The organism is Bradyrhizobium sp. BLXBL-01 (assembly GCF_051853025.1).
GTDB lineage: Bacteria > Pseudomonadota > Alphaproteobacteria > Rhizobiales > Xanthobacteraceae > Bradyrhizobium.
This window is the reverse complement of record NZ_CP182471.1, coordinates 7,681,481-7,725,000: the sequence shown is the minus strand read 5'-3', so window position 1 is coordinate 7,725,000 and position 43,520 is coordinate 7,681,481. Positions and strand designations below refer to the sequence as shown.

General features: G+C 64.9%; 41 protein-coding genes (2 of these 41 running past the window's edge). 26 read left to right on the top strand and 15 right to left on the bottom strand.

Going from position 1 to position 43,520, the window contains the following annotated elements; genetic code table 11:
* From ACNJYA_RS35760 to ACNJYA_RS35730, 7 genes are all read right to left on the bottom strand, one after another.
* Positions 1–348: the 5' end (the start) of a TRAP transporter substrate-binding protein gene (locus ACNJYA_RS35760; protein WP_172787000.1), read on the bottom strand. Its footprint begins 744 nt before the window's first position; the window shows 348 of its 1,092 coding nt (coding positions 1–348); its start codon is at positions 346–348; the stop codon falls past the left edge of the window.
* Between the two features lie 324 nt (positions 349–672).
* Entirely contained in the window at positions 673–1,764 is a 1,092-nt protein-coding gene (locus tag ACNJYA_RS35755) for a TRAP transporter substrate-binding protein (RefSeq protein ID WP_212260001.1), read from the bottom strand.
* A gap of 276 nt (positions 1,765–2,040) precedes the next feature.
* Positions 2,041–3,354, bottom strand: a complete 1,314-nt coding sequence (locus tag ACNJYA_RS35750) for an NAD(P)H-dependent oxidoreductase (protein WP_439364761.1) — start codon at positions 3,352–3,354, stop codon at positions 2,041–2,043.
* Between the two features lie 158 nt (positions 3,355–3,512).
* Positions 3,513–4,313: a phytanoyl-CoA dioxygenase family protein gene (locus ACNJYA_RS35745; protein WP_212260004.1), complete on the bottom strand. Its 801-nt coding sequence runs from the start codon at positions 4,311–4,313 to the stop codon at positions 3,513–3,515.
* A 143-nt stretch (positions 4,314–4,456) separates the two neighbouring features.
* A complete protein-coding gene (locus tag ACNJYA_RS35740; protein ID WP_439364760.1) occupies positions 4,457–5,134 on the bottom strand; it encodes a GntR family transcriptional regulator in 678 nt (225 codons plus the stop codon).
* A 174-nt stretch (positions 5,135–5,308) separates the two neighbouring features.
* Positions 5,309–6,121 (bottom strand): alpha/beta fold hydrolase, encoded by an 813-nt coding sequence (locus tag ACNJYA_RS35735; protein WP_439364759.1) that lies wholly within the window; start codon positions 6,119–6,121, stop codon positions 5,309–5,311.
* Positions 6,122–6,124: 3 nt separating this feature from the next.
* Complete coding sequence (locus tag ACNJYA_RS35730) at positions 6,125–6,943, bottom strand: alpha/beta fold hydrolase (RefSeq protein ID WP_172787006.1); 819 nt, start codon at positions 6,941–6,943, stop codon at positions 6,125–6,127.
* Positions 6,944–7,078: 135 nt separating this feature from the next.
* On the opposite strand from ACNJYA_RS35730, the gene ACNJYA_RS35725 reads away from it, so the two are divergent.
* Positions 7,079–7,621 (top strand): methylated-DNA--[protein]-cysteine S-methyltransferase, encoded by a 543-nt coding sequence (locus ACNJYA_RS35725; protein WP_172787007.1) that lies wholly within the window; start codon positions 7,079–7,081, stop codon positions 7,619–7,621.
* Positions 7,622–7,732: 111 nt separating this feature from the next.
* Here the strand turns inward: ACNJYA_RS35725 and ACNJYA_RS35720 are convergent, their stop codons facing one another.
* Both ACNJYA_RS35720 and ACNJYA_RS35715 read right to left on the bottom strand, forming a co-directional pair.
* The gene (locus tag ACNJYA_RS35720) at positions 7,733–9,277 is read right to left on the bottom strand and encodes an acyl-CoA synthetase (RefSeq protein WP_439364758.1); all 1,545 of its coding nucleotides are present in this window, start codon (positions 9,275–9,277) and stop codon (positions 7,733–7,735) included.
* Between the two features lie 189 nt (positions 9,278–9,466).
* On the bottom strand, positions 9,467–10,639 hold the full coding sequence (locus ACNJYA_RS35715; protein WP_439364757.1) for an acetyl-CoA C-acetyltransferase: 1,173 nt from the start codon (positions 10,637–10,639) through the stop codon (positions 9,467–9,469).
* Between the two features lie 235 nt (positions 10,640–10,874).
* Here ACNJYA_RS35715 and ACNJYA_RS35710 point away from each other — a divergent pair, with 235 nt between their 5' ends.
* The 7 genes from ACNJYA_RS35710 to ACNJYA_RS35680 all read left to right on the top strand — a co-directional run bounded on the left by ACNJYA_RS35710 (position 10,875) and on the right by ACNJYA_RS35680 (position 19,218).
* Complete coding sequence (locus ACNJYA_RS35710; protein ID WP_246572001.1) at positions 10,875–11,453, top strand: TetR family transcriptional regulator; 579 nt, start codon at positions 10,875–10,877, stop codon at positions 11,451–11,453.
* A 55-nt stretch (positions 11,454–11,508) separates the two neighbouring features.
* Positions 11,509–12,267 carry an SDR family NAD(P)-dependent oxidoreductase gene (locus ACNJYA_RS35705; RefSeq protein WP_128939966.1) on the top strand — a complete coding sequence of 253 codons (759 nt, stop codon included), beginning with the start codon at positions 11,509–11,511 and terminating at the stop codon, positions 12,265–12,267.
* A 194-nt stretch (positions 12,268–12,461) separates the two neighbouring features.
* Entirely contained in the window at positions 12,462–13,268 is an 807-nt protein-coding gene (locus tag ACNJYA_RS35700; RefSeq protein ID WP_439364755.1) for an enoyl-CoA hydratase/isomerase family protein, read from the top strand.
* 43 nt (positions 13,269–13,311) lie between these two features.
* Positions 13,312–15,183: an AMP-binding protein gene (locus tag ACNJYA_RS35695; protein WP_439401643.1), complete on the top strand. Its 1,872-nt coding sequence runs from the start codon at positions 13,312–13,314 to the stop codon at positions 15,181–15,183.
* Between the two features lie 161 nt (positions 15,184–15,344).
* Positions 15,345–16,472, top strand: a complete 1,128-nt coding sequence (locus ACNJYA_RS35690; protein WP_439401642.1) for an acyl-CoA dehydrogenase family protein — start codon at positions 15,345–15,347, stop codon at positions 16,470–16,472.
* A gap of 142 nt (positions 16,473–16,614) precedes the next feature.
* On the top strand, positions 16,615–17,856 hold the full coding sequence (locus ACNJYA_RS35685; RefSeq protein ID WP_439401641.1) for an acyl-CoA dehydrogenase: 1,242 nt from the start codon (positions 16,615–16,617) through the stop codon (positions 17,854–17,856).
* 117 nt (positions 17,857–17,973) lie between these two features.
* A complete protein-coding gene (locus ACNJYA_RS35680) occupies positions 17,974–19,218 on the top strand; it encodes an acyl-CoA dehydrogenase (protein WP_439401640.1) in 1,245 nt (414 codons plus the stop codon).
* A gap of 67 nt (positions 19,219–19,285) precedes the next feature.
* Here the strand turns inward: ACNJYA_RS35680 and ACNJYA_RS35675 are convergent, their stop codons facing one another.
* The gene (locus tag ACNJYA_RS35675) at positions 19,286–20,881 is read right to left on the bottom strand and encodes an ABC transporter substrate-binding protein (protein WP_439401639.1); all 1,596 of its coding nucleotides are present in this window, start codon (positions 20,879–20,881) and stop codon (positions 19,286–19,288) included.
* Between the two features lie 199 nt (positions 20,882–21,080).
* Here ACNJYA_RS35675 and ACNJYA_RS35670 point away from each other — a divergent pair, with 199 nt between their 5' ends.
* The 13 genes from ACNJYA_RS35670 (at position 21,081) to ACNJYA_RS35610 (ending at position 35,364) form a co-directional block, all read left to right on the top strand.
* A complete protein-coding gene (locus ACNJYA_RS35670) occupies positions 21,081–22,742 on the top strand; it encodes an ABC transporter substrate-binding protein (protein WP_439401638.1) in 1,662 nt (553 codons plus the stop codon).
* Between the two features lie 194 nt (positions 22,743–22,936).
* Complete coding sequence (locus tag ACNJYA_RS35665; protein ID WP_172787018.1) at positions 22,937–23,890, top strand: ABC transporter permease; 954 nt, start codon at positions 22,937–22,939, stop codon at positions 23,888–23,890.
* Positions 23,891–24,100: 210 nt separating this feature from the next.
* Positions 24,101–25,003: an ABC transporter permease gene (locus ACNJYA_RS35660; RefSeq protein ID WP_057028343.1), complete on the top strand. Its 903-nt coding sequence runs from the start codon at positions 24,101–24,103 to the stop codon at positions 25,001–25,003.
* 79 nt (positions 25,004–25,082) lie between these two features.
* A complete protein-coding gene (locus ACNJYA_RS35655; RefSeq protein ID WP_439401637.1) occupies positions 25,083–26,144 on the top strand; it encodes an ABC transporter ATP-binding protein in 1,062 nt (353 codons plus the stop codon).
* On the top strand, positions 26,141–26,338 hold the full coding sequence (locus ACNJYA_RS35650; RefSeq protein WP_439401636.1) for a hypothetical protein: 198 nt from the start codon (positions 26,141–26,143) through the stop codon (positions 26,336–26,338). Before ACNJYA_RS35655 ends, ACNJYA_RS35650 begins: the two co-directional genes overlap by 4 nt.
* Positions 26,335–27,750 (top strand): amidase, encoded by a 1,416-nt coding sequence (locus ACNJYA_RS35645; protein WP_172787021.1) that lies wholly within the window; start codon positions 26,335–26,337, stop codon positions 27,748–27,750. Before ACNJYA_RS35650 ends, ACNJYA_RS35645 begins: the two co-directional genes overlap by 4 nt.
* Positions 27,747–28,724 carry an ABC transporter ATP-binding protein gene (locus ACNJYA_RS35640; RefSeq protein WP_439401635.1) on the top strand — a complete coding sequence of 326 codons (978 nt, stop codon included), beginning with the start codon at positions 27,747–27,749 and terminating at the stop codon, positions 28,722–28,724. The genes ACNJYA_RS35645 and ACNJYA_RS35640 overlap by 4 nt, the downstream gene beginning before the upstream one ends.
* Before the next feature lie 103 nt (positions 28,725–28,827).
* Entirely contained in the window at positions 28,828–29,097 is a 270-nt protein-coding gene (locus ACNJYA_RS35635; protein ID WP_025033652.1) for a GlsB/YeaQ/YmgE family stress response membrane protein, read from the top strand.
* A 253-nt stretch (positions 29,098–29,350) separates the two neighbouring features.
* Entirely contained in the window at positions 29,351–31,099 is a 1,749-nt protein-coding gene (locus ACNJYA_RS35630; protein WP_260381095.1) for a type I secretion system permease/ATPase, read from the top strand.
* Positions 31,100–31,109: 10 nt separating this feature from the next.
* Positions 31,110–32,444: an HlyD family type I secretion periplasmic adaptor subunit gene (locus ACNJYA_RS35625; protein ID WP_172787024.1), complete on the top strand. Its 1,335-nt coding sequence runs from the start codon at positions 31,110–31,112 to the stop codon at positions 32,442–32,444.
* 300 nt (positions 32,445–32,744) lie between these two features.
* A complete protein-coding gene (locus tag ACNJYA_RS35620) occupies positions 32,745–34,214 on the top strand; it encodes an AMP nucleosidase (RefSeq protein WP_439401634.1) in 1,470 nt (489 codons plus the stop codon).
* Positions 34,215–34,335: 121 nt separating this feature from the next.
* Positions 34,336–34,953, top strand: a complete 618-nt coding sequence (locus tag ACNJYA_RS35615; RefSeq protein WP_172787026.1) for a tetratricopeptide repeat protein — start codon at positions 34,336–34,338, stop codon at positions 34,951–34,953.
* A 135-nt stretch (positions 34,954–35,088) separates the two neighbouring features.
* Complete coding sequence (locus ACNJYA_RS35610; protein WP_172787027.1) at positions 35,089–35,364, top strand: DUF1488 family protein; 276 nt, start codon at positions 35,089–35,091, stop codon at positions 35,362–35,364.
* A 169-nt stretch (positions 35,365–35,533) separates the two neighbouring features.
* Here the strand turns inward: ACNJYA_RS35610 and ACNJYA_RS35605 are convergent, their stop codons facing one another.
* On the bottom strand, positions 35,534–36,016 hold the full coding sequence (locus ACNJYA_RS35605; RefSeq protein WP_172787028.1) for a CinA family protein: 483 nt from the start codon (positions 36,014–36,016) through the stop codon (positions 35,534–35,536).
* Between the two features lie 145 nt (positions 36,017–36,161).
* On the opposite strand from ACNJYA_RS35605, the gene ACNJYA_RS35600 reads away from it, so the two are divergent.
* From ACNJYA_RS35600 to ACNJYA_RS35590, 3 genes are read left to right on the top strand one after another with little or no spacing between them, the layout of a single operon-like run.
* Entirely contained in the window at positions 36,162–37,220 is a 1,059-nt protein-coding gene (locus ACNJYA_RS35600; RefSeq protein WP_439401633.1) for an amidohydrolase family protein, read from the top strand.
* Between the two features lie 25 nt (positions 37,221–37,245).
* Positions 37,246–38,355 carry an amidohydrolase family protein gene (locus tag ACNJYA_RS35595; RefSeq protein ID WP_260381092.1) on the top strand — a complete coding sequence of 370 codons (1,110 nt, stop codon included), beginning with the start codon at positions 37,246–37,248 and terminating at the stop codon, positions 38,353–38,355.
* Complete coding sequence (locus ACNJYA_RS35590) at positions 38,355–38,768, top strand: Rieske (2Fe-2S) protein (protein WP_036040510.1); 414 nt, start codon at positions 38,355–38,357, stop codon at positions 38,766–38,768. Before ACNJYA_RS35595 ends, ACNJYA_RS35590 begins: the two co-directional genes overlap by 1 nt.
* Before the next feature lie 193 nt (positions 38,769–38,961).
* Here the strand turns inward: ACNJYA_RS35590 and ACNJYA_RS35585 are convergent, their stop codons facing one another.
* Positions 38,962–40,293: an MFS transporter gene (locus ACNJYA_RS35585; RefSeq protein WP_172787030.1), complete on the bottom strand. Its 1,332-nt coding sequence runs from the start codon at positions 40,291–40,293 to the stop codon at positions 38,962–38,964.
* Between the two features lie 142 nt (positions 40,294–40,435).
* Positions 40,436–41,335, bottom strand: coding sequence for a transcriptional regulator GcvA (locus tag ACNJYA_RS35580; RefSeq protein WP_439401632.1), 900 nt, complete (start codon positions 41,333–41,335; stop codon positions 40,436–40,438).
* Positions 41,336–41,445: 110 nt separating this feature from the next.
* Here ACNJYA_RS35580 and ACNJYA_RS35575 point away from each other — a divergent pair, with 110 nt between their 5' ends.
* The gene (locus tag ACNJYA_RS35575; protein WP_172787032.1) at positions 41,446–41,649 is read left to right on the top strand and encodes a DUF1127 domain-containing protein; all 204 of its coding nucleotides are present in this window, start codon (positions 41,446–41,448) and stop codon (positions 41,647–41,649) included.
* A gap of 67 nt (positions 41,650–41,716) precedes the next feature.
* The gene (locus tag ACNJYA_RS35570; protein WP_439401631.1) at positions 41,717–42,340 is read left to right on the top strand and encodes a GNAT family N-acetyltransferase; all 624 of its coding nucleotides are present in this window, start codon (positions 41,717–41,719) and stop codon (positions 42,338–42,340) included.
* 181 nt (positions 42,341–42,521) lie between these two features.
* Here ACNJYA_RS35570 and ACNJYA_RS35565 read toward each other — a convergent pair whose 3' ends face one another.
* Together ACNJYA_RS35565 and ACNJYA_RS35560 are read right to left on the bottom strand one after the other, a co-directional pair.
* Complete coding sequence (locus ACNJYA_RS35565; RefSeq protein WP_439401630.1) at positions 42,522–43,352, bottom strand: enoyl-CoA hydratase; 831 nt, start codon at positions 43,350–43,352, stop codon at positions 42,522–42,524.
* 123 nt (positions 43,353–43,475) lie between these two features.
* Positions 43,476–43,520: the end of an SDR family NAD(P)-dependent oxidoreductase gene (locus ACNJYA_RS35560; RefSeq protein ID WP_439401629.1), read on the bottom strand. Its footprint extends 657 nt past the window's final position; only the last 45 of its 702 coding nucleotides appear in the window; the start codon falls outside the window, past its right edge; it ends in the stop codon at positions 43,476–43,478.

Below are 43,520 nucleotides of genomic sequence, written 5' to 3'. Positions count from 1 at the left end.
GAACGGCAGCGACGTGCCGAAGGTGAACGCCGGGTTCTTGCCCCAGTAATAATACAGCGCCGTGTTGCCCATCTCGACGGTGCCGTTGGAGACGGCGTCGAGCACCTGCAGGCCTGGCACGATCTCACCGGCGGCGAACGGCTGAATCTGGAATTTGTTGTCGGTGGCTTCGGCGACGCGCTTGCAGAAATATTCGCAGCCGCCATAGAGCGTATCGAGCGCCTTGGGCCAGCTCGCCGCAAGGCGCCATCTCACTTCCGGCGACGATTGTGCGATGGCCGGCGCGGCAACGGCCGTGCTTGCGGCCAGCCCAGCCCCGGTCACTTTGAGAAAATCACGACGTTTCATGCGTATCCCTCCGTTGCGCCGATTCTTCGACAAGGGAACGATCTTGGTGTCGTCTTTGCGTCGCCGATGATCGACGTGGGTGTTTTAAAAATTTTGGCGTTTCCGAAGGCCCTTCGGGCTCTTTTTGGATTCCGCGCATTGCGGAATGGCGTCAGGATGACCGGTCGCCTTGCGATAATCAAGCGCCGTCAGTGCGCTCGCAATTGCGAAGCCGAGGTTTGACCGCCGCTTCCGGCCCGAAACGACCGGCAAAACGACCAAAGCCCCGGAGATGGTGGCATCTCCGGGGCTTCTTCGTCTTTAGTCGTGGGGGGTCTCAGCGCCTCATGTCTTGGCGCGCATCCGCGCCATGAAGCTGTCGTAGCTCAGCTCCGCAACCTGCGTCCAGGGCAGCGAGTCGTTCTTGAACGCCATCATGCTCGCATGCATCTTGCCGAAATGCGGATTGGACTTGGAGAGGTCCGCGTAGATCTCGTTGGCGGCGTTGTAGCAGGCCTCGAGCACCTCCTGCGGGAAGCCTCTGACGATTGCACCGTTCACGATCAGCCGCTTCAGCGCCGGCGCATTCACTGCATCGTATTTGCCGGTGATCCAGGTGAAGGTATCGCGCGATGCCGCGTCGATCGCCGCCTTGTAATGCTTGGGCAGCGCATTCCACTTTTCGATGTTCATGATGTTGTGGCCCTGGCTCGTGCCTTCCCACCAGCCGGGGTAGTAGTAGTATTTGGCGACCTTCACGAAACCTAGCTTCTCGTCGTCATAGGGGCCGACCCATTCGGCGGCGTCGATGGTGCCCTTCTCCAGCGCCGGATAGATGTCGCCGCCAGCCAGTTGCTGTGGCACGCAGCCGAGCTTGGAGAGGATCGTGCCGGCGAAACCGCCGATGCGCATCTTCAGGCCCCTCAAATCGTCGAGGCTCTTGATCTCCTTCCTGAACCAGCCGCCCATCTGCGCGCCGGTCGATCCGGTCGGGATGCCATAAACGTTGTGCTCCCTAAGCAGGTCGTTGACGAGATCCTGCCCACCGCCCCACAACAGCCAGGAAATCTGCTGCCGCGTGTTCAAGCCGAACGGCAGTGCGGTTGCGAAGGTGAAGGCCGGATTCTTGCCCCAGTAGTAATAGAGCGCGGTGTTGCCGATCTCGACCGTGCCGTTGGAGACGGCGTCCAGTACCTGCAGGCCTGGAACGATCTCTCCGGCCGCAAACGGCTGAATCTGGAATTTGTTGTCGGTGAGGTCGGCGACCTGCTTGCAGAAATATTCGCAGCCGCCATAGAGCGTATCGAGCGCCTTCGGCCAGCTCGTGGCGTACCGCCACTTGATCTCGGGCGAGCTTTGCGCAATCGCGGGCGCCGCCACTGCGGTGCTCGCTGCCAGGCTCGCGCCCGTTACCTTCAGGAAATCACGACGTTTCATGCGGACCCTCCGCTATGCCGATGCCTTCGACACGGAACGAACTTGATCGTTCGTTCTTTTTGAGACTCGGCGTTGTTTTGTTTGAGGTTTGATAGCGTTTCCGAACGACCCTGATGGGCCTCTTCTTGTTGGAATCCCCACTATGATGGCATTCCGTCAGCAAGGATGACCGTTCGTCTCGCGACAATCAAGCCACCTGCCATCTCGCGCCTGCGAATGCGCGACAGACACCCGCAAGCGCGAGAGGCGAGGCGCCCGTGGCGCCGATCTCTTTCCTTACCGCTCCTTCGCGAAAGCCGTCTCCATCGCTTTTCGCACCCTGATCGTCTCGTTGTTTGCATCGAACTCGACATCGCTCCAGCGCACCACCGTGCCGTGGGCGACGTCGTGCTTCAGCTTCAAGCGATGTGCGAGCCCGATCGGCAGGGCGCCAGCCTTGAGGCTCGCGGCCGCCGGTAACAGCTTGCCCCACACCGTGTAGCCGCCTTCGCCGTCCAGCATCTCCCCGGCGTGCAGATTGCGTTTGGCCACAGCCGCGACGTCGCCGCGGAAGCCGTAAGGCTGCCCAGTGGCCTCGCCCCGCAGCGCCGCCGCCAGCACCGAGATGTTCAGCTCGAGCCCGATCAAATGATAGGGCTTGTACATGGCGGCGAAGCGTCCGCTGGAATCGGTCTTCAGGCCATATTGCCGGAAGCAGTCGGCAGCATAGTCGTTCGGTGCCTCCAGCACGACATAGACGCCCCAGCGCAGGTCGCGAAACACCGGCCGGCCGTCGCGTTCGAGCGAGGAGACGACTTCGACAAGGCCTGATCGCTCCAGCACGCCGCCGCGCGAGCGCGGCCGCATGATATGCGGCAAATCGTCGACGCCGCAGGGCGGAAACAGCAAGCCGTCCGCGGGCACGTCGAGGCCGCAGGCATTGGCGATCGCGGCCATCTCGATCGCCGATTTGGTGCCGTCGAGGAAGGAGTTGAACATCTGCGGATTCATGCCGGCCGACTGCGCTTCGCCCGCGGTCAGGCCGTAATGCTGCCAGACACCATCGGGTGTCACGTCGTGATAGGCCGGCAGGTACTTTGTGCCCTTGCCGGCAGCAACGACGCGGAAGCCGGTGGCCCGCGCCCAATCCACCATCTCCGCCGTTAGCGCCGGCTGGTCGCCATAGGCGAGCGAATAGACCACGCCGGCTTTGCGCGCTTCCTCGGCGAGCAGCGGGCCCGCCAGCACGTCCGCTTCGACATTGACCATCACGATATGCTTGCCCGCCGCGATCGCGGCGCGCGCGTGGCGGATGCCGACGGCGGGATTGCCGGTCGCCTCCACCACCACGTCCATGCCGCCGCCGGCGATGGCGCGCGCGCCGTCATCGGTGAACACCGTGGCGGCGATGCGCTCTGCGTCCCAGCCGACGGTGCGGCAGGCCTCGCGTGCCCGGTCGCGGTCGATGTCGACGATGATCGGCACCTCCAGCCCCGGCGTGTGCGGCACCTGGGCGAGGAACATCGAGCCGAACTTGCCGGCGCCGATCAGCGCGACGCGAACGGGCTTGCCGGCGGACGCGCGGGCCTGGAGGAGGCGGAAGAGGTTCATGGGGATGTCCTGCGAAACTATCGTGTCCCGGACGCGCTGCAACGCGTAGCGTTGCTGCGCAGAGCCGGGACCCAGAGAAAAGCTATCCGTGCAGCATGGGCCCCGGCTCAGCAGCGCATCACTGACGTGCTGCGCTGCGTCCGGGGCACGAGTGCAAATTACTCCGCCGCCTGCCGCGGCGCACGTGCCAGCCGCAGCAGCGCGTCGTCGTCCACCGTCTTGATCGGCGTGAAATCGCGATGCGCGATGTAGTCCGGCCGCGTCGGTGTGCGGATATGGTTCGAGACCGCGTTCAGCGTCAGGTACACGATCTTGCGCGGATAGGGCGTGATGTTGCCGCTCGATCCGTGCACGAGATTGCCGTGGAACATCAGCATGCCGCCCGGCTTGCCCGTGGGTGCGACGATGCCGCCCTGCTTGACGAGGCGCGTGACCGTGTCCTCGTCCAGCGTCCACAGCGGATACGAGGTGGTGGCGAGATCGTGCGACGCCTCGAGATCGCCGGCATTCTGGCTGCGCGGCACCAGCATCAAGGGGCCGTTGATCGGCATCACCTCGTCGAGGAAGATCGCGATGTTCATCGCCCGCGGCTCCGGCATGCCGTCGTCGCGCTTCCAGGTGCCGTAATCCTGGTGCCATTGCCAGACGTCGCCGGTGAAGGCCGATTTCGCGTTGATCTTGAACTGGTGCATGTAGACTGGCTCGCCGAACAATTGCTCGACCGGCTCGATCATGCGCGGATGCGCGCCGAGGATGCGGAAGGCCTCGTTGTAGAGATGCGCGGCAAAGGCCGTGCGCGGCGCGCCGCTCTTCTCGCGCCAGACTTCGGGCCGGTTGGCGTCGTAAATGCCGACCGCCTCGCGCGCGAGCAGGTCGACCTCCTCTTGGGCGAACAATTCGGGCAGGAACAGCCAGCCCTCGCGGTGGAAGAACTCCAATTGCTCCTGGGACAGTCTCATGGGTCGTCCTCCTGTTTGTTTGTTTTCGTCATTCCGGGGCGCGACGAAGTCGCGAGCCCGGAATCCATTTCCCCGCAGTCTCTGCCGCCCGATGGATTCCGGGCTCGATGCTGCGCATCGCCCCGGAATGACGGTGGCAATCGCTACGCCGCCGCCTCGTCCGCTGCCCGCAATCTCTCCTCGGTCATCCGTCCGGCCGTCTGCGCGTGCGCCAGCGCGGCGCGTTCGGCCGCTTTGGCGTTGCCGCTTAGAATGTTTCCGGCAATATCGGCATGCTCCGCCCAGGCCTTGGCCCGATAGTCGAGCTCGGAGAGCACCGTCGCCATCGAGCGCCGCATGTGCGGCCATTGCGGCGCCATGGTCTCCTCGATCACGGGATTGCCGGCGAGCTGATAGATCGCGCGGTGAAAATCGACATCGAGGGTGATGAGCTCGGATAGCATCGTGTTGTGGTCGCTGCGGCGCCCGGCGGCGAGCGCTGTCTCCAGTCGCGCGCGTCCCGCCGCGTCGCGGGCCGCGCGTGTCGCCGCAAGGCGGGCCGCCAGCGCGTCGATGGCGCCGCGCACCTCGTAGAGCTGGCGGATGCGCGCAGGGTCGAGCTGGGTCACTTCAAAGCCGCGACGGCCGCTCTCGGCGACCAGGCCCTGCCGGTGCAACAGATGCAGCGCATGCGACACCGGCTGGCGCGACACGCCGAGCCTGTCGGCGAGCTCGTTCTGCCGGATGCGCTGGCCGGGCTGGAGCGTGCGGTCGGAGATCGCCTCCAGGATCCGCGAATAGACCTGGTCGATCAGGTTCGGGAGCGGGTCGAGAGGAATCACGCCGTCAGCTCCAAAAAGGAATACGGAATTCCGTGTTCGAAGCTACTCCCGGGACGGGCGGGGGTCAAGCACGGCTGACCGCGTCAGGACGCCCAATGTTAGGCCCTGCTTAAGCTATTGATATTGCTTGGGCCGTCTACTGCGCATGGGGTTGTTTCGTCGAAACGGGAGGAGCTACTTCGCCAGGAACCCGTTCACCACCTCGCCGAACTCCAGCGGTGCTTGCTCGAACATCCAATGGCCGGCGTTCGCGATCACCGCCGTCTCGGCGCCCGCGATGTGCGCGGCCAGCACGCGCCACATCACCGACAGGCTGCCGGTGGTGGCGCCTCCGCCGATCAGCAGCGTCGGCGTCCTGATCGCCTGCGCATCGCTCAGCGTGTAGGGCCGGCGCTGCTCGTTGATCTGGCCGAGGAAGGTGAGCGCGTTGTCGCGGAGTTGTTGCTTGGCCGCAGCCGGCACGCGCCGCCAGGAGCCGTCGCCTTCGATGCCTTCGTAGAAGTTCCGCAGCGCGCCCTCGAGGTCGCCGGCGCGGATCATCTCGACCGATCGCGCGGTGCGGGCCGCCAGCGGCGGATGCGCGGGCGTGCCTTCGGGCACTGGCAGGGATGCGTCGAGATCGCCGCCGGGCTCGGCCAGCACCAGCTTGCGCAACAGATCAGGCCGCGCCTGCGCCACGCGAAAGGCGATGTGGCCGCCGCGCGAATGGCCCATCAGGTCGACGGGGCCAGGCTTGACCTGCTCGATGAAGGCGATCGTATCGGCGACGTGCTGCGCCATCTTGTAGTCGTCGCCGATCGCGTCCCAATGCTCGGGAAAGAAATGCCGCAGGCTGACCGAGATCACGCGATGGGATTTCGACAGCGGGCCGAGCACCGAATACCAGGTGCGAAAATCACCCAGCGTACCGTGCACGCAGACCAGCGGCGGGCCCTCACCGACTTCGAGATAGGCCATGTCGTAACCATTGACGCGGAAGCTCTGCATGGATCAGCTCGCCAGAAAATCGAGAACCACTTCGGAGAATTTCTGCGGCGCCTGCTCGAACATCGGATGCGTCGCGTTCGGGATGATCGCCGTCTTGGAATAGGGCACATGCGCCGCGAGCGCATGCAGCACTTTTGGCAACAGGCCCTTGGTTCGCGCGCCCAGGATGAATAGCGTCGGCATCTTGATCGCCTCCGCGTCCACCTTGGAGAACGGCGGGCGATTGTCGCGGACCTGGCCGATCAGCGTGTAGGCGTTGTCGCGCAAATTCTGCTTCACCATCGCCGGCAGCCGCGGCCAGGTGCCGGGGCCTTCCAGCGTGTCGACGAAGACGGCGAGCCCGCCGTCGACATCGCCGGCAGCGATCTTCTCGGCCGAGGCCGTGAAGCGCGCCAGCAGCGGCGAGGGGCCGCCGACGTAATCCGGATCAAGGCTCGCATCGAGCTCGCCCCCGGGCTCGGCCAGGATCAGCCGGCGCAGGAGATCGGGCCGCTGCTGCGCCACGCGGAAGCAGATATGCCCGCCGCGGGAATGGCCCATCAAATCGACCGGCCCGAGATCGAGCTTGTCGACGAAGGCGATGACGTCGCTGGCGTGCTGGGCGATCGAATAGGTGTCGCCGACCCCATCCCATTTTTCCGGGAAGAAGTGGCGCAGGCTGACGGCGATCACCCGATGCCGCTGCGTCAACGGGCCCAGCACGCAGCCCCAGACCCGGAAATCATTCAGCGATCCATGCACGCAGACCAGCGGCGGTCGGCCCCTGTCTTCGCCCACGTCGAGATAGGGCATGTCGTATCCGTTGACGTGAAGGCTCTGCATTATGGACTCGCGAGAGAGGATCGGAACTTCTGTGCAAGATTCCCGGAAACCGGGTGGATCGCAACTATTTCCAAGCCTAGATTTGGCGTGAGTTGAAAGTGGGGCCTGCAACGAAAGCAAGCCAGGATCCAAGCCATGAGCGACCAGCATTTTGCCCTGTTCGACACACGGATCGGCCTGTGCGCCATCGCCTGGGGCCCGCGCGGCATCAACGGCACGCAATTGCCGATGGGCGGCGAGCAGAAGATCCGCACCCGCATCAGCCAGCGCCATGCCGACGCCACCGAAGCCGAGCCGACCGCCGAGGTGCGAGAGGCGATCGACCGCATGACAAGACTGCTCGCCGGCGAGCCGGATGATCTCACCGACATCCCGCTCGACCTCGACGGCGTGCCCGAGTTCAATCGCGGCGTCTACGAGATCGCCCGCGCGATCCCGCCCGGCAAGACCATCACCTATGGCGACATCGCAAAACAGCTCGGCGGCGTCCAGCTGTCGCGCGACGTCGGCCAGGCGCTCGGCCGCAACCCGTGCCCGATCGTGGTGCCCTGCCATCGCGTGCTGGCGGCCGGCAACAAGCCCGGCGGGTTCTCGGCAAATGGCGGCGTGGTGACGAAGCTGAAGATGCTCGAGATCGAAGGCGCGCTGGTGAACCACACGCCGAGCTTGTTTGATTGAGGTGAGGGATGTGTAGGGTGGGTTAGCCGAAGGCGTAACCCACCTCTTCTGTTTCCGCGGATAGAGACAGTGGTGGGTTACGCTTCGCTAACCCACCCTACGTATCCCGTCCTAAATCTTCGCCGCCGCCTTCGGCCAGTACCGATCGCGCAGGTGTCGCTTCACCAGCTTGCCCGTGGGTGTGCGCGGCAGCTCGGCTTCGAAATCGATCGAGCGCGGGCACTTGATGGCGGAGAGGCGGCTCTTGCAATAGGCGATCAAATCGGCCTCGAGCGACTTGCCGGCGCGGCTCATGTGGTGGGGCTGCACCACCGCCTTGACCTCTTCGCCCATCTCCTCGTTCGGCACGCCGAACACGGCGACGTCGGCGACCTCGGGGTGCGTGATCAGCACGTCCTCGGTCTCCTGCGGGTAGATGTTCACCCCGCCGGAAATGATCATGTAGGACTTGCGGTCGGTGAGGTAGAGAAAGCCGTCCTTGTCGAGATAGCCGACATCGCCGAGCGTGGACCAGCCCTTGGCGTTGTAGGCCTTCTTCGTCTTCTCGGGATCGTTGTGATAGGTGAAGGCGGGTGCGTCGGCGAAATAGACGGTGCCGATCTCGCCGACAGGCTGCTCCTCGTCGTTCTCGTCGAGAATCTTGATCTTGCCGACCACGGCGCGGCCGACGCTGCCGCGGTGCTCCAGCCATTGCTGCGAGTTGCAGACGGTGACGCCATTGCCTTCCGAGCCGGCGTAATACTCGATCAGGATGGGTCCCCACCATTCGATCATCTTTGCCTTGACGTCGATGGGGCAGGGCGCGGCGGCGTGGATCGCGCCCTTCAACGTCGAGACGTCGTACTTGGCGCGCACCTCGTCCGGCAGCTTCAGCATGCGCACGAACATGGTCGGCACCAGCTGGGATTGCGTCACCTTGTATTTCTCGACCAGCTTCAAGAACTCTTCGGCGTCAAAATGCTCCATGATGATGGAGGTGCCGCCGAGCACGATCGCCATCATGTTGAAGCGCAGGGGCGCCGCGTGATAGAGGGGGGCCGGCGACAGATAGGTGCTCTCCGCGTTCATGCCGCACATGTCGGCGCAGAGCACGCGCAGGAAGGCGTTCGGCACGTCGATTCTGTTGCCTTCGAATGCCTTCTTGATTCCCTTCGGGCGGCCGGTGGTGCCCGACGAATAGAGCATGTCGTAGCCGGCGACCTCATCCGCAATCGGCGTGGTCGGCTGCGCCGCGGCCTCCTTGTCGTAGGAGCGGAAGCCGGGCAGGGGGTCGTCCATCATGTAGAAGATCGGCTCGCCGGGCGTGCCCTTGACCAGGTCCTTGATCTGCTCGGCGCATTTCGGTGTGGTGATCACGACCTTGGCGCCGCAATCGGCGATGATGTAGTCGATCTCGTCCTGCTTCAGGTAGCGGCTGATCGCGGTGTAATAGAGCCCGCTCCGCTGTGCGGCCCAGCAGAGCTCCATGAAGGCGAGGCGGTTCTCCATCAACAGCGCGATGTGGTCGCCGGCCTTGAGGCCAAGCGAGCGGAACAGCTGCGCGCCCTGGTTCGAGAGCTCGTCGAGCTCCCGATAGGTGATCGCCTTGCCGGTGCCGGCCATCTGGTAGGCGATCTTGTCGGGCGTCGTCCTGGCGTGGATGGAGGGGTGGGTCATGGTCGAGATCTCGCAACAAAAAAGGTGTCATCCCGGCGAAGGCCGGGATCCATAACCACAGGCCTCGGCTGTTGAAACGAGATGGAGCTCCGGCGCAGCATAACCACAGTCTCCTGTGGTTATGGGTCCCGGATCGGCGCGCGCTTGAGGCGCGCTTGTCCGGGACGACACCGTTTGTATGGCCGCGGCTTACAGCCGTTCCACGATCGTCACGTTGGCCATGCCGCCACCTTCGCACATGGTCTGCAGGCCATAGCGCTTGCCGCGCTGGTGCAGGGCGTGGACCAGCGTCGTCATCAGCTTGGTGCCGGAGCCGCCGAGCGGATGGCCGAGCGCGATGGCGCCGCCATTGACGTTGAGACGCTCGGGGTCGGCGCCCGTAGTCTTCAGCCATGCGGTCGGCACCGAGGCGAAGGCCTCGTTGACCTCGAACAGGTCGATGTCGCCGATCTTCATGCCGGCCTTCTCCAGCGCACGCTTGGTCGCGTGCAAGGGAGCGTCGAGCATGATCACGGGATCGCCGCCCGTCATGGTCATGTGATGGATGCGCGCGAGCGGCTTGACGCCGAGCTGCTTCAGGCCCTTCTCGTTCACCACCATGACGCCGGAGGCGCCGTCGCAGATCTGGCTGGCGCTGGCCGCGGTCAGCTTGCCGTTCTCGGCGATCAGCTTGACGCCCTTGATGCCGTCGAGCGTGACATCGAAGCGGATGCCTTCGTCGATGTGATGGGTGTCCTTGCTGCCGTCGGCGCGGGTGATGTCGAGCGGCACGATCTCCTTCTTGAAGTGGCCTCCTTGCGTCGCCGCGATCGCGCGCTGATGGCTGTTGTAGGAATACTGGTCGAGCTCATCCTTGGAGAGGCCGTACTTCTCGGCCATCATCTCCGCGCCGGTGAACTGGCTGAACACGATGTTCGGATACTTCTTCTCGATGCCCGGGCTCTTGTAATTGCCAAAGCCGTTCTTGGCGGGAAGCTGCGACGACAGGCCCATCGGCACGCGCGTCATCGACTCCACGCCGGCGGCGATCACGACATCCATCGCACCCGACATCACCGCCTGCGCGGCGAAGTGCAACGCCTGCTGCGAGGAGCCGCACTGGCGGTCGATCGAAGTGCCGGGCACGCTCTCCGGCAGCTTTGACGCCATGATCGCGTTGCGCGCGACGTTGTTGGACTGCTCGCCGACCTGCATGACGCAGCCCATGATCACGTCCTCGACCTGGGCGGGGTCGACCTTGGTGCGGTCGACCAGCTCGTCCAGCACCTTCGCGGCGAGATCGGCCGGATGCCAGCCGGCGAGGCGGCCCCCCTTGCGCCCGCCGGCGGTACGCGCGGCGGCGACGATGTAAGCCTCGGCCATGTCGGTCTCTCCCTGAATTCTTGATTGGGTTTGGTTGTCGGGGACGGATTTAAGGGACCGGAGATCGTTTAGTCAATCGATCAATTAACTCTTGTGATGAGGCGCTGCTTGCGCTTATCTGCGCCCCGCTTCCAGCGGCCAAACAGGGATCTCCGTGGCTACCAGCGTTCCGAACAGGCTCCCCGCCGGGAAAAATTCCACGGCAGAGAAATTGCTAGTGGCCGCGAGCGAGCTGATGATCGAACGCTCCTCGATCGAGATCTCGCTGTCCGACATCGCGCAGAAGTCGGGCGCCAACGCCGCGCTGGTCAAATATCACTTCGGCAACAAGGACGGCCTGTTGCTGGCGCTGCTGGCGCGGGATGCTGCGACCGAGATGTCCAATCTCGAATATTTGCTGGCGCAGCCGATCACGTCGACGGCGAAGCTGAAGCTGCATATCGGCGGCATCATCCGCGCCTATCACCGGTTCCCCTATATGAACCGGCTGATCCACTATCTCTTGCACGAGACCAGCGCGAGCTCTGCCGACGAAGTCTCGAAGTTCTTCGTTGCGCCGCTGTTGGACTTCCACCGCCGCCTGCTGGCTGAAGGCGTCAGCCGCGGTGAATTCCGCCCGACCGATCCGGTGCTGTTCTACACCAGCCTGATCGGTGCCTGCGATCATCTGTTCTTCGGCCGGCACGCGATGTCCCGCGCGACCGGCGTCGGCCCGGTCACCGACGATGTCTGCCGGCAATACATCAAGCACATGGAAACGCTGATCTGCGGCGGCATCCTCACGCAAGCCGAGGAAGCCGCCGCGGCCGGATAGTCCGGCCAACACGTCACAAGTCTAGAGAAGAAACGCCCAAGGAAAGGTATCTGCGATGCAATTGAAAGACGTAGCCGTTCTCATCACCGGCGGTGGCTCGGGCCTCGGTGCCGCGACCGCCCGCGCCATGGCGGCCAAGGGCGCCAAGATCGGCGTGATCGACCAGAGCAAGGAAAACGCCGAGAAGGTCGCCGCTGAAGTGAAGGGTGTCGCACTGCACGCCGACGTCACCAGCGAGGAGCAGATCAAGGCCGCGATCGCGAAGGCGGAAGCCGCGCACGGCGTCGCCCGCGTGCTGATGAACTGCGCCGGCATCGGCGGCTCGCAGCGCATTGTCGGCCGTGACGGCGTCTACCCGCTCGAAAAGTTCGCGCGCATCATCAACGTCAACCTGATCGGCACCTTCAACTGCCTGCGTCTGTTCGCCGAGCGTCTCGTCACGATCGAGCCCGTCGGCGAAGAGCGCGGCGTCATCATCAACACGGCCTCGGTTGCAGCCTACGAAGGCCAGATCGGCCAGATCGCCTATTCGGCGTCGAAGGGTGGCGTCGTCGGCCTCACGCTTCCGGCCGCGCGCGATCTCGCCAGCCAGAAGATCCGCGTCAACACCATTGCGCCCGGCCTGTTCTTCACGCCGCTGCTGATGGGCTTGAATGAAGAGGCCCGCAAGAGCCTGGGCGCCCAGGTGCCACATCCATCGCGTCTCGGTGACGCCGCCGAATACGGCATGCTCGCAGTGCACATCGTCGAGAACCCGATGCTCAATGGCGAGACCATCCGCCTCGACGGCGCCATCCGCATGGCGCCGCGGTAACGCGCTTTCTTCCTTCTCCCCTTGTGGGAGAAGGTGGCGCGAAGCGCCGGATGAGGGGTTTCTCTCCGCGATCTCATCTGCGGAGACAGACCCCTCACCCAAGCGAGTATGTGGCTAGCGATGTACATGCCCTCTCCCACAAGGGGAGAGGGCGCAGCAATCGGCGCCGCGACCCGCGGCTAGCACGAGGCCCCATGTCCCAACCGCTGCTGATCGAGCACAACGACGGCGTCGACCGGGTGACGCTGAATCGGCCCGAGCAGCTCAACGCGCTCGATCCCGCGCTGATCGATGCGCTCAACACCTATTTCCAGGGCCTGCAGCGCAATCGCGACACGCGCGTCGTCGTGCTCAAGGGCGCCGGCAAGAATTTTTGCGCCGGCCTCGATCTCAAAGCTGCGATGGCGCGCCGGGCCGGACAGCAGGAGCCGCCCGGCGTCACGGAGTCGCTGGATTCGCAGCGGCGCATCGCCGACATCGTGATGCTGATGCGGCGCTGTCCACAGCCGATCCTGGCGCTGGTGCAGGGCGCGGCCGCCGGCGGCGGCTTCGCGCTGGCGCTGGCCTCCGACATCCGCATCGCAACGAGATCGGCGCGGATGAATTGCGCCTTCATCAAGCTCGGTCTCGGCGGCTGCGACATCGGCACCAGCTATTTTCTGCCGCGCCTCGTCGGTGTCTCCGTCGCATCCGAGCTGATCCTCACCGGGCGCTTCATCGGCGCCGAGCGCGCGCTCGCGGTCGGCCTCGTCTCGGAGGTCGTGGACGAGGACAAGCTCGATGACGCGGCCGAGCCTTATGTCGAGGCGATGATGACGGCCTCGCCCGTGGGCCTGCGGCTATCCAAGGAATGTCTCAATATGAGCGTCGATGCCGGCTCGCTCGAAGCGGCGATTGCGATGGAGGATCGCAACCAGGTCCTGTGCAGCCGCTCGGAAGAGTTTTCGGAAGGCATCAGGGCCTTCCTTGAGAAGCGAAAGCCTGTCTATATCAGGCGCTGAACGATCAAGATCCGCAAAGGACAATAATTCCGGGAGACGCAAAATGAGTGGAAGCGCGGCGGCAGTAATGACGAAGCCCGCCTTTCGCAAGGTTCAGTGGCTCGCGCGCGACATCGAGGTCGAGCGCCGCGGCGACGGCACGGTGGTGCTGAAGTCGCGCATTCCGCTGCAGCCTTATGAGAAGCACATCCCGGCCTCGCTGGCGAAATGGGCGAAGGAAGCACCCGAGCGCATCTGGCTGGCGCAGCGTGGCGGTCCGAACCGCGAATGGCGCAAGGTGTCCTATGGCGAAGCCAAGCGCATCGTGGACGCGCTGACGCAAGGCCTGCTCAATCTCAGGCTCGACGGCCGGCCCGTGACGATCCTCTCCGGCAATTCGATCGAGCATGCGCTGATGACGCAGGCCGCGATGCAGGCGCGCGTCCCGGCAGCGCCGGTGTCGCCGGCCTACTCGTTGATGAGCCACGATCACGTCAAGCTCAAATACCTGTTCGACCTGATCAAGCCGGCCGTATTGATGGTGCAGGACGGCCCGACCTTCGAGAAGGCGCTGAAGGCACTCGACCTCAGCGGCGTTACCGTGGTTCACGTCGCGCGGCCCTGCGAGGGCATCAAGAGCGTCAGCTTCGCCGAGCTTGTGGCCACGCCTGTCACCGCTGATGTCGAGGCCTCGATCGCGAAGATCACGCCGCAGACCGTCGGCAAGCTGCTGTTCACGTCAGGCTCTACCGGCATGCCCAAGGCCGTCATCAACACGCAGGAGATGATGTGCGCCAATGCGGCGATGATGATGCAGGTGCGGCCGCGCGATCCGAACGGGCCGATCTCGACCATGCTGGACTGGATGCCCTGGAACCACACCATGGGCGGCAACGCCGCGTTCCACCCGATCCTGGTCGACGGCGGCACGCTATATATCGACGACGGCCGGCCGATGCCGGGCCAGTTCGAGGAGACGCTGCGCAATCTGCGTGAGATCTCGCCGACCTATTATGCCAACGTGCCCGCCGGCTACGCCGCGCTCGCCGCCGCCATGGAGAAGGACGATGCGCTCTGCCGCTCCTTCTTCAAGAATCTCTCGATCATGGCCTATGGCGGCGCGCGCCTGCCTGACGATCTCTATGAGCGCATGCAGGCGCTGGCGGTGAAGACCACCGGCGAGCGCATCGTGTTCTATACCGGCTGGGGCTCGACCGAGACCGCGCCGACCTCGACCGGCACCTATTGGGACACCGAGCGCGTCGGCCTGATCGGCCTGCCGTTCCCCGGCGTGGATCTGAAGATGGTGCCGTGCGGCTCGAAATACGAATTGCGGCTGCGCGGCGTCAACGTCACGCCCGGCTATTTCGGTCAGCCGGAGCTGACGAAGAAGATGTTCGATGAGGAAGGTTTTTACTGCATCGGCGATGCCGGAATCTTCGTCGACGATTCCGATCCGGTGCAAGGCATCATCTTTGCCGGCCGCGTGGTGGAGGACTTCAAGCTCACCACCGGCACGTTCGTTCATGTCGGGTCGCTGCGGACCGATGCGATCGCAGCCGCAACGCCGGTCGTGCACGACGCGCTGGTCGCGGGTCAGGACCGCCCGTTCATCGGCCTGCTCGCCTGGCCGAACCTGCACGCCTGCCGCCAGCTCGTCGGCAATCCAGATCTGAGCTTTGCCGATGCGGTGAAGCATCCCGAGGTGATCGCCTGCTTCTGGCGCGGCCTGGAAGCCCACAACCGGGAGTGCGAAGGCGCCAGCAGCCGGGTCATCGCGCGCGCGATGCTGATGGTCGAGCCGCCCTCGATCGACGGCAACGAGCTCACCGACAAGGGCTACATCAACCAGCGCGCCGGCCTCGAACGCCGCGCCGCGCTGGTGGAGCGGCTGTATGCGGACACGCCGGGTGAAGATGTGATCGTGCTGCGATGAGGCACCGCTCTCTCAACTCGTCATTCCGGGGCGCGCGCAGCGCGAGCCCGGAATCCATCAGGCCGCATAGGCGCGGCGAAATGGATTCCGGGCTCGCCGCTACGCGGCGCCCCGGAATGACGGCATCAATACAAGCGACAAACAATAAGAGGTAAGCCGCCATGAACTTCGATTTTTCTGACGACCAGAAGCAGCTCCGCGACCAGGCGCGCAAGTTCCTCGCGGAAAAATGCTCGTCCAAGGCGGTGCGAATCGTGCTCGACGGCAAGGCGCCTTACGACAAGGAGCTGTGGAAAGGCCTCGCCGAGATGGGCTTTCTCGGCGTCGCCATTCCGGAAGAGTTCGGCGGCGCGGGTGCGGGCCATCTCGAGCTCTGCGTGATCGCGGAGGAGATGGGGCGGGCCAATGCGCCTGTGCCCTTCTCTTCGACCGTGTACCTCGCCGCCGAAGCGCTGCTGATCGCGGGCAGCGACGCGCAGAAGAAGAAATGGCTGCCTGCGATTGCTGCCGGAGAGGCGATCGGCACGCTGGCGCTGTTCGAGGGCAAGGGCAATCCGTCGCCGAAGAACGTCAAGCTGACGGCTGCGAACGGGGTGCTCAATGGTGTCAAGAAGCCGGTCGCCGACGGCGGCATCGCCGACTTCGCGGTGGTCGCCGCGCGCACCGGATCGAGCGGTCGCGAGAACGACATCTCGCTGTTCCTCGTCGATCTCAAGGCCGGCGGCGTCGCGGTCAAGAACCTCACCAATCTCGATCCGACCCGCGGACAGGCCGAGATCACCTTCAAGGACGCCAAAGCCGAGCCGCTGGGAGCTGCCGGCGAAGGCTGGAGCATCCTCACCCAGGTGCTCGACCGCGCCGCAGTGCTGTGTGCGTTCGAGCAGGTCGGCGGTGCCGACCGCGCGCTGGAGATGGGCCGCGATTACGCGCTGGATCGCATCGCCTTCGGTCGCCAGATCGGCTCGTTCCAGGCCGTCAAGCACATGCTCGCGGACATGTACGTGTCGGCGACGCTGGCGCGCTCCAACAGCTATTACGGCGCCTGGGCGCTCTCGACCAATGCGGCCGAGCTGCCGGAGGCTGCCGCCGCCGCGCGCATCAGCGCGACGCAGGCGTTCCAGCACTGCGCCAAGAACAACATCCAGGTTCACGGCGGCATGGGTTTTACCTGGGAGTTCGACTGCCACATGTACTACCGCCGCGCCAACGCCATGGCGCTGGGCCTCGGCAGCCTGTCCTATTGGGAAGACCAGTTGATCGACCGCATGCGCAAGAAGAACGCGGCGTAACGATTGGTGCGGGTGGGTTAGCCGAGCGGATTGCGCGAAGCGCAAGTCGCTTGGCGTAACCCACCTCTTCTTCCGATGTGGAAACCAAAGAGGTGGGTTACGCCTTCGGCTAACCCACCCTACGAAATGCGAGAGAGTTGCCATGAACTTCGACGACACCCCGCAGGAAGCCGAGTTCCGCGCCACCGCCCGCGCCTGGATCAGCGCGAACGCGCCCAGGCAATACGAGGACGAGCTGCGCAAATCCTCGCTCGGCCGCACCGTGCTCAAGAACGCCAATATCCTGGAGGTTGCAAAAGCCTGGCAGAAGAAAAAGGCCGACGCCGGCTGGGCCTGCCTGCACTGGCCAAAGGAATATGGCGGCCGGGGCGCTTCGCCGATCGAACGCGTGATCTGGCAGCAGGAGGAGGGGCCGTTCGGCCAGCTGTCCCGCATGTTCATCATCGGCCACGGCATGTGCGGGCCGACCATGATGGCGTTCGCCCGCGAGGAGCATAAGCGCACCTATCTGCCGCCGCTCGCCTCCGGCGAGAAGGTCTGGTGTCAGCTGTTCTCCGAGCCCGCCGGCGGCTCGGACGTCGCGGGCTTGCGCACGCGCGCGGAGAAGGACGGCGATGACTGGGTGATCAACGGCCAGAAGATCTGGACCTCCGGCGCACATTATTCCGACTACGGCATTCTGCTCACCCGTACCGATCCGACCGTGCCCAAGCACAAGGGCCTCACCATGTTCTTCCTGGACATGAAGAGCCCGGGTGTCGAGGTGCGGCCGATCAAGCAGGCGAGCGGCGCCTCGGATTTCAACGAGGTCTATTTCACGAACGTGCGCATCCCCGACCATCAGCGCCTCGGCGAGGTCGGTGACGGCTGGAACGTGTCGCTGACCACGCTGATGAACGAGCGCAGCGCGATCGGCGCGGCCGTCTCGACCGGTTTCCCGGAATTGTTCGAGTATTGCTCCAGCCTGATGCTCGACGACGGCCCGGCGATAGAGGATCGCGCGGTGCGCTCGAAGCTGGCGAACTGGGCGGTGAAGGCAAGCGGGCTGAAGTACACCAGCATGCGCGCGATCTCGGCGCTGTCGAAAGGCGAGCGGCCGGGGCCGGAAAACTCCATCGGCAAGCTGGTGGCGGGCTCCATGATCCAGGACGTTGCGACCTACGCGCTGGATCTGCAGGGCGCGGCCGGCATCGTTAGCGGCGAGGATGGTGAGCTGGCCGGCCGTTTCCAGGCCATGCTGCTGCGTGCGCCGGGCACCCGCGTCGAGGGCGGCACCGACGAGATCATGCGCAACATCATCGCCGAGCGGGTGCTGGGCCTGCCCGGCGATATCCGTGTCGACAAGGACGTGCCGTTCAACAAGATCCCGACGAAGGGAAGATGAGTCCGAATTCGTAGGGTGGGTTAGCGAAGCGTAACCCACCATGCTCGCAACGATACTCGACAGAAGTGGTGGGTTACGCCTTCGGCTAACCCACCCTACGCAGAAGTGAGGTCCGCCATGAATTTCGACGACACCCCGCAGGAAGCCGCATTCCGCGAGACCGCGCGCAAATGGATCGAGGCCAATGCGCCTAGGGAGTTGCATGCCGAGTTGTCGAAGTCCTCGCTCGGCCGCATCCGCCTTGCCAATCACGACATCGTCGATGTCGGCAAGGCCTGGCAGAAGAAGAAGTTCGAGGGCAATTGGGCCTGCCTGCACTGGCCTAGGGAATATGGCGGACGCGGCGCGACGCCGATCGAGAAGGTGATCTGGCAGCAGGAGGAAGGCGTTTACGGCAAGCTGACGCAGCCGTTCCAGATCGGCGAGGGGATGTGCGGCCCGACCGTGATGGCGTTCGGCAGCGAGGACGCCAAGCGCCGTTACTTGCCGAAGCTGGCTTCGGGCGAGGAGATCTGGTGCCAGCTGTTCTCGGAGCCGTCTGCCGGCTCGGACGTCGCGGGCCTGCGCACGCGCGCGGAGAAGAAGGGCGACAATTGGGTCGTCAACGGCCAGAAGATCTGGACCTCGGGCGCGCATTATTCCGACAATGGCCTTTTGATCGCGCGCACCGATCCGAACGTGCCCAAGCACAAGGGCCTCACCATGTTCTTCCTGGACATGAAGAGCCCCGGCGTCGAGGTGCGGCCGATCAAGCAGGCCAACGGCATGCAGGAGTTCAACGAGGTCTATTTCACCGACGTGGTGATTCCCGACAGCCAGCGGCTGGGCGCCGTCGGCGACGGCTGGAACGTATCGCTGACGACGCTGATGAACGAGCGCATGTCGATCGGCGCGCGGCTCGCGACCGGGGTGCCCGAGATGTTCGAGCTCTGCTCGAACCTGGTGCTGGAGGATGGCCTGGCCATCGACGATCCCGCCGTGCGCTCGAAGCTCGCGAGCTGGGCGGCCAAGTCGAACGGGCTGAAATACACCAGCTACCGCACGATCTCCGCCTTGTCGAAGGGCGAGCGGCCGGGCCCGGAGAATTCGATCGGCAAGCTGGTGTCGGGCATGATGCTGCAGGACATCGCGACCTACGCCATGGACCTGCAGGGCGCGGCCGGTGTTCTCACCGGCAACGACGAGGAAATGGCGCAGGGTCAATTCCAGCAGATGCTGCTGTCCTCGCCTTCGATGCGCATCGCCGGCGGGACCGACGAGATCCTGCGCAACATCATCGCCGAGCGCGTGCTGGGCCTGCCGGGCGATATCCGCGTCGACAAGGACGTGCCGTACAACAAGATCCCGACCAAGGGGCGGTGATCGCGCGCCGCGCGGGTATCCCGGGTGGGCAAAGGCGCAAAGCGCCGTGCCCTCCCTTGCCTGTTGCTCACTCCACCCCGATCGTCGTCAGGTCCTGGAACCAGTGCTGCGCCTGCACGAACTGCTTGATCTTCGGTGACAGCGCGTGGGGATTGGTGTCGTGGACGACCCAGACCAGCACGGCGTCGTCGACGATCAGCGCGTGCGCCTGCGCCAGCAATTGGTCCTGCTTGGTGCTGTCGAAAGTCTGCTTGGCCTCGTCGATCAGCGCGTCGACCTTCGGATTCTTGTAGCCGCCCCAATTGACGCCGACTGGCGCGATCTGGCCGGAATGGAAGAAGCGGACGATGGCGTAGAGCGGATCCGAGGTCACATAGGCGATGTTGTTGGAGGTGATGCCGGCGTTCATCTCGTCCGCCGCGCCCTTGCGCCAATGCGTATAGAGCGTCTCCAGCTCGACCACCTTGAAGTCGATCTCGATGCCGATCTCCTTGAAGCTTTGCTGCAGGAACTCGTTCATCGGCAGCGACAGCATCTGGCCGGTGCCGCCCTGCGCGATGATGAAGGTGGTCTTCAGCGGCTTTGCTTTGGAATAGCCCGCTTCCTCCACCAGCTTCTTGGCGGCAGCGAGATCATATTTCAGCTCGAAGCTGGGCTTGCCGAACCAGGGGCTCGACGGGTCGACCTGGCCCTTGGCGGGCTTGGCAAGGCCGTTCATCAGGCCGACGACTTCGTCGCGGTTGATCGCAAGGTTCAGCGCCTTGCGCAGGCGGATGTCGGTCCAGGGCGAGCCCGGCAGCACGCTGAGGTGATAATTCCAAACATGCGGCGTGACGTTGTCGACCAGCTTCATGCCGGCCGCCTTCAGCTGCGGCACGGCATCCGGCGCCGGCGTCTCGATCAGGTCGACTTGCCCGGCGAGCAGCGCGTTGGTGCGCGTCAGTGCTTCCGGCATCGGCACCAGCACGATCTTGTCGACCTTCGGAATGCGCTTCTTGTTCCAGTAGTCCGGATTCTTGGCTAGCTCGGCAAGCTCGCGCGGCACCAGCTTCGTCAGCTTGAATGGACCGGTTCCGGAGGGCTGGCTGGCGAACTTGTCCCAGTCCTTGCCGAGCTTTTCATATTGCGCCGGGCTCGAGACCAGGAACCACAGCATCTGATAGGGGAAGAAGGAATCGACCGTCTTGGTGGTGATCTCCACCGTGAAGTCGTCGATCTTGGCGTAGCTGGCGACGGAGGGGAGGCGGGTCTTCACCTGCGCGCTCTGCCGCTTGTCGAATTGCGGCGCCTTGTCGTTGAGCACCTTGTCGAGATTCCAGATCACCGCATCGGCGTTGAACTCGCTGCCGTCGTGAAACTTCACGCCCTTGCGTAGGGTGAACCGCCACTTCGTCTTGTCGGCATCGTCCACCTTCCATTCGGTGGCGAGGCCCGGCACCAGCTTGCCGGGGCGATCGGCAACGTCCATCTCCCAGGCCACCAGCGGATCGTAGATCGTGTAGGCCGTGAACTGATAGGCGCCGGCGCCGCGATCGGGTTGGCCGGTGGTGAGCGGAATGTCCGCCATCGAGATGCCATAGCGCACAACGGTTTCGGCGCGCGCCGAGATCGCGGAAATTGCCAGCGCAAGCACGGCGAGACAGGTCGATAGACGAATACGCATGGCCCAAAGCTCCCAGGGGATTTCGGGGCCAAACCTGCAATCTTGATGCCAGAATAGGCAGCCGGGCTGCTCTGTCTTCAATCGATCACAAGGACTTGTCGTCGCAGGAGCAATCTGCAGGAAAAGTTTCTCCTTGGCATAGCCATTGCATGCGATTGCATCAAAATTAATCATCGAAAGCCGAAGAAGGATCGAGGCGATGCTTATCAAGAACAAGAAGACACGGGCGGCGCTGATCGCGCTCTTGGCGCTGGGCAGCGCGGCCGCATGGCCGCGCGTGGCGAGTGCGGAAACTGTACTGCGCATCGGCATGACGGCTGCCGATATTCCGCGCACGCTCGGCCAGCCCGATCAGGGGTTTGAGGGCAACCGCTTCACCGGCCTCACCATGTATGACGCGCTGACCAGCTGGGACCTGTCCTCGGCCGACAAGCCGAGCGTGGTGATCCCCGGCCTTGCCACCGAGTGGAAGGTCGACGATGCCGACAAGACCAAATGGACCTTCAAGCTGCGCCCCGGCGTCACGTTCCATGACGGCTCGCCGTTCAACGCCGACGCCGTGGTGTGGAACGTCGAGAAGGTGCTGAAGCAGGATGCGCCGCAGTTCGACGCCAGCCAGGTCGGCGTCACGGCCTCGCGCATGCCGACGCTGGCGTCTGCGAAGAAGATCGACGACATGACCGTCGAGCTCACCACCAAGGAGCCCGACAGCTTCCTGCCGATCAACCTCACCAATTTGTTCATGGCGAGCCCGGCGAAATGGCAGGCCTTCTACGACAAGGCCGAAGGCGCCGACGCCAAGGCGAAGTCGCAAGCCGCATGGACCGCGTTTGCCAAGGACGCCTCGGGCACCGGCCCGTGGAAGATGGCGAGCTTCACGCCGCGCGAGCGGCTCGAGCTGGTCAAGAACGCGAGCTACTGGGACAAGGCCCGCGTGCCCAAGATCGACAAGATGGTGCTCCTGCCGATGCCGGAAGCTAACGCGCGCACCGCGGCGCTGCTGTCCGGCCAGGTCGATTGGGTCGAGGCCCCGGCGCCGGACGCGCTGCCCGAGCTCAAGCAGCGCGGCTTCAAGCTCTCCGCCAACGAGCAGCCGCATGTCTGGCCGTGGCAGTTCTCCCGCGTCGAGGGTTCGCCCTGGAACGACATCCGGGTGCGCAAGGCGGCGAACCTCTGCGTCGATCGCGAAGGCCTCAAGGACGGCCTGCTCGCGGGGCTGATGGTGCCGGCATCCGGCACCTTCGAGCCTGGCCACCCCTGGCGCGGCAAGCCGAGCTTCGAGATCAAGTACGACAAGGCGGCTGCGCAAAAGCTGATGCAGGAGGCCGGCTTCGGTCCCAGCAAGAAGCTTGCGGTCAAGATCCAGACGTCTGCGTCGGGCTCCGGCCAGATGCAGCCGCTGCCGATGAACGAATATCTTCAGCAGGCGCTCGCCGAATGCTATTTCGATGTGAAGCTCGACGTCATCGAGTGGAACACGCTGTTCACCAACTGGCGCCGCGGCGCCAAGGACCCCTCGGCCAACGGCTCGAACGCGACCAACGTCACCTATGCGGCGATGGACCCGTTCTTCGCGCTGGTGCGCTTCCTGCAATCGAGCATGGCTCCGCCGGTCTCGAACAATTGGGGCTTCATCAACGATCCCAAGTTCGACGAGCTGGTGAAGAAGGCGCGCCAGACCTTCGATCCCGCTGCGCGCGACGCCGCGCTCGCCGAGCTGCACGCGGCCTCCGTGGATGACGCCGCCTTCCTCTACGTCGCCCATGACGTCGGCCCGCGCGCGATGAGCCCGAAGGTGACAGGCGTCGTGCAGCCGAAAAGCTGGTTCATCGACTTCTCGCCGGTGTCGATCGCGCAGTAATTCGCGCCGCGCACTCGCTGCACCCTCTCCCCTTGCGGGAGAGGGTGGCTTCGCTTTAGCGAAGCCGGGTGAGGGGTCTCTCTCCGCGGATGTCCCTTTCGCGTCGTAACGACTGTATCCGGGGATAGAACCCCTCATCCGGCGCTTCGCGCCACCTTCTCCCACAAGGGGAGAAGGGAAGAAAAGAACCAAACGTGCTCGCCTATACCGCCAGACGCATTGTCTACGTCGTCCCCATCGTCATCAGCGTCGCGCTGGTGTGCTTCCTGCTCGTGCACATCACGCCGGGCGATCCGCTGGTTGCGGTGCTGCCGGCCGATGCGTCGCAGGAGCTCGCCGCGCAGCTGCGCGCCGCCTATGGCTTCGACCGGCCGCTGCCGGTGCAGTTCGGCCTGTGGCTGCTGCGTGCCCTTCATGGCGATCTCGGCAATTCCATCGCGACGGGGCGTCCGGTGCTGGCCGAGGTCATGCGCGCGGTCGGCAACACCGTCACGCTCGCGATTGCCGCCGCCATCATCGGCTTCACCATGGGCATCCTGCTCGGCCTGATCGCCGGCTATTTCCGCGAGACCTGGGTCGACAAGGTCGCGACCTCCTTTGCCATCGCCGGCGTCTCCGTGCCGCATTACTGGCTCGGCATGCTGCTGGTCATCATCTTCTCGGTCCAGCTGAACTGGCTGCCCGCGGTCGGCGCCGGGCCCAGCGGCTCCAACTCCTGGGCCTGGGATTGGGCGCACCTCAAATATCTCGTGCTGCCGGCGATCACGACCTCGGTGATCCCGATGGGCATCGTCACCCGCACGGTGCGCGCGCTCACCGGCGATATCCTCAGCCAGGACTTCGTCGAAGCACTGCGTGCCAAGGGCCTGCGCGAAACCGGCGTGTTCCGTCACGTCATCAAGAACGCCGCGCCCACCGCGCTCGCGGTGATGGGGCTGCAGTTGGGTTATATGCTCGGCGGCTCGATCCTGATCGAGACCGTGTTCTCCTGGCCGGGCTCGGGCTTCCTGCTCAACTCCGCGATCTTCCAGCGCGACCTGCCGCTGCTGCAGGGCACGATCCTGATCCTGGCGCTGTTCTTCGTGTTCCTCAATCTGCTGGTCGACATCGCCCAAGCCGCGATCGACCCGCGCATCAAGCGGGGCTGATGGAATGAGCCCAGCTGTCGCCACGCAAACTGTGCGCTCCCTCCCCCGCCTGTGGGGGAGGGTCGGGGAGAGGGTGTCACCACAATCGAGAACCCCCAAGAGGAGAGAACCCTCACCCGCGCCTGCGGCGCGACCTCTCCCGCAAGCGGGAGAGGTGTACCGAGCCCGCGGCTCGCACCGACCACACCGATACCCAACAGGAGCCAGCCGATGAGCGAGCTTCCGTTGTCCGCCACCGCCGATGCCGCGCTGCAGGCCGCGCCTGCCACCAAGGCGCGGGGCTATTGGGCGACCGTCGGCCGCCGCATCATGCGCGACAAGGTCAGCATGGCCTGCGCGCTGGTGCTGCTCCTGATCTTCCTCTCCGCGATCCTCGCGCCGTGGCTCGGTCTCGAAGACCCCTACAAGGGTTCGATGATCCGCCGCCTCCGCCACATCGGCACCACAGGCTATCCGCTCGGCACCGACGAGCTCGGCCGCGACATGCTGGCGCGGCTGATCTATGGCGGCCGGCTGTCGCTGGTGATCGGCATTTTGCCGGTGATCCTGGCCTTCTGCATCGGCACCTCGCTCGGCATCATTGCGGGCTATGTCGGCGGCAAGCTCAACACCGCGATCATGCGCACGGTGGACGTGTTCTACGCCTTCCCGTCGGTGCTGCTGGCGATCGCGATCTCCGGCGCGCTCGGCGCCGGCATCCTCAATTCCATCGTGGCGCTCACCATCGTGTTCGTGCCGCAGATCACCCGCGTCGCCGAGAGCGTCACGACAGGCGTCCGCAACATGGACTTCGTCGAGGCCGCGCGTGCCTCCGGCGCGGGCGCCTTCACCATCATGCGCGTGCACATCCTCGGCAACGTGCTGGGCGCGATCTTCGTCTATGCCACCAGCCTCATTTCGGTCTCGATGATCCTGGCGGCCGGCCTGTCCTTCCTCGGCCTCGGCACCAAACCGCCGGAGCCGGAATGGGGCCTGATGCTGAACACCCTGCGCACCGCGATCTACGTCAACCCTTGGGTCGCAGCCTTGCCGGGCGCGATGATCTTCGCAGTCTCGATCTGCTTCAATCTCCTTTCGGACGGCCTGCGCAGCGCCATGGACATCAGGAACTAGAGATCATGATGCGCAAGCACACTGTCGCGGCGTCCTCCGTACACCTCTCCCCGATGGGGAGAGGTGAAGGACAACGGCCATGAGCGAGAGCAACACGTCCGTCGCCATGCTGGAGCCGGTCGAGGACCGCGGCGGCGTCGCGCAGCCGCTGCTTCAGGTCAACGGCCTGACCAAGCATTTTCCGGTGCGCGGCGGCCTGTTCGCCGCAAAACGCACCGTGCGTGCCGTCGACAATGTCTCCTTCTCCGTCGCCAAGGGCGAGACCGTCGGCATCGTCGGTGAGTCCGGCTGCGGCAAGTCCACCACCGCGCGGCTCCTGATGCACCTGATGCCGCGCGATGACGGCGACATCATCTATGACGGCATGACCGTCGGCCAGTCGCTGAGCTTGCGCCAGCTGCGCCGCGGCATGCAGATGGTGTTCCAGGACTCCTACGCCTCGCTCAATCCGCGCCTGACGATCGAGGAATCCATCGCCTTCGGCCCCAAGGTTCACGGCATGGCCGACGGCGCGGCGCGCAACCTGGCGCGCGAGCTGCTCGGCAAGGTCGGCCTGCGCCCGGAAAACTTCGCCAACCGCTACCCGCACGAAATCTCCGGCGGCCAGCGCCAGCGCGTCAACATCGCGCGCGCGCTGGCGCTGTCGCCGCGGCTGGTGATCCTGGACGAGGCCGTCTCCGCGCTCGACAAATCCGTCGAGGCCCAGGTGCTCAACCTGCTCGCCGATCTCAAGCGCGAATTCGGTCTCACCTATCTCTTCATCAGCCACGACCTCAACGTCGTCCGCTACATCTCGGACCGCGTGCTGGTGATGTATCTCGGCGAGGTCGTCGAGCTCGGCCCGGTCGACCGGGTCTGGGACAGCCCGGCGCATCCCTACACCCGGGCGCTGCTCGCCGCGATGCCGTCCTCCGATCCTGATAGCCGCATCGAGACGCCGCCGATCACGGGCGATCCGCCCAATCCGATCGATCCGCCCTCCGGCTGCCGCTTCCACACCCGTTGCCCGTTTGCGGAGCCGCTCTGCGCAAATGCGACACCAAAGCTCACGGCGCTCGATAATATGGGCCACGAGGCTGCGTGCTACATGGCGATACCGGGTTCGGGCCATAGCCGTGCCCCCAGGGGAGATACCGCATGACGAGACCGACACCGAAAGAGATCAAGCCGATCGCGCACACCGCCGGCGTGCCTGTGGACGACGAGATCGCGACCCGCATCTCCAACGCCATCGGCCCCGCCTTCGAAGGCTTCGCCGCCATCGCCGGCACGCTGCCGTTCGATCTGGAGCCCGCCACTTACGTGCTCGTGCAGACGCAGAAGGTGTCGAAATGAGCCGTGAGCCCGCTCTGATGACTCTCACCGAGGTCGCGCGCGCGATCGCGATGAAGCAGGTGTCCTCGCACGAAGCGACGCGCGCGCTGCTGCAGCGCATCGCGCAGTGGCAGCCGCATCTCAACGCCTTCATGTCGATCGAGGCCGAGACTGCATTGAAAGCGGCGGATGCCGCCGATGCGGAGCTCGCCAAGGGCAATGTCCGTGGTCCCCTGCATGGCGTGCCGCTCGCGCACAAGGACATGTACTACGATGCCGGCCACGTCGCGACCTGTGGCTCGCTGATCCGCCGCGATTTCGTGCCGAACGTCACGTCGACCGCCTTGCAGCGGCTGAAGGACGCCGGCCAAATCCGGCTCGGCACGCTGCATCTCGCCGAGTTCGCCTATGGTGCGACCGGGCATAACAGCCATTACGGCCCGGTGCGCAATCCCTGGAACGTGGCGCATATCACAGGTGGCTCGTCCTCGGGCTCCGGCTCGGCGGTTGCAGCGCGCCTGACCTATGCCGCGCTCGGCTCCGACACCGGCGGCTCGATCCGCATGCCCTCGCATTTCTGTGGTGTCACGGGGCTCAAGACCACCTGGAGCCGCGTCAGCCGCGCCGGCGCCATGCCGCTGTCGCAATCGCTCGACACGGTCGGCCCGCTCGCCCGCACCGCGGAGGATTGCGCGCTGCTGCTGGCGTTGACGGCCGGCCCGGATCCGGAGGATCCGACCGCGAGCCTCGAGCCTCTCTCGGACTACGTCGCCGCGACCAAGGGATCCCTGAACGGCCTCAAGATCGGCGTGCCCGCGACCTACTATGTCGACGATCTCGACAGCGAGGTCGCGCGCGTGCTCGACGAGACCATTGCGGTGCTCAAGCGCGAGGGCGCCGACATCGTCAAGGTCGAGCTGCCGGACCAGCGGCAATTGCAGGCGGCGAGCCAGCTCGTGCTGGCCGCTGAAGCCGCCGCCTTCCACAAGCGCTGGCTGATCGAGCGTTCGCAGGATTACGGCGCGCAGACATTGATGCGCCTCCAGAACGGCCTCGCCGTTCCCGCCATCACTTATATCGAGGCGATGCGTTGGCGCGGGCCGGCGCTCGCGGCCCACAATGCCGCGACGGCAGGCGTCGATGCGGTGATCGCGCCGGCGTCCCCGGTGCCGGCGCCGACGATCGAGGAGAGCGACGTCGGCGGCGGCCCGAACGCGCCGGCGCTGTTGCAGCGGCTCACGCTGTTCACCCGCCCGGTGAACTTTCTGGGCCTGCCGTCGCTGACCATTCCATCGGGCTTCACCAAGGCCGGCCTGCCGGTCGGCATGCAGCTGATCGGCCGCTCTTTCGACGAAGCCACCCTGCTCACCATCGGCGCCGCGTTCCAGCGCGCGACCGACTATCACGACCGATTGCCGAAACTGCCGTCATGACAAACCTCGTCGAGATCTCAGGCCTCAACATCCGCTTCACCGGCGAGCGCACGGTCTATGCCGTGAACGACCTCAGCCTCTCGCTCGGCAACAGCGAGGTGCTGGGCCTGCTCGGCGAGTCCGGTTCGGGCAAGAGCGTGACCTTGCGTGCGCTGATGCGGCTGCTGCCGAAGAAGCGCACGCAGATCTCCGGCACGGTCAATGTCATGGGCCGCGATGTGCTCGCGATGAACGACGAGGAGCTGTCGTCGTTCCGCGGCCAGACTGTCTCGATGATCTTTCAGGAGCCCGCGCTCGCGCTCGATCCGGTCTACACGATCGGCGCGCAGATCGCCGAAAGCGTGGTGCGCCATGAAGGCAAGAGTTTTGCGGAAGGACGCGCACGCGCGCTCGAAATGCTCGAGGTCGTGCGCATTCCCTCGGCCAGGCGCCGGCTCGATGCCTATCCGCACGAAATGTCGGGCGGCATGCGCCAACGCGCCATGATTGCGCTGGCGCTGGCCTGCCGGCCAAAAATCCTTCTGGCGGACGAGCCGACCACCGCGCTGGATGCCACCGTGCAGATCCAAATCCTGTTGCTGCTGCGCGAGCTTCAGCGCGAGTTCGGCATGTCCGTCATCTTCGTCACCCACGACATCGGCGTCGCCATCGAGATCTGCGACCGCGTCGCGGTGATGTATGCCGGCCAGATCGTGGAGCAGGGGACCTTGCGCGACATCGTCCGCTCGCCCGTGCATCTCTATGCCAAGGGCCTGCTCGCCTCCACCATCCACGGCGCCAAGCGGGGCCAGCGGCTGGAGACCATCCCCGGAACGCCGCCGTCGCTGGCCGAGAAGCCGCACAATTGCTCGTTCGCTCCCCGCTGCAAGCTGGCCGAGCCGCGCTGCCTGGAGCAATTGCCGGGGAATGTGGAGGTCGGCCCGGGCCGGGCGGCCAGATGCGTCCTGGCGGAGCCGGTCACCATGGGGTCGTAGTTCGGATGAGTTGACGCGGGCGGCGCCAGCGTTCCCAGCATTCACACCCCATTCATCCCGGTTCCCGTTCCATGGCCCCCGCTCACGGAGAGGGACCTCACAGATGCACATTTCCAACGAAGGCCTGCTCGTCATCCTGTTCGTCGGCCTCGTCGCCGGCTGGCTCGCCGGCAAGATCGTGCGGGGCGCCGGGTTCGGCATTATCGGCGACATCGTGATCGGCATCTGCGGTGCGCTGGTGGCGAGCCTGCTGTTTCCAAAGCTTGGAATCCGCCTCGGCACCGGCCTGATCTCCGAGATCGTCTATTCCGCGATCGGCGCGGTCATCCTGCTGCTGGTGGTCCGGCTGGTGCGCGGCGGGGGCCGGCTCTAGCTCCGCCTTCGGCTGAGTGGAACTCGAGCCGCACCTTTCCCGGAAGCGGCTGAAAGCCTGCAAGAAAAAGCCGCAAGCCTGTGAAATTCCGGACTTGCGCGGACGGCTGTCGGGGGTAGATGTGGCCCATCAGGCCGCGGATTAAATTCGGCCGTGTCGGACGGCTGGAAAACAGATGTTAATCCGAGGCGAGTACTCCTTGAATCGCCTTTGAAATCAGGGCTTTGCCCTTTAGCCGAAAGAGATCAGACTGATGGCAGCCATCCCTGGCGTCCGCCGTTCGGAGCTCGGTGATGCCTTGCGCGCTTGTCGCACGGCCTTCATCGGCGTCGGCCTGATGAGCTGCATGATCAACCTGCTCTATCTGACCGGGTCGATCTTCATGCTGGAGGTCTACGACAGGGTGCTGCCGAGCCGCAGCATCCCGACCCTGGTCGGCCTGATCATCCTCGCCAGCTTCCTCTACATGGCGCAGGGCGTGCTCGACATGATCCGCAACCGCATCCTGGGGCGGATCGGCACCTCGCTCGACGAGGCTCTCAACAAGCGCGTGTTCGACACCATCGTGCGTCTGCCGCTGCTGGTCGGCAGCCGCAACGAGGGCCTGCAGCCGCTACGCGATCTCGACAATGTCCGCTCCTTCCTCGGCGGCATGGGCCCGAGCGCGTTCTTCGACCTGCCCTGGCTGCCGCTCTATCTCGCCATCTGCTTTGCCTTCCACGTCATGATCGGCGTCACCGCGCTGGTCGGCGCCGTCATCCTGGTCGGGCTGACGCTGGTGACCGAGTTCATGTCCCGCCAGCCGGCCAAGGAGGCGATGGGCCTCGCCGCCCAGCGCAACGACCTCGCCCAGGCCAGCCGCCGCAACGCCGAAGTGATGGTGTCGATGGGGATGGCCGGCCGGATGAACCAGCGCTGGAGCGAGGCCAACGAAAAATACCTCGCCGGAAATCAGCGGGCGAGCGACGTCGCCGGCGGTCTCGGCGCGGTCGCAAAGGTGCTGCGCATGATGCTGCAATCGGCCGTGCTCGCGGTCGGCGCCTATCTCGTCATCCACCAGGAGGCGACCGCCGGCATCATCATCGCCGGCTCGATCCTGTCCGCCCGCGCGCTCGCGCCGGTCGATCTCGCCATCGCGCACTGGAAATCCTTCGTCGCGGCGCGGCAGAGCTGGCATCGCCTGACGCGCCTGCTGGAGCAGATGCCGGCGCAGGCGACGCCGACCCAGTTGCAGGCGCCGACCAGCCGGCTCTCGGTCGAAGGCGTCGCCATGGTGCCGCCCGGCGATCAGCGTCTCGTGGTGCAGGATGTCACCTTCGCGCTTACCGCCGGCAACGGCCTCGGCGTGATCGGCCCGAGCGGCTCCGGCAAGTCGTCGCTGATCCGCGCGCTGGTCGGGGTCTGGCAGCCGGTGCGCGGCAAGGTGCGGCTCGACGGCGCGGCGCTCGATCAATGGTCGAGCGACGCGCTCGGCCGCCACATCGGCTATCTGCCGCAGGACGTCGAATTGTTCGGCGGCACCATCGCGCAGAACATCAGCCGGTTCGATCCCGAGGCCACCTCCGAGGCGATCATCGCCGCGGCCAAGGAGGCCGGCGTGCACGAGATGATCATCAAGATGCGCGAGGGCTACAACACGCAGGTCGGCGAGCAGGGCGCCGCGCTCTCCGCGGGCCAGGCCCAGCGCGTGGCGCTGGCGCGCGCGCTCTACGGCAACCCCTTCCTGATCGTGCTCGACGAGCCCAATTCCAATCTCGACACCGAAGGCGACGAGGCGCTGACCCGCGCCGTCCGCGCGGCGCGCGAGCGCGGGGCCATCGTCGTCGTGGTGGCGCACCGGCCGATCGGCGTCGAGGCGGTCGACCAGATCCTGGTGTTGCGCGACGGCCGCATGCAGACCTTCGGCCCCAAGGAGCAGGTGCTCGCCCAGGTGCTGCAGCCGCGGGTGACGCCGCCGGCCCCGATCAAGATCGTCAGCGAAGGCGGAGTGGCCAAACCATGAGCACAAAGCCATGAGCACGATGGCCATCGGCGGCACGAAGGCGGCCGCGAAGAAGACCGTACGCGACTCCATCAAGTTTCACCTGATGCTCGGCCTCGCGATCGTGGTGGTCCTGGTGGTCGGCCTCGGCGGCTGGGCCTCGACCGTCCTGATCTCGGGCGCGCTGATCGCGCCGGGCCAGATCGTTGTCGAATCCAACGTCAAGAAAGTGCAGCATCCGACCGGCGGCGTGGTCGGCGAGGTGCGCGCCCGCGACGGCGACCTGGTCAAGTCCGGCGACATCGTCGTGCGGCTCGACGACACCGTCACCAAGGCCAACCTTGCCATCGTCACCAAGAATCTCGACGCCGCGCAGGTGCGTGCGGCGCGACTGCAAGCCGAGCAGCGCGGGCTCGACCGGATCGAATTCCCGCAAACCCTCATCGAGCGTGCGAGCGATCCCGACGTCAAGGCGTTGCTCGCCGCAGAAACCAAGCTGTTCGAGGTCCGCGTCAACGGCCGCACCGGGCAGAAGGCGCAGCTTCGCGAGCGCATCACGCAGCTCAACGAGGAAATCGCCGGTCTCAGCGCCCAGGAGAAGGCCAAGGACCAGGAGATCGCGCTGGTGCAGAACGAGCTCACCGGCGTGCGCGAGCTCTACGACAAGCGTCTGGTGCAGATCTCGCGCCTGACGCAGCTCGAGCGCGACTCGGCCCGTCTCAACGGCGAGCGCGCGCAGTACATCGCCTCGCGCGCCCAGGCCAAGGGCAAGATTACCGAGACCGAGCTGCAGATCATCCAGATCGACAAGGACGTGGTCAGCGAGGTCTCCAAGGACCTGCGCGAGACCAACGACAAGATCGGCGAGCTGATCGAGCGCAAGGTCGCGGCCGAAGACCAGCTCCGCCGCGTCGACATCCGCGCGCCGCAGGACGGCATGGTGCTGCAATCGACGGTGCACACGATCGGCGGCGTCATCACCGCCGGCGATACCTTGATGCTGATCGTGCCGCAGGCCGACGATCTCCAGGTCGAGGCCAAGGTCAATCCGGTCGACATCGACAAGCTCCAGATCGGCCAGAAGACGCTGCTGCGCCTGTCCGCGTTCAACCAGCGCACCACGCCAGAGCTCAACGGCCTCGTCAGCCGCGTCTCGCCCGACGTCACCACCGACCAGCGCACCGGCCAAGGCTATTACACCATCCGCGTATCGATGCCGGCCGAGGAGCTCGCCCGTCTCGGCGACGTCAAATTGATTCCCGGCATGCCCGTGGAAGCCTTCGTCCAGACCGGCGACCGCACCATGCTGTCTTATCTGATGAAGCCGTTTCACGACCAGCTGATGCGGGCATTCCGCGAGAAGTGACGCGCGACAGCGCTTCGCCTTCCCCGTCATTGCGAGCGCAGCGAAGCAATCCAGCTGTCACCGCGGCGAGATTTCTGGATTGCTTCGCTGCGCTCGCAATGACGACTTGGCTGTCAGTTTGCTATACTGCGAGGGCAAGCAGTCTGGTAAGTCTCGTAGGGTGGGCAAAGGCGCAACGCGCCGTGCCCACCATCTTTCTTACGACGCGCATATTGGTGGGCACGCTTCGCTTTGCCCACCCTACGGCACCGCCTTCTTTGCTATAGTTCGACTCAAACCCAGCAACACGGCGGTCGAACCATGCAGTCCCCTCCTTCCATCGCCACCCAATCCTTCACCGAGGCGGACCTCGCCGTTGCCCGCCTCGAGGAAATCTACGAGCGCAACACGAAATTCCTGCGCGAACGTTTCGAGGCCTATGTCGGTGGCGAAGCGATCACGACGCGGGTGCGCGCCTACTATCCCTTCGTCCGTCTCACCACCGCGACGCATGCGCGGCTGGATTCGCGTCTTGCTTATGGCTTCGTCGCCGGTCCCGGCGTGCATGAAACCAGCGTGACGCGGCCGGATCTGTTCCGCAGCTATCTCACCGAGCAGATCGGCCTCTTGATCCAGAACCACGGCGTGCCCGTCGAGATCGGCGAGTCCGCCGAACCGATCCCGATCCACTTCGCCTATCGCCGCGACATCAATATCGAAGCCGCCATCACCACCAGCGAGAAGTCGCTCGTCACACGCTCGCTCCGCGATGCGTTCGACGTGCCCGATCTCGCGACCATGGACGATTCGATCGCCGACGGCACCTTCGAGCTCCAGCCGGGCGCGCCGGAGCCGCTGTCCCTGTTCCGCGCCGCCCGCGTCGATTACTCGCTGCGCCGGCTTTATCACTACACCGGCACCGATCCCGAATATTTCCAGAACTTCGTCATCTTCACCAACTATCAGTTCTATGTCGACGCATTCGCGCAAGCGTGCCAGCAGCGGCTGCAGTCCGGCGAAGCCGGGCTCGATGCTTTCATCGCGCCCGGCAACGTGATCACGACCAGCGGCGGCGCCATCAGCGGCACCGCGCCGGCTCGCGCACCGCAGATGCCGGCCTTCCACCTGGCCGCACCCGGCTATCGCGGCATCACGCTGATCAACATCGGCACTGGTCCCTCCAATGCGCGCAACGTCACCGATCACGTCGCGGTGCTGCGGCCGCATGCCTGGTTGATGCTCGGCCATTGCGCGGGCCTGCGCAACACGCAGCGCCTCGGCGACTACGTGCTCGCGCACGGCTATGTGCGCGAGGACCATGTGCTCGACCGCGAGCTGCCGCTGTGGGTGCCGATCCCGGCGCTGGCCGAGATGCAGGTCGCGCTCGAGGAGGCGGTCGAGGACGTCACCGGTCTCGAAGGCTTCGAGCTCAAGCGCCTGATGCGCACGGGCACTGTCGCGAGCGTCGACAACCGCAACTGGGAGATCTCCGGGCGGGAGGTGATCCGCCGCCTGTCGCAGTCTCGCGCGGTCGCGCTCGACATGGAATCGGCTGCGATTGCCGCCAACGGCTACCGCTTCCGCGTGCCCTACGGCACGCTGCTGTGCGTCTCCGACAAGCCACTGCACGGCGAGATCAAGCTCGCCGGAATGGCCAGTGAATTCTACCGCCGCCGCGTCGGCCAGCATCTCGAGATCGGCCTCAAGGCGCTGGAGCGGCTCAAGCAGCAGGAATCGGAACGGCTGCATTCGCGCAAGCTCCGCAGCTTTGCGGAAGTTGCATTTCAGTAAAGGGCAACAGAGCTGTCGTACGAACGCTGACGTCTCCGTGAACGCGGCGCCCCGGAATATTGCCGCCAAGGCAGGGTTATCACCTCGTCCGGGGTCGCTCGAAGCAGTACAGGAGACAGACATGATCACAGCAATGATCAGACTCGTCGCGCTTGGTACGTTTGCGGCAGCATCGTTGAGCCCGCCGGCCCTTGCCGCAGGAGGCGGCGGCGGCGGCGGCGGTGGCGGAGGCGGCGGCCCCGGCACGGATCCGTTTGGCAGCACCTATTCGGATCAGAGGCCGCAGCCGACCTATCCGAAGCGCCCGGGGGCCAAGTCCACACACAAAGGCAAGAAGCCGAACAACCAGTCCAGCATCGGCGATCCTGCATTCGCGGCCGGCTACCGTATGGCCTATGACACCATCTACGAGCGCAACGACTATGCTGCCGCGATCGCGCAATTGAAGTCGCTTGGCCATGATGACCATCCGAACGTCGCCAACCTGATCGGTTACTCCTATCGCAAGCTCGGCGACTACGAGCAGTCCCAGGCCTGGTACGAGCGCGCATTGAAGGCCGATCCGAACCACGTGCTGACGTGGCAATATTATGGATTGTGGCAGCTCGAGCGCGGCAATCGCGAGCAAGCGCTCTATCACCTCGGTCGAATTGCGTCGATCTGCGGAACCGATTGCCAGGAGTATAGATCGCTGGCTGCGGCACTGGATCAGCCGACAGGCTCGGCGCTCGTCTACTGAGGCTGGAGCGCAGCCGGCTCAGCGAGCCGTGCTGCTGACGGGCTTCAGATGATAGCCATGTCCTTTGGTTCCGATAGTGACAGGGCGCCAGATTTTCAGCATTGTCCCGTTCGGGGGCGCGAACGGGACAATTGGATGCCGCTGACGCGCGACAAGATCATCGGCCATGATCTGGAACGGCTGGCCTTTCGCTTCACCATGCTGAACGACGGTGAGGTCGTGCAGTGCCAGATCAGCGACGCTGCAATGGACGAACTCGCGGGCATGCAGGGCACCGAAAGCAGCGCGCGTCAGGCTCAATTCCTATCGCTGCGCGAGACCATCGAGCGGATTGCGTCGGATCTGTACGACGAGGCGCCGCGATTTCCGGGCTATGTGGTGCGGATTTTCATGCGGCATCTGCGAAGGTAGCTGTCGCGTCATATTCGGTCGTCATCGCCCGGCTTGACGGGGCGATCCAGTACTCCGAGACGGTTGTTGTTCAATCCATGGGCCCAGCGTACTGGATGCCCCGCCTTCGCGGGGCATGAGCAGTGTTGTGGTGAGCTTGTCCTGGCTAACTTCGTCCGCACAGCCAGCGTCACCCCTCCAGCTTCCTCAACAACAACTTCAGCGCCGTCGCTGCAAACACCTGCATGTTCGCGAGCCGTTCGTTGCTATCAGTCTCTAGCGTCATCACCTCTGACGCCGGTCCCGCAACTGCCATGCAGCTGTGGCCGGCGGCATCGCCATAGCGGTTGCCGCTGGGGCCGGCGGCGCCGGTTTCGGACAGGCCCCAGTCGCAGCCAAAGCGGCTGCGCATCTGCTCGGCCAGCAATTGCGCATAGGGCTCCGACGAGGACCGAAGGCCCTTCATTCCTTCGTCCGAAATATCCATCAGCACGCGCCTGGCATCGCGGGTATAGACCACCGCGCCACCAAGGAAATAGGCGGATGCGCCGGGCACCGCGAGCAGGCTGGCCGCGATCAGGCCGCCGGCGGAGGATTCGGCAACCGCAATGGTCTGTTTGCGCGCGATCAATTTGGCCGCGACCTGTTCCGCAATGCCGACGAGCTCTTTCATTTCGCAACCCCTCATTCCTTCGCAACCGAGCTCAGCCTTCCTAGCATATGGCAGGACGCTTGGCCGAGTTGCGGGCGACGGGCAGGCCTGCTTCAATGGCGGGGACAAGAAGAGACATGCGAGGAAACGTGAGAAGGGAGACGTGATGGCATCCCTGATCGCCGGCGGCATCGATTGCGACGTGCATCCGGCCGTGCCGCATCTGACCAGCCTGCTGCCGTACCTGAACGATTACTGGCGCGATCAGGTGACGACGCGCGGCATGGTCGACCTTATCTCGCAATCCTATCCGCAGAACTCGCCGATCACCGCGCGGCCGGACTGGCGCCCCGAGACCGGCAAGCCCGGCGAGAGTCTGCAGGCCATGCAACGCCACGTACTCGATCCCTTCCAGCTCAAGCATGCCATCTGCAATCCGCTGTATGGCGTGCAGATGGTGTTCTCCGAGGACATGCAGGCGGCCTTCTGCCGCGCGCTGAACGATTGGTTGGCGAAGGAATGGCTCGATCGCGACGCGCGGCTGCGTGGCTCCATCGTGATCCCCACGCAAAGCGTCGAGAAAGCCGTCGCCGAGATCGAGCGCTGCGCACAGGACAAGCGCTTCGTGCAGGTGCTGATGCTGGTGATGGGCGATACGCCGCTCGGCAAGCGCGCGCTGTGGCCGATCTATGAGGCCGCGGAACGTCTGGAACTCCCGGTCGGCATCCACGCCGGTTCCGCCTATCACAATCCACCGACCGCCGTGGGCTGGGGGTCCTATCACATCGAGGATTATGTCGGGCAGGCCCAGGCGTTCCAGACCCAGCTCACCAGCCTGATCGTCGAGGGCGTGTTCGTCAAATATCCGCGGCTGAAAATGGTGATGCTGGAGTCCGGCGTGTCCTGGATCGCGCCCTATCTCTGGCGCCTGCACAAGTTCTGGCGCGGGGTGCGGATGGAGACGCCGTGGGTCGATCGCGCACCGCTGGAGATTGTGCGCAGCAACATCCGCTTCTCGTTACAGCCATTTGATGCGCCGCCGGAACCCGAGACATTAATTCGCCTGTTTGATCATATGCAGTCGGACGAATTGGTCTTATTCTCCACGGACTATCCGCACTGGCAGTTCGACGACCAGGACGCGCTGCCCGAAGGTCTGTCCCCCGATCTCGTGCGCAAGATCATGATCGACAATCCGCATGCAACCTATCCCCGCCTGAAATGAGCCCGCTGCCAAAGGAGGCAAGGCGATGAATATCCAGTTCCGCGAGAACCAAGAAGCCGCTTCCCCACTGACCGTCAAAACCGCGATCGCGGACTGCGACATTCATCCGGCACGCGCCACCCGTACCGAGCTCTATCCCTATCTCGCCAAACGCTGGCAGCATCACCTCGAAGTCTACGGCGTCCATGCCTATCAGGGCATGATGGAAGGTCCGCCCTATCCGAAGGCCCAGCCCAACGCCTCGCGCCGCGATGCCTATCCGCCGGAAGGCGGCCCGCAGGGCTCCTCGCTCGCCTTCATGCAGAAGCAATTGCTCGATCCCAACAACGTCCAGCTGGGCGTGCTCAATCCGCTCAACACCGGGCAGGGTATCCGCAATCACGAGCTCTCGGCCGCTCTGTGCTCGGCGATCAACGACTGGCAGATCGACAAATGGACCAGCAAGGACAAGCGGCTGAAAGCCTCCATTGTCGTCGGCAATGAGGACGGGCTTTCGGCCGCGGCCGAAATCCGCGAGCGCGCCGGCGACAAGAACTTCGTGCAGGTGCTGCTGCTCAGCCGCAATGTCGAGCCGCTCGGCCAGCGCCGCTATTGGCCGATCTATCAGGCTGCGGAAGAGGCCGGCCTTCCCGTCGGCGTGCACGCCTTCGGCTTCGGTGGCAACCCGATCACGCCGTCGGGCTGGCCGTCCTATTACATCGAGGAGATGGTCGGGCATTCGCAGTGCCAGCAATCGGCGCTGGCGAGCCTGGTTTTGGAGGGCGTGTTCGAGCGCTTCCCGAAACTGAAGATGGTGATGATCGAGGCCGGCTTCGGCTGGGCGCCGTCATTGGCATGGCGGCTCGACAAGGCCTGGCAGCGGCTGCGCAGCGAGGTGCCGCATGTGAAGCGGCCGCCGTCGGAATATATCCGCGAGCAGGTGTGGTGGACGACGCAGCCGATGGAGGATCCTGAAAGCCGCGAGGATCTGTTCGACGTCATCAAGTGGATCGGCTGGGACCGCCTGCTGTTCGCGACCGACTATCCGCATTGGGACTATGACGAGCCCTCGCGTGTGCTGCCGGCGGGCGTCAGCGAAGCCAACCGCGAGGCGTTCTATCTCGGCAATGCAAAGAAGCTATATGGCATAAATTGATGGCGCGGCATGTGATTGCCGCGGTCGACGAGCTTCCGCCCGGCACGCGAAAATTCCTGGAGATCGACGGGCGACCGATCGCAGTCTTCAACATCAAGGGCGAATATTTTGGCCTGATGAACCGTTGCCCGCATCAGGGCGCGGCGCTGTGCGAGGGGCCACTGATCGGGCTCGCACAGTCGAGCAATCCCGGCGAGATCGAATACACCAAATTGGGTGAGATCATCCGCTGCCCCTGGCACGGCTGGGAGTTCGACATTCGCACCGGCCAGTCCTATTGCGATCCCCGCCGCTTTCGCGTCAAGGCCTATCCGGCCCATGTCGAGCCAGGCGCCAGCGTGGTGAAGGGACCGTATGTCGCCGAGACCATCCCAGTGAAAGTCGAGAGCGATTACGTGGTGGTGGAGTTGTAGGCCCCGCTCTTACCCTCCCCTGGAGGGGGAGGGTCGATCGCGCGAAGCGCGAGCGGGGTGGGGTGATCTCTCCTCACGGGCGGCGTTCGATGCGGAGGGACCGTCACCCCACCCCGGTCCGCATTCCGCTTCGCTTCATGCGCACCGACCCTCCCCCTCCAGGGGAGGGTGAAGGGAGCGCCCGGAACGACGATCAACGCCCCGCAACCGGCTCCGGCACCGCATCATAGGTCGGCACCGCCTTGCCGCCGCCGCGGTACACCGTCGAGGCCGCGATGATGCCGAGCAGTGCTGCGAACATCAGCCAGAAGCCGGGCGAGGCCTTGTCGCCGGTGCGCTCGATCAGCCAGGTCGAGGCGAACGGGGTGAAGGTGCCGAACAGGGCAGCGGCGAGCGCGAAGGCGAGCGAGAAGCAGGTGGTGCGCACATGCGCCGGCACGATCTCGACCAGCGCGCCCAGCATGGTGCCGCTGTAGACGCCGAAATAGAACGAGAACATCATCTCGACCGCGAGCAGCTTGCCGAAGGTCGGCGCCGCCACCAGCCAGTGCAGCGCCGGATAGGCGGTGACGAGCGACAGGCCCGCGATGGCGAGCAGCACCGGCTTGCGGCCGATGCGGTCGGACAGCGCGCCGCCGACCGGATTCCAGATGAAATTGGTGACGGCGACGAGCAACGTGACCAGCAACGCGTCCTGCGTTGATAGCTTCAGAACGGTCTTGCCGAAGGTCGGCGTGTACACCGTGACGAAGTAGAACGTCGTCGTGGTCAGGATCGCGATCATCATGCCGAGGACGACGATGCGCCAGTTGGCGAGCGCGGAGGCGAACACCTCGCGCGTCGTCGGATGCTTCCTCATGGCGAGGAAGGCCGGCGTCTCCTCCAGCGTCCGCCGCAGCACGAAGATCAGGGGAATGATCAGGCAGCCCACGAAGAAGGGAATGCGCCAGCCCCAGGCGGCGACGGTGTCGGCCGGCATCACCTCGGAAAGAATGAAGCCGAGGATCGACGCCACGAAGATCGCGACCTGCTGGCTCGCCGATTGGAACGAGGTGTAGAAGCCGCGATTGCCTGGCGTTGCGATTTCGGCGAGATACACCGACACGCCGCCGAGCTCGACGCCGGCGGAGAAGCCTTGCAGCAGGCGGCCGATCAGCACGATGATCGGCGCGGCGATGCCGATGGTCGCATAGCTCGGGCAGAATGCGATCACCACGGTGCCGAAGGCCATGATGCCGAGCGTGACGATCAGGCCCTGGCGGCGGCCGATGCGGTCAATATAGGCCCCGAGCACGATGGCGCCGACCGGACGCATCAAGGCGCCGAGCCAGAACACGCCGAACGTGTTGAGCAGCGACGCCGTCTCGTTGGTGGACGGGAAGAACGCCTTGCCGATCGCGGCGGCATAGAAGCCGAACAGGAAGAAGTCGAACTGCTCGAGGAAATTGCCGCTCGTGGCGCGCAGGATCGCGCCGATGCGCGACTTGATGGCGGGCGAATTGGTTGAGGTGGCTGGTCCAGCCATTGCATTGCTCCCCTTCAAGACGTGGCCGGACCGGGAATCATTCACGGCAAGGCGACAGATTGATGCTGCGACAATCTGTCATACCCCTTCCCGCGCGAGAAGCGGCGAGTCAATCCGTTTTGCAGAGGAAGCTGCTGATTTTTCAGGCCTTATTTTGCGTTGCAGCAATCACCCATTGTCGGAACGCGGCCAGCTTTGGCGCCTCCCGATGGCCTTCCGGCGCGACCAGGTAGAAGCCGGCGTCCGCGGGCAGTGCGATCTTGAAGGGGACAACAAGCCGGCCCTTGGCGATATCGTCCTGCACGTAGGAGGTCCGGCCCATCGCGACGCCGATGCCGTCGATCGCGGCCTGGATGGTCATGAAGATCATGTCGAAGGTGATGCCGGGGTGCCGTGCGATGTCGGCCGGCTGGCCCGCCGCGGTCAGCCATAGCCGCCAGTCGTCGCTGTTGGTGCTCGACGTGTGCAGAAGCGGATGGTTGCGCAAATCCTCGGGCCGGCGCAGCGGCTTGTCGCCGCGCAGCAGCGAGGGGCTGCACACCGGAAACAATTCGTCGGCCATCAGCCAGTCGGCACGCAGGCCCGGCCACTGGCCGCGGCCATAGCGGATCGCGGCATCGACATTGTCGCGCTGGAAGTCGACGAGGCCGGTCGAGGTGGTGATGCGCACGTCGATGCCGGGATGCTGCTCCTGGAAGTCGGTCAGCCGCGGCAGCAGCCATTTGGCCGCGAGCGAGGCCAGCGTCGACACCGTCAGCACCTTGTCGTCGTCCTTGCGCAAGAGACGGTCGGTGGCGAGGCGCAAATCGTTGAAGGCGGCGCGGACGCCCGGGAGATAATCGCGCGCCTCCGGCGTCAACGCCAACGCCCGGTTCTGCCGGATGAACAGCCGGATGCCGAGCTCCTCCTCCAACCTGCGGATCTGATGGCTGATCGCGGTCTGGGTCACGTTCAGCTCGCTGGCGGCGAGCGTGAAGCTGAGATGGCGTGCGGCGGCCTCGAACGCCCGCAATCCGTTCAGGGAGGGCAATCTGGCAGTCATTTGGCAGCAGGATACATGACGTTATTTCATGCGAAAAGGTACAAATTGTCGTTTGTCGCGGCGCAACAGGAGGCAGATATTAGCGGTCAACGTAGCTCCAGGAGCTGAAAATGTCTACATTGACCGACAACTCGATGACAAATCATCATGCGCACGGCGTCTTCTACCAGATCGGCGAGATCCTTCACGTCTGGCACGAACGCTACCGGACCCGGCGCGAGCTGACCAACTGGACTGCCCGCGACCTCCACGACGTCGGGCTGTCCTGGTCCGACATCGCCTACGAGGCCGATAAACCCTTCTGGCGGGCCTGATAGGCCGCCAGGCCGGCGCCGCCTGAGCACAGGGGCGCCGGCGGTCCCTTTCCGCAGGGCATGCGTCATGAGCACCCTTCGCCTCGAAGACCTCAAGCAATATTCGGACGTGCTGCGCACAAGGCACGGTGAGCGCCTCAATGTCCGCTTCGTCGAGCCGCGCGACACCGACGAGCTCCAGCACTATTTCCGCTCGCTCTCGACCCGCTCCCGCTACAACCGCTTCTTCGGCGCGATCAGCGAATTGCCGAAGGGCCTGCTGCACGATTTCCTCGAGGTCGGCGAGCGTGATCGCTTCACCGTCGTGGCGACGATGACGGTCGACGGCTTCGAGACCATCGTGGCCGAGGCGCGCTACGCCTTCCATGCCGAGACCGCGACGCTCGAGTTCGGCCTCTCGGTCGACGACCGCTGGCAGGGCCACGGCATCGCCACCGCGCTGATGAAGAACCTCGAATGCCGCGCCGCCGCGCTTCGAGCCGAGCACATGTTCGGCGACACGCTGCGCTCCAACGAGACCATGGTCTCGCTCGCGCGCAAATCCGGCTTCACGTTCGTCAACCATCCTGATGATTGGAAGCTGGTGCGCTTCGACAAGGAGATCAACCTCGCGCCGCAGGACATTCCCTGTGCGAGCTGGCGCCTCGCCGCCGTTTCCCGTCAGGCCGACAGCCCCTCAGCCTCGGCCTGACATGACTGCAGCCCGGCCTGGCCAAGCCAGAGCCGGGCATTTTTTTGTGCTTTCGCACTCTCTCTCCATTGTCATTCCGGAGCGCGCGTAGCGCGAACCCGGAATCCATTTCACCGCGCGTTTTGGAGCCCAATGGATTCCGGGCTCGATGCTGCGCATCGCCCCGGAATGACGGTCCTAATTACTTCCCCGTAAAAACCGCCTTGCGCTTCTCGATGAAGGCCTGCACCGCCTCCTTGTGATCCGCGGTCGTGGTGAGGCGGACCAGCCGTTCGGCTTCGTGGTCGCGCGCGGTTTCGAAGTCGAACAGCAGGGCCTCGTCGAGATTGTCCTTCATGTAGCGCAGCGCGAGGCGCGGGCCTCCGGCGAGCGATCTGGCCAGCGCGAACGCCTCGGTCTGCAACTTGTCGTCGGGCACGACGCGGTTGACGAGCCCGATCGCTTCGGCGCGCGCGGCATCGACGCGGTCGCCGGTGAACATCAATTCGCGCGCCCGCGCGGTGCCGACCAGCCGAGTAAGCAGCCAGGCGATGCCGTAATCGCCGCTGAGCGCGATGCGGGCATAGCCGGTGGCGACGAAGGCGGATTGCGCGGCGATGCGGATGTCGCAGGCCATGGCGATGGCAAGCCCGGCGCCGACCGCGGGGCCGGGGAGCGCAGCGATGGTCGGCTTGCGCACCGACACCAGCGCGCCGGTGAGCAGCCGCTGCCGCTCCTGAAGGTCGGCGATGCGATCGTCCACCGACATCTCGAGCTTCTTGGGATCGCGATGCGCGCCCATGCCCTTGACGTTGCCGCCGGCGCAGAAGGCTTCGCCCGCGCCGGTGAGCAGCAGCGCGCCAACGTTCGGATCCTCTGCGCAGGTCCGGATCATGGTGCGCAGCGCCGGCGTCAGCGTGTCCGACAGCGAATTGCGCGCCTCCGGCCGGTTCAGCGTGATGACAGCGACGCGGTCGCGGATCGTGCAGAGGAGCTCGCTGGTACCGGTGTCGATGGTGGTTTCCGTGGTCATGTCGCCTCCCGCTCTATCGTCATTGCGAGCGAAGCGAAGCAATCCAGAATCCTTCTGTGGAGACAGTCTGGATTGCTTCGTCGCTTCGCTCCTCGCAATGACGGGTGTTGTTGCTAGCTTGCTTCAAAACCTCTCCACCCAGGGCCGCAGCTCCAGCTCCCAGCTCCA

Excerpts from the sequence above, each read along its gene's own strand:
- ACNJYA_RS35755 (WP_212260001.1), bottom strand. The coding sequence starts at position 1,764 with ATGAAACGTCGTGATTTCCTGAAGGTAACGGGCGCGAGCCTGGCAGCG.
- ACNJYA_RS35750 (WP_439364761.1), bottom strand. The coding sequence starts at position 3,354 with ATGAACCTCTTCCGCCTCCTCCAGGCCCGCGCGTCCGCCGGCAAGCCC.
- ACNJYA_RS35745 (WP_212260004.1), bottom strand. The coding sequence starts at position 4,313 with ATGAGACTGTCCCAGGAGCAATTGGAGTTCTTCCACCGCGAGGGCTGG.
- ACNJYA_RS35735 (WP_439364759.1), bottom strand. The coding sequence starts at position 6,121 with ATGCAGAGCTTCCGCGTCAATGGTTACGACATGGCCTATCTCGAAGTC.
- ACNJYA_RS35730 (WP_172787006.1), bottom strand. The coding sequence starts at position 6,943 with ATGCAGAGCCTTCACGTCAACGGATACGACATGCCCTATCTCGACGTG.
- ACNJYA_RS35725 (WP_172787007.1), top strand. The coding sequence starts at position 7,079 with ATGAGCGACCAGCATTTTGCCCTGTTCGACACACGGATCGGCCTGTGC.
- ACNJYA_RS35720 (WP_439364758.1), bottom strand. The coding sequence starts at position 9,277 with ATGACCCACCCCTCCATCCACGCCAGGACGACGCCCGACAAGATCGCC.
- ACNJYA_RS35715 (WP_439364757.1), bottom strand. The coding sequence starts at position 10,639 with ATGGCCGAGGCTTACATCGTCGCCGCCGCGCGTACCGCCGGCGGGCGC.
- ACNJYA_RS35710 (WP_246572001.1), top strand. The coding sequence starts at position 10,875 with ATGATCGAACGCTCCTCGATCGAGATCTCGCTGTCCGACATCGCGCAG.
- ACNJYA_RS35705 (WP_128939966.1), top strand. The coding sequence starts at position 11,509 with ATGCAATTGAAAGACGTAGCCGTTCTCATCACCGGCGGTGGCTCGGGC.
- ACNJYA_RS35700 (WP_439364755.1), top strand. The coding sequence starts at position 12,462 with ATGTCCCAACCGCTGCTGATCGAGCACAACGACGGCGTCGACCGGGTG.
- ACNJYA_RS35695 (WP_439401643.1), top strand. The coding sequence starts at position 13,312 with ATGAGTGGAAGCGCGGCGGCAGTAATGACGAAGCCCGCCTTTCGCAAG.
- ACNJYA_RS35690 (WP_439401642.1), top strand. The coding sequence starts at position 15,345 with ATGAACTTCGATTTTTCTGACGACCAGAAGCAGCTCCGCGACCAGGCG.
- ACNJYA_RS35685 (WP_439401641.1), top strand. The coding sequence starts at position 16,615 with ATGAACTTCGACGACACCCCGCAGGAAGCCGAGTTCCGCGCCACCGCC.
- ACNJYA_RS35680 (WP_439401640.1), top strand. The coding sequence starts at position 17,974 with ATGAATTTCGACGACACCCCGCAGGAAGCCGCATTCCGCGAGACCGCG.
- ACNJYA_RS35675 (WP_439401639.1), bottom strand. The coding sequence starts at position 20,881 with ATGCGTATTCGTCTATCGACCTGTCTCGCCGTGCTTGCGCTGGCAATT.
- ACNJYA_RS35670 (WP_439401638.1), top strand. The coding sequence starts at position 21,081 with ATGCTTATCAAGAACAAGAAGACACGGGCGGCGCTGATCGCGCTCTTG.
- ACNJYA_RS35660 (WP_057028343.1), top strand. The coding sequence starts at position 24,101 with ATGAGCGAGCTTCCGTTGTCCGCCACCGCCGATGCCGCGCTGCAGGCC.
- ACNJYA_RS35655 (WP_439401637.1), top strand. The coding sequence starts at position 25,083 with ATGAGCGAGAGCAACACGTCCGTCGCCATGCTGGAGCCGGTCGAGGAC.
- ACNJYA_RS35650 (WP_439401636.1), top strand. The coding sequence starts at position 26,141 with ATGACGAGACCGACACCGAAAGAGATCAAGCCGATCGCGCACACCGCC.
- ACNJYA_RS35645 (WP_172787021.1), top strand. The coding sequence starts at position 26,335 with ATGAGCCGTGAGCCCGCTCTGATGACTCTCACCGAGGTCGCGCGCGCG.
- ACNJYA_RS35640 (WP_439401635.1), top strand. The coding sequence starts at position 27,747 with ATGACAAACCTCGTCGAGATCTCAGGCCTCAACATCCGCTTCACCGGC.
- ACNJYA_RS35635 (WP_025033652.1), top strand. The coding sequence starts at position 28,828 with ATGCACATTTCCAACGAAGGCCTGCTCGTCATCCTGTTCGTCGGCCTC.
- ACNJYA_RS35630 (WP_260381095.1), top strand. The coding sequence starts at position 29,351 with ATGGCAGCCATCCCTGGCGTCCGCCGTTCGGAGCTCGGTGATGCCTTG.
- ACNJYA_RS35625 (WP_172787024.1), top strand. The coding sequence starts at position 31,110 with ATGAGCACGATGGCCATCGGCGGCACGAAGGCGGCCGCGAAGAAGACC.
- ACNJYA_RS35620 (WP_439401634.1), top strand. The coding sequence starts at position 32,745 with ATGCAGTCCCCTCCTTCCATCGCCACCCAATCCTTCACCGAGGCGGAC.
- ACNJYA_RS35615 (WP_172787026.1), top strand. The coding sequence starts at position 34,336 with ATGATCACAGCAATGATCAGACTCGTCGCGCTTGGTACGTTTGCGGCA.
- ACNJYA_RS35610 (WP_172787027.1), top strand. The coding sequence starts at position 35,089 with ATGCCGCTGACGCGCGACAAGATCATCGGCCATGATCTGGAACGGCTG.
- ACNJYA_RS35605 (WP_172787028.1), bottom strand. The coding sequence starts at position 36,016 with ATGAAAGAGCTCGTCGGCATTGCGGAACAGGTCGCGGCCAAATTGATC.
- ACNJYA_RS35600 (WP_439401633.1), top strand. The coding sequence starts at position 36,162 with ATGGCATCCCTGATCGCCGGCGGCATCGATTGCGACGTGCATCCGGCC.
- ACNJYA_RS35595 (WP_260381092.1), top strand. The coding sequence starts at position 37,246 with ATGAATATCCAGTTCCGCGAGAACCAAGAAGCCGCTTCCCCACTGACC.
- ACNJYA_RS35590 (WP_036040510.1), top strand. The coding sequence starts at position 38,355 with ATGGCGCGGCATGTGATTGCCGCGGTCGACGAGCTTCCGCCCGGCACG.
- ACNJYA_RS35585 (WP_172787030.1), bottom strand. The coding sequence starts at position 40,293 with ATGGCTGGACCAGCCACCTCAACCAATTCGCCCGCCATCAAGTCGCGC.
- ACNJYA_RS35580 (WP_439401632.1), bottom strand. The coding sequence starts at position 41,335 with ATGACTGCCAGATTGCCCTCCCTGAACGGATTGCGGGCGTTCGAGGCC.
- ACNJYA_RS35575 (WP_172787032.1), top strand. The coding sequence starts at position 41,446 with ATGTCTACATTGACCGACAACTCGATGACAAATCATCATGCGCACGGC.
- ACNJYA_RS35570 (WP_439401631.1), top strand. The coding sequence starts at position 41,717 with ATGAGCACCCTTCGCCTCGAAGACCTCAAGCAATATTCGGACGTGCTG.
- ACNJYA_RS35565 (WP_439401630.1), bottom strand. The coding sequence starts at position 43,352 with ATGACCACGGAAACCACCATCGACACCGGTACCAGCGAGCTCCTCTGC.